The sequence below is a fragment of the Streptomyces viridochromogenes genome, from assembly GCF_001270495.1.
GTDB lineage: Bacteria > Actinomycetota > Actinomycetes > Streptomycetales > Streptomycetaceae > Streptomyces > Streptomyces viridochromogenes_A.
This window is the reverse complement of record NZ_LGUR01000253.1, coordinates 56,635-112,368: the sequence shown is the minus strand read 5'-3', so window position 1 is coordinate 112,368 and position 55,734 is coordinate 56,635. Positions and strand designations below refer to the sequence as shown.

The 55,734-nt window shown below is 70.5% G+C and carries 53 protein-coding genes and 4 pseudogenes (2 of these 57 cut by a window edge); 18 read left to right on the top strand and 39 right to left on the bottom strand.

The features are described from left to right. The 7 genes and pseudogenes from ADK36_RS47335 to ADK36_RS41090 all read right to left on the bottom strand — a co-directional run. Positions 1-148: pseudogene (locus ADK36_RS47335) on the bottom strand (acyltransferase family protein) (its annotated part extends 176 nt beyond the left edge of the window); the annotation flags it as partial. 50 nt (positions 149-198) lie between these two features. Next, a complete protein-coding gene (locus tag ADK36_RS41115; RefSeq protein ID WP_048583020.1) occupies positions 199-804 on the bottom strand; it encodes an imidazolonepropionase-like domain-containing protein in 606 nt (201 codons plus the stop codon). A gap of 7 nt (positions 805-811) precedes the next feature. Continuing rightward, the gene (gene mqnC / locus ADK36_RS41110; RefSeq protein ID WP_048583019.1) at positions 812-2,011 is read right to left on the bottom strand and encodes a cyclic dehypoxanthinyl futalosine synthase; all 1,200 of its coding nucleotides are present in this window, start codon (positions 2,009-2,011) and stop codon (positions 812-814) included. Between the two features lie 71 nt (positions 2,012-2,082). Beyond that, entirely contained in the window at positions 2,083-2,823 is a 741-nt protein-coding gene (locus ADK36_RS41105) for a prepilin peptidase (protein ID WP_053201249.1), read from the bottom strand. Then, the gene (locus ADK36_RS41100; protein ID WP_053201247.1) at positions 2,823-5,126 is read right to left on the bottom strand and encodes a protein kinase domain-containing protein; all 2,304 of its coding nucleotides are present in this window, start codon (positions 5,124-5,126) and stop codon (positions 2,823-2,825) included. Before ADK36_RS41100 ends, ADK36_RS41105 begins: the two co-directional genes overlap by 1 nt. Before the next feature lie 93 nt (positions 5,127-5,219). Further along, positions 5,220-6,971, bottom strand: a complete 1,752-nt coding sequence (locus ADK36_RS41095; RefSeq protein WP_053201245.1) for a serine/threonine-protein kinase — start codon at positions 6,969-6,971, stop codon at positions 5,220-5,222. A 90-nt stretch (positions 6,972-7,061) separates the two neighbouring features. Beyond that, positions 7,062-7,910, bottom strand: a complete 849-nt coding sequence (locus ADK36_RS41090; protein ID WP_048583015.1) for a menaquinone biosynthetic enzyme MqnA/MqnD family protein — start codon at positions 7,908-7,910, stop codon at positions 7,062-7,064. Between the two features lie 345 nt (positions 7,911-8,255). On the opposite strand from ADK36_RS41090, the gene ADK36_RS41085 reads away from it, so the two are divergent. Further along, the gene (locus ADK36_RS41085; RefSeq protein WP_003992177.1) at positions 8,256-8,459 is read left to right on the top strand and encodes a cold-shock protein; all 204 of its coding nucleotides are present in this window, start codon (positions 8,256-8,258) and stop codon (positions 8,457-8,459) included. Positions 8,460-8,562: 103 nt separating this feature from the next. Here the strand turns inward: ADK36_RS41085 and ADK36_RS41080 are convergent, their stop codons facing one another. After that, a complete protein-coding gene (locus tag ADK36_RS41080) occupies positions 8,563-9,111 on the bottom strand; it encodes a helix-turn-helix domain-containing protein (protein WP_048583014.1) in 549 nt (182 codons plus the stop codon). A gap of 81 nt (positions 9,112-9,192) precedes the next feature. On the opposite strand from ADK36_RS41080, the gene ADK36_RS41075 reads away from it, so the two are divergent. From ADK36_RS41075 to ADK36_RS41060, 4 genes are read left to right on the top strand one after another with little or no spacing between them, the layout of a single operon-like run. After that, a complete protein-coding gene (locus tag ADK36_RS41075; protein ID WP_053201244.1) occupies positions 9,193-9,879 on the top strand; it encodes an AzlC family ABC transporter permease in 687 nt (228 codons plus the stop codon). Further along, complete coding sequence (locus ADK36_RS41070; protein ID WP_048583012.1) at positions 9,876-10,190, top strand: AzlD domain-containing protein; 315 nt, start codon at positions 9,876-9,878, stop codon at positions 10,188-10,190. The genes ADK36_RS41075 and ADK36_RS41070 overlap by 4 nt, the downstream gene beginning before the upstream one ends. A 25-nt stretch (positions 10,191-10,215) precedes the next feature. Next, complete coding sequence (locus ADK36_RS41065) at positions 10,216-10,458, top strand: hypothetical protein (protein ID WP_048583011.1); 243 nt, start codon at positions 10,216-10,218, stop codon at positions 10,456-10,458. A 28-nt stretch (positions 10,459-10,486) separates the two neighbouring features. Then, a complete protein-coding gene (locus ADK36_RS41060; protein WP_048583010.1) occupies positions 10,487-11,137 on the top strand; it encodes a class I SAM-dependent DNA methyltransferase in 651 nt (216 codons plus the stop codon). Between the two features lie 6 nt (positions 11,138-11,143). On the opposite strand, the gene kstD is transcribed toward ADK36_RS41060, so the two are convergent. Next, complete coding sequence (gene kstD, locus ADK36_RS41055) at positions 11,144-12,913, bottom strand: 3-oxosteroid 1-dehydrogenase (protein WP_053201241.1); 1,770 nt, start codon at positions 12,911-12,913, stop codon at positions 11,144-11,146. 284 nt (positions 12,914-13,197) lie between these two features. Here kstD and ADK36_RS41050 point away from each other — a divergent pair, with 284 nt between their 5' ends. Next, positions 13,198-14,100 (top strand): LysR family transcriptional regulator, encoded by a 903-nt coding sequence (locus ADK36_RS41050; protein ID WP_053201239.1) that lies wholly within the window; start codon positions 13,198-13,200, stop codon positions 14,098-14,100. 57 nt (positions 14,101-14,157) lie between these two features. On the opposite strand, the gene ADK36_RS41045 is transcribed toward ADK36_RS41050, so the two are convergent. Next, on the bottom strand, positions 14,158-15,294 hold the full coding sequence (locus ADK36_RS41045; protein ID WP_048583007.1) for a sugar ABC transporter substrate-binding protein: 1,137 nt from the start codon (positions 15,292-15,294) through the stop codon (positions 14,158-14,160). Positions 15,295-15,443: 149 nt separating this feature from the next. Beyond that, positions 15,444-17,372, bottom strand: a complete 1,929-nt coding sequence (locus ADK36_RS41040; RefSeq protein WP_048583006.1) for an AMP-dependent synthetase/ligase — start codon at positions 17,370-17,372, stop codon at positions 15,444-15,446. Between the two features lie 427 nt (positions 17,373-17,799). Here ADK36_RS41040 and ADK36_RS41035 point away from each other — a divergent pair, with 427 nt between their 5' ends. After that, entirely contained in the window at positions 17,800-19,098 is a 1,299-nt protein-coding gene (locus ADK36_RS41035; RefSeq protein WP_053201237.1) for a 3-oxoacyl-ACP reductase, read from the top strand. After that, positions 19,098-19,967 carry a MaoC family dehydratase gene (locus ADK36_RS41030; RefSeq protein WP_053201235.1) on the top strand — a complete coding sequence of 290 codons (870 nt, stop codon included), beginning with the start codon at positions 19,098-19,100 and terminating at the stop codon, positions 19,965-19,967. Before ADK36_RS41035 ends, ADK36_RS41030 begins: the two co-directional genes overlap by 1 nt. Here ADK36_RS41030 and ADK36_RS41025 read toward each other — a convergent pair. The 11 genes from ADK36_RS41025 to ADK36_RS40975 all read right to left on the bottom strand — a co-directional run bounded on the left by ADK36_RS41025 (position 19,949) and on the right by ADK36_RS40975 (position 30,404). Next, positions 19,949-20,626, bottom strand: a complete 678-nt coding sequence (locus ADK36_RS41025) for a TetR/AcrR family transcriptional regulator (RefSeq protein ID WP_048583083.1) — start codon at positions 20,624-20,626, stop codon at positions 19,949-19,951. The genes ADK36_RS41030 and ADK36_RS41025 overlap by 19 nt on opposite strands. 69 nt (positions 20,627-20,695) lie before the next feature. After that, a complete protein-coding gene (locus tag ADK36_RS41020; RefSeq protein WP_048583003.1) occupies positions 20,696-22,039 on the bottom strand; it encodes an SPFH domain-containing protein in 1,344 nt (447 codons plus the stop codon). Then, positions 22,036-23,706, bottom strand: coding sequence for an SPFH domain-containing protein (locus ADK36_RS41015; protein WP_048583002.1), 1,671 nt, complete (start codon positions 23,704-23,706; stop codon positions 22,036-22,038). The genes ADK36_RS41020 and ADK36_RS41015 overlap by 4 nt, the downstream gene beginning before the upstream one ends. Before the next feature lie 191 nt (positions 23,707-23,897). Further along, positions 23,898-24,212 carry a DUF4229 domain-containing protein gene (locus ADK36_RS41010; RefSeq protein ID WP_048583001.1) on the bottom strand — a complete coding sequence of 105 codons (315 nt, stop codon included), beginning with the start codon at positions 24,210-24,212 and terminating at the stop codon, positions 23,898-23,900. A 96-nt stretch (positions 24,213-24,308) separates the two neighbouring features. Continuing rightward, positions 24,309-24,833, bottom strand: a complete 525-nt coding sequence (locus tag ADK36_RS41005) for a GNAT family N-acetyltransferase (RefSeq protein WP_048583000.1) — start codon at positions 24,831-24,833, stop codon at positions 24,309-24,311. 16 nt (positions 24,834-24,849) lie between these two features. Next, on the bottom strand, positions 24,850-25,509 hold the full coding sequence (locus tag ADK36_RS41000) for a UdgX family uracil-DNA binding protein (protein ID WP_107086960.1): 660 nt from the start codon (positions 25,507-25,509) through the stop codon (positions 24,850-24,852). A 33-nt stretch (positions 25,510-25,542) separates the two neighbouring features. Continuing rightward, positions 25,543-26,706, bottom strand: a complete 1,164-nt coding sequence (gene mqnE / locus ADK36_RS40995) for an aminofutalosine synthase MqnE (RefSeq protein ID WP_048582999.1) — start codon at positions 26,704-26,706, stop codon at positions 25,543-25,545. 82 nt (positions 26,707-26,788) lie between these two features. After that, on the bottom strand, positions 26,789-27,244 hold the full coding sequence (locus ADK36_RS40990; RefSeq protein ID WP_048582998.1) for an Lrp/AsnC family transcriptional regulator: 456 nt from the start codon (positions 27,242-27,244) through the stop codon (positions 26,789-26,791). Positions 27,245-27,312: 68 nt separating this feature from the next. Beyond that, positions 27,313-27,954: a UbiX family flavin prenyltransferase gene (locus ADK36_RS40985; protein WP_048582997.1), complete on the bottom strand. Its 642-nt coding sequence runs from the start codon at positions 27,952-27,954 to the stop codon at positions 27,313-27,315. Between the two features lie 93 nt (positions 27,955-28,047). Next, positions 28,048-28,950, bottom strand: a complete 903-nt coding sequence (gene mqnP / locus ADK36_RS40980) for a menaquinone biosynthesis prenyltransferase MqnP (RefSeq protein WP_048582996.1) — start codon at positions 28,948-28,950, stop codon at positions 28,048-28,050. Beyond that, on the bottom strand, positions 28,947-30,404 hold the full coding sequence (locus tag ADK36_RS40975; RefSeq protein ID WP_048582995.1) for a menaquinone biosynthesis decarboxylase: 1,458 nt from the start codon (positions 30,402-30,404) through the stop codon (positions 28,947-28,949). Before ADK36_RS40975 ends, mqnP begins: the two co-directional genes overlap by 4 nt. 88 nt (positions 30,405-30,492) lie before the next feature. On the opposite strand from ADK36_RS40975, the gene ADK36_RS40970 reads away from it, so the two are divergent. The 6 genes from ADK36_RS40970 to ADK36_RS40945 all read left to right on the top strand — a co-directional run bounded on the left by ADK36_RS40970 (position 30,493) and on the right by ADK36_RS40945 (position 35,064). Next, entirely contained in the window at positions 30,493-30,834 is a 342-nt protein-coding gene (locus ADK36_RS40970; protein ID WP_048582994.1) for a PLD nuclease N-terminal domain-containing protein, read from the top strand. Positions 30,835-30,970: 136 nt separating this feature from the next. Further along, on the top strand, positions 30,971-31,576 hold the full coding sequence (locus tag ADK36_RS40965; protein WP_048582993.1) for a DUF6232 family protein: 606 nt from the start codon (positions 30,971-30,973) through the stop codon (positions 31,574-31,576). Beyond that, positions 31,573-31,929 (top strand): hypothetical protein, encoded by a 357-nt coding sequence (locus ADK36_RS40960; protein WP_048582992.1) that lies wholly within the window; start codon positions 31,573-31,575, stop codon positions 31,927-31,929. The genes ADK36_RS40965 and ADK36_RS40960 overlap by 4 nt, the downstream gene beginning before the upstream one ends. A 94-nt stretch (positions 31,930-32,023) precedes the next feature. Beyond that, positions 32,024-32,482, top strand: a complete 459-nt coding sequence (locus tag ADK36_RS40955; protein WP_048582991.1) for a nucleoside deaminase — start codon at positions 32,024-32,026, stop codon at positions 32,480-32,482. A gap of 73 nt (positions 32,483-32,555) precedes the next feature. After that, on the top strand, positions 32,556-33,497 hold the full coding sequence (locus ADK36_RS40950) for an isopenicillin N synthase family dioxygenase (protein ID WP_199830359.1): 942 nt from the start codon (positions 32,556-32,558) through the stop codon (positions 33,495-33,497). Positions 33,498-33,684: 187 nt separating this feature from the next. Then, the gene (locus tag ADK36_RS40945; protein WP_048582989.1) at positions 33,685-35,064 is read left to right on the top strand and encodes a condensation domain-containing protein; all 1,380 of its coding nucleotides are present in this window, start codon (positions 33,685-33,687) and stop codon (positions 35,062-35,064) included. Positions 35,065-35,068: 4 nt separating this feature from the next. Here the strand turns inward: ADK36_RS40945 and ADK36_RS40940 are convergent, their stop codons facing one another. The 8 genes from ADK36_RS40940 to hemL form a co-directional block, all read right to left on the bottom strand. Next, complete coding sequence (locus ADK36_RS40940; RefSeq protein WP_048582988.1) at positions 35,069-35,482, bottom strand: SRPBCC domain-containing protein; 414 nt, start codon at positions 35,480-35,482, stop codon at positions 35,069-35,071. Between the two features lie 51 nt (positions 35,483-35,533). Then, a complete protein-coding gene (gene ccsB, locus ADK36_RS40935; RefSeq protein ID WP_048582987.1) occupies positions 35,534-36,634 on the bottom strand; it encodes a c-type cytochrome biogenesis protein CcsB in 1,101 nt (366 codons plus the stop codon). Further along, complete coding sequence (resB, locus tag ADK36_RS40930) at positions 36,631-38,370, bottom strand: cytochrome c biogenesis protein ResB (RefSeq protein ID WP_048582986.1); 1,740 nt, start codon at positions 38,368-38,370, stop codon at positions 36,631-36,633. Before resB ends, ccsB begins: the two co-directional genes overlap by 4 nt. 3 nt (positions 38,371-38,373) lie before the next feature. Further along, a complete protein-coding gene (locus tag ADK36_RS40925) occupies positions 38,374-39,126 on the bottom strand; it encodes a cytochrome c biogenesis CcdA family protein (protein WP_048583081.1) in 753 nt (250 codons plus the stop codon). A gap of 16 nt (positions 39,127-39,142) precedes the next feature. After that, positions 39,143-39,745, bottom strand: a complete 603-nt coding sequence (locus ADK36_RS40920) for a TlpA family protein disulfide reductase (protein ID WP_048582985.1) — start codon at positions 39,743-39,745, stop codon at positions 39,143-39,145. A 66-nt stretch (positions 39,746-39,811) separates the two neighbouring features. Beyond that, positions 39,812-41,116 (bottom strand): lipoprotein, encoded by a 1,305-nt coding sequence (locus ADK36_RS40915; RefSeq protein WP_048582984.1) that lies wholly within the window; start codon positions 41,114-41,116, stop codon positions 39,812-39,814. Positions 41,117-41,227: 111 nt separating this feature from the next. Then, positions 41,228-41,941 (bottom strand): histidine phosphatase family protein, encoded by a 714-nt coding sequence (locus ADK36_RS40910; protein ID WP_048583080.1) that lies wholly within the window; start codon positions 41,939-41,941, stop codon positions 41,228-41,230. Positions 41,942-41,955: 14 nt separating this feature from the next. After that, positions 41,956-43,275: a glutamate-1-semialdehyde 2,1-aminomutase gene (gene hemL, locus ADK36_RS40905; RefSeq protein WP_053201233.1), complete on the bottom strand. Its 1,320-nt coding sequence runs from the start codon at positions 43,273-43,275 to the stop codon at positions 41,956-41,958. Positions 43,276-44,105: 830 nt separating this feature from the next. On the opposite strand from hemL, the gene ADK36_RS40900 reads away from it, so the two are divergent. After that, positions 44,106-44,543, top strand: a complete 438-nt coding sequence (locus tag ADK36_RS40900; protein WP_003974483.1) for a hypothetical protein — start codon at positions 44,106-44,108, stop codon at positions 44,541-44,543. Between the two features lie 190 nt (positions 44,544-44,733). Here ADK36_RS40900 and ADK36_RS40895 read toward each other — a convergent pair. After that, positions 44,734-45,363: pseudogene (locus ADK36_RS40895) on the bottom strand (substrate-binding domain-containing protein); the annotation flags it as partial. Positions 45,364-45,397: 34 nt separating this feature from the next. Here ADK36_RS40895 and ADK36_RS48525 point away from each other — a divergent pair. Together ADK36_RS48525 and ADK36_RS40890 are read left to right on the top strand one after the other, a co-directional pair. Next, positions 45,398-45,493 (top strand): annotated as a pseudogene (locus ADK36_RS48525) (type 1 glutamine amidotransferase domain-containing protein); the annotation flags it as partial. 185 nt (positions 45,494-45,678) lie between these two features. Beyond that, positions 45,679-45,846, top strand: a pseudogene (locus ADK36_RS40890) (serine hydrolase domain-containing protein); the annotation flags it as partial. Positions 45,847-45,968: 122 nt separating this feature from the next. Here the strand turns inward: ADK36_RS40890 and ADK36_RS40885 are convergent. From ADK36_RS40885 to ADK36_RS40850, 8 genes are all read right to left on the bottom strand, one after another. Continuing rightward, positions 45,969-47,156: a lactonase family protein gene (locus tag ADK36_RS40885; protein ID WP_078950863.1), complete on the bottom strand. Its 1,188-nt coding sequence runs from the start codon at positions 47,154-47,156 to the stop codon at positions 45,969-45,971. A 68-nt stretch (positions 47,157-47,224) separates the two neighbouring features. Next, the gene (locus ADK36_RS40880) at positions 47,225-48,685 is read right to left on the bottom strand and encodes a CitMHS family transporter (RefSeq protein ID WP_053084772.1); all 1,461 of its coding nucleotides are present in this window, start codon (positions 48,683-48,685) and stop codon (positions 47,225-47,227) included. A gap of 192 nt (positions 48,686-48,877) precedes the next feature. Next, a complete protein-coding gene (locus tag ADK36_RS40875; RefSeq protein WP_048586567.1) occupies positions 48,878-50,263 on the bottom strand; it encodes an aldehyde dehydrogenase family protein in 1,386 nt (461 codons plus the stop codon). Beyond that, on the bottom strand, positions 50,260-50,697 hold the full coding sequence (locus tag ADK36_RS40870; protein WP_048586568.1) for a cupin domain-containing protein: 438 nt from the start codon (positions 50,695-50,697) through the stop codon (positions 50,260-50,262). The genes ADK36_RS40875 and ADK36_RS40870 overlap by 4 nt, the downstream gene beginning before the upstream one ends. Before the next feature lie 22 nt (positions 50,698-50,719). Then, positions 50,720-51,022: a putative quinol monooxygenase gene (locus ADK36_RS40865; RefSeq protein ID WP_048586569.1), complete on the bottom strand. Its 303-nt coding sequence runs from the start codon at positions 51,020-51,022 to the stop codon at positions 50,720-50,722. Further along, the gene (locus tag ADK36_RS40860) at positions 50,976-52,088 is read right to left on the bottom strand and encodes an Ldh family oxidoreductase (protein ID WP_048586570.1); all 1,113 of its coding nucleotides are present in this window, start codon (positions 52,086-52,088) and stop codon (positions 50,976-50,978) included. The genes ADK36_RS40865 and ADK36_RS40860 overlap by 47 nt, the downstream gene beginning before the upstream one ends. Before the next feature lie 121 nt (positions 52,089-52,209). After that, on the bottom strand, positions 52,210-52,935 hold the full coding sequence (locus ADK36_RS40855; protein ID WP_048586571.1) for a GntR family transcriptional regulator: 726 nt from the start codon (positions 52,933-52,935) through the stop codon (positions 52,210-52,212). Between the two features lie 342 nt (positions 52,936-53,277). Next, positions 53,278-55,407 (bottom strand): glycogen debranching N-terminal domain-containing protein, encoded by a 2,130-nt coding sequence (locus ADK36_RS40850; protein ID WP_053201231.1) that lies wholly within the window; start codon positions 55,405-55,407, stop codon positions 53,278-53,280. A 121-nt stretch (positions 55,408-55,528) separates the two neighbouring features. On the opposite strand from ADK36_RS40850, the gene ADK36_RS40845 reads away from it, so the two are divergent. Further along, positions 55,529-55,734, top strand: partial view of a LacI family DNA-binding transcriptional regulator gene (locus ADK36_RS40845; protein ID WP_048586573.1) — the 5' end (the start) only. It continues 868 nt past the right edge of the window; the window shows 206 of its 1,074 coding nt (coding positions 1-206); its start codon is at positions 55,529-55,531; its stop codon lies off the right edge, out of view.

Below are 55,734 nucleotides of genomic sequence, written 5' to 3'. Positions count from 1 at the left end.
GATCAGGGCGATCTCGTGCCAGAGGTAGATCGTCACCGCGCGCGTTGAAGACCGTGACCAGGCGGTCGGCGCGGCGGAAGCGGGCCAGCCAGGCGAAGTCGATGCGGAAGAACTCCTTCGCGTACATCAGCAGCGTCACATAGCCCGCACGAGCTCGGGCGCTTCTGTAATTCGCGGGCTGCGGGTCAAGGCGTGCACTCACCGGCGCCGGTACACCAGTCGCCCGTCCACCACCGTCGCCACGCACGTCCCCGCACCCCGCTCCGCGAGTTCCGCCTCGTCCCGCACGTCGAACACCGCGAACCGGGCTGCGGAGCCGCGCTCGCGCGGGGGCGGGAAGGCCACCGGCCGGCCGGAGGCGTACGGGTCGAGGGAAGGTACGCCGTCGGGGCGGCCGATACGGCCCATGACCGCCAGGCCGGTGCGCCGCACGGCGTCCCGTACCGCGCGGTTGCGCAGTTCCTCACAGGCCGCGCGGACCGTGCCGTACGACAGCATGCGCTGCACGCCGCGCCGGGCACTCGCACCCCACCGCGCGTCGTCCATGTCCAGCGCCGCCAGCGCGTCCCCGGTCAGCGGCTCGGTGCCCAGTTCGTCGGCCTCGCGGGGATCGGGGTGGTACGCCTCCTCCAGCAGCTCGTTGCCGTGGATGTTGATCAGCCCGGGCGTCATGATGCCCGGCCACTCCCGCACCCGCGCCCGCGGATGGGCGGCGACGAGCTCCGCCAGCGGCCCGGCGTCGGCGATCCAGTCGCCCTGGACGACGAGCGCGTGCCCCCTGGAGTCCGCGTGGATCGTCAGCACAGGCAGGTCAGTTGGAGGCCAGGAGCTTCAGCTCGGGGTGCGCGGTCCCGCCCTCGATCGCCGTCGACGAGATGTGGGACGCGACCCGCTCGTCGACGGGGTCGTTCGCCGGGTCGTCGTGCACCACGATGTGCTCGTACGTCGTGGTCCGCTGGGCCGGCACCCGCCCCGCCTTGCGGATCAGGTCGATGATCTCCAGCCGGTTGGAGCGGTGCTTGGCCCCGGCGCTGGAGACGACGTTCTCCTCCAGCATGATCGAGCCGAGGTCGTCGGCACCGTAGTGCAGCGACAGCTGGCCGATCTCCTTGCCGGTGGTCAGCCAGGAGCCCTGGATGTGCTGGATGTTGTCCATGAACAGCCGCGCGATCGCGATCATCCGCAGGTACTCGAAGATCGTGGCCTGCGTACGGCCCTTCAGGTGGTTGTTCTCGGGCTGGTAGGTGTACGGGATGAAGGCCCGGAAGCCACCCGTGCGGTCCTGGACATCACGGATCATCCGCAGGTGCTCGATGCGCTCGGCGTTGGTCTCGCCCGTGCCCATCAGCATGGTCGACGTGGACTCCACGCCCAGCCCGTGCGCGGTCTCCATGATCTCCAGCCAGCGCTCACCGCTCTCCTTCAGCGGGGCGATGGCCTTGCGCGGCCGCTCGGGCAGCAGCTCGGCGCCGGCGCCCGCGAAGGAGTCGAGGCCGGCCTCGTGGATCCGGGTGATGGCCTCCTCGACCGACACACCGGAGATCCGGGCCATGTGCTCGACCTCGCTCGCCCCCAGGCTGTGGATGACGAGCTGCGGGAACTCCTTCTTGATGGCGGCGAAGTGCGTCTCGTAGTACTCGACGCCGTAGTCCGGGTGGTGACCGCCCTGGAACATGATCTGGGTGCCGCCCAGCTCCACCGTCTCGGCGCAGCGCCGCAGGATGTCGTCCAGATCGCGGGTCCAGCCCTTGGCCTTGTCCTTGGGGGCCGCGTAGAAGGCGCAGAACTTGCACGCCGTGACGCACACGTTCGTGTAGTTGATGTTGCGCTCGATGATGTACGTCGCGATGTGCTCGGTGCCCGCGTACCTGCGGCGGCGTACGGCGTCGGCGGCGGCGCCCAGCGCGTGCAGCGGGGCGTCGCGGTAGAGGTCGAGCGCTTCCTCGGGGGTGATGCGTCCGCCCGCCGCGGCACGGTCGAGGACGGACTGAAGGTCGGCCTTCTCGGTCACCGGGGCGTCCCTTTCGTCAAGGGGTTGGACGGACCGAACCAGCGTACGCCAGCCCTGTTGCCGGACGGACGTCAGGCCGCGTACGCCCCGATCAGCAGCCCCACGAAGGCCCCACCGATCAGGAACGGCCCGAATGGGATCGCCGTGTTGCGCCCCGTCCTCCGAAGGATCACCAGGGCCCAGCCGTAGAGCGCCCCGAACAGGAACCCGGCGAAGGCGCCGAGCATGACCGTCGACCAGCCGTACCACCCCAGTACCGCCCCCGCCCCGAAGGCCAGCTTCACATCGCCGAAGCCCATGCCCCCGGGGTTGATGAGCCACAGCACGTAGTAGCCGGCGCCGAGCGCGAGCGTGGCCCACAGGGCGGTGGGCCAGTCACCGGCGTGCTCGGGGACGAGGGCGACCAGGCCGAGCAGTGCGGGCGCGGCGACCGCCAGCGTGAGGGTCAGCGGGTTGGGCAGCCGTCGTACCCGGAAGTCGACGACCGTGAGCAGTACGCCGACGGGCGCCAGCAGCAGCCAGACGCCCAGTTCGGGCCGGGTGTCGGTAGCGGCGGCGAGGGCGGCGCAGACGAGGGCCGTGGCGACGGCGAGCCTGGGGGCGCCGGGGCCGTACGGCGGCGTACCGGCCGCGCACCGCCCGCACCGGGCCCGCCCGAGCCAGCCTGCGATCGGGTGCCCGACAGGACACCGGTCCCGCCACCCCTCCTCGTCCGGCACGGAGAACCGATAGGCGGGCCGAGGCAGAAGCGCCCCCGCACCCGCACCCCACAGCGCTGCGACCAGGACCAGCAGCCCCGTGCTCGTGCTCATCAGACGGCCGGCAGCCCGTAGATCGCCGGGCCGTTCGTCACCATCAGACGGTTGCCGGCCAGGGCGATCTGCCAGGTGTCGCCGTGATACTCGCTGGTGGTGAAGGTCCAGCGCAGCTTGCCGGTCCTGGACTGGAGGGCGACCACACCGCCGTCCAGGGAGCCGGTGGCGCCGTAGAGGGTCGTGCCGGCCTTCCGGAACGTCTCCGGGCCCTCGACGTCGAGTTCGTCACAGAGCCAGATCCGCTTGCCGGTCTTCACGTTCACCGCCCAGACGCCGTCGTCGTAGTCGCTCGCGTAGAGGACGCCGTCGACGACGGTCGGGTTCTTGAAGCCGCGGCGGCCGTTCGGGCCCAGCGTCCAGACGGTGGTGCCGGTGTCCGCGTCCACGGCTCTGAGCTTGTCGCCCGGCAGGAAGACCAGCCCGTTCGCGACCGTGGGCCGCCAACTCCAGTCGTCACCGATCTTCTTGGTCCACAGCTGCCTGCCCGTGGCGGTGTCCCGGACGGTGAGGTTGAACTTGGAGTCCGTGTAGACGAGGTACTTGCCGGAGGCCGTGCCCTGCACGTCGTAGTCGTCGGTGCCCCAGTCGCGCCGCTGCACCCACACCGTCTTCCCGGTGGTGTGGCTGATCGCGGCGACCGCCGTGCGGTAGTCGGTGGCGCTCTTGGAGTCGCTGTAGTCGGTCGCCGTGACGTACACGTTCCGGTCGTCGACGGCGAGCGGGTCCTCGACGCTCAACTGCTTGCCGAGCCGGCTGCGCCACACTTCCTTGCCGGTCGTCACGCCGTATGCGACGAGTACACCGTCGTAGTCGCCGTCGGCCAGGAACACCTTGCCGCCGTGGAAGAGCAGCGGAGCACCGGGGCGGCAGATCTCCGGCCTGGACCAGCGGGGCTTGCCCGTCTTCACGTCGTACGCCACCAGCGGGTCGCCGCTGACCAGGAGCAGGCCGTCGTGGACGAGGAGCGGTACGTCGGGGTTGGTGCTGTCGTCCGCGACGGTCCTGCGCCACAGCGGCTGGGGGGCGACTCCGGCCGGCGGGGTCGTGAAGTTCTCCGCGGCGGGCCGGGCCGAACCGGCGCCCTCGCCGCTCTCCCCCGTCGCACCGCCGGACTCCTCGGTCTCCCGCCCGAGCCACACCGCCGCGCCCCCACCCACCACCGCGACCGCCGCCGCACCGCCGAGCGCGAGGCCGAGGGCACGACGACGGGAGGGGGCGGCGGGGGAACCGGCCTGGGGAGAGCCCAGGTGGACCGTGCCGGCCTGCGGGGTGTTCTCGCCGCCGGGGGCAGGCGGATAGCCGTATCCCGGAGCAGGGGTCCCATAGCCGGGCACGGGCGCCCCCACCGTCGGCGCGCCCATCGCCGGTGCCGGCCCGAAGGAAGCCGCGGTCTGCGGCTGTTCCGGCGCCTCCAGGTCCAGGATCCGGGCCGCGTGCGTGGCGATGGTCGACGCGACCGCCGACGGCAGCCAGTCGCTCAGCACGCCTTCGACGCCCTGCGGCGCCAGGGCCGCGACGATCTCGGCGGGCGCCGGCCGCCGCGCCGGGTCCTTCAGCAGACAGGCACGGACGAGGCCGAGGAGCGACGGCGGTACGTCCGCCAGGTCCGGCTCCCCGTGGACGACCTGGTAGAGCAGTGCCGCGTGCGAGGCGGCACCGTCACCGAAGGCGCTGCGCCCGGTCGCGGCGAAGGCCAGCACCGCGCCCAGCGAGAAGACGTCACCGGCCGGCCCCACGTCCTGCCCCAGGGCCTGCTCCGGCGGCATGTAACCGGGGGAACCGACCACAACTCCCGTCTGTGTCATACGACTTCCGTCCACCGCACGCGCGATGCCGAAGTCGATGACCCGCGGGGCGTCGGCGGCCAGCAGGACGTTCGAGGGCTTGAGATCGCGGTGGATCAGGCCCGCCGCGTGGACCTCCTGGAGGGCGGCCGCGAGCCCCGCGCCCAGCGCGCGGACCGTGCGCTCCGGCAGCGCCCCGTGCGCGGCGACCACGTCGGTGAGGTCGGGACCGAGAACGTACGACGTCGCCAGCCAGGGCAGCGCGGCGTCCGGGTCGGCGTCCACGACGGGGGCCGTATAGCGGCCGGAGACCGCCCTGGCTATGTCGACCTCGTGCCGGAAACGTTCCCGGAAGTCGGCGTCCGCCGCCAGATCCGGGCGGACCACCTTCACTGCGACGGTACGGCCGCCGGGAGAGCGGGCCAGGTAGACGCGCCCCATGCCACCGGCACCGAGCCTGCGCAGCAGTCGGTACCGGCCCAACTCCCGGGGATCGTCCGGTTGCAGTGACTCCATGGTGGGCCTCCCCCGTCGGCGTGCTGGCGTGAGCAGACACAGTAGTAAGCGCAGCCACGGGAGTTGTCACCGCTACTCCACCTCGGATGTCCCCTACTCGACCTTGGACAACCGCGCCTCGGGGTTGCCTTCCGCGTCGCTCTCCGAGGTGTACAGCAGGTCGTCGCCCGTCGGCGTGATCCGGACGGTGTGCGGTTTCGGGTTGCAGCCGGCGTGGTTGGTCTTCCGGCCCACGGACGTCACGACCAGTTCCTTCGCCGTCACCTTCTTCAGGGTCAGTACGTCGTTGCAGGCGAGGCCGAGCAGGTCCGTCGCCCGGAGCGTGCCCAGCTCCTCGCCCACGTCGGCCTTGTGCACGGTCAGCCGGAAGGTGCCGGCCGGCAGGGCACCGTCCAGGGCGTTGGCCTTGCCCTCCCAGGTGCCGAGGTAGCGGGCGGGGACGGAGCCCTCGACCGGCGCGGTGGAGGCGTCCTTGCCCGGCGCCTGGGACGACGAGGCGGAGTCGGAACCGGCGTTGGTGTCCTGGTCCCCGCCCGGCAACAGCTCGAACACGAACACGGACCCCACCGTCACCGCGGCCAGTGCCCCCGCCACCGCGAGCGCCACGGTGCAGCTCATCCTGCGCCCCCGCCCGTCCTCCCCCGGCGTCGAGGCAGCCGCGACCGACAGGGAGAGCTTCCCGGGCAGCCGGTCGCCGGAAGCGGGGGTCGCGTCCCGCGGCACGGCATCGCGCGGCTCGGGCACGGCGGAAGGCGGCGGCGCGGGTGGGACGGAGGGCGGCACGGGCGTAGACGCACCACTCGCCGCCGCACCACTCCCGGGCGCACCACTCGCCGCCACGCCACTCCCCGGCATCACCGGCATCACCGGCGGCGGCCCGAACTCCCCCACCGTCGCCGGCCGGCTGAAGTCCACCAGCCCCGACGCGACGTCCGCCGCCCCCGTGTCGACCGCATCCAGGTTCAGCAGCTGCACAGCACTACGGCTGACCTGCTCGACCAGCCCGCCCGGCAGCCACCCGCCCGCCACCAGCCGGGCCGCCCCGTCCGGAGCCAGCCGCCGCCCCACCTCACCCGGCGTGGGCCGGGCACCGGGGTCCTTGGCCAGGCATGCCTCCACCAGTTCCCGCATCTCGCCGTCCAGCGGGCCGAGTTCGGGCTCCTCGTGCACGACCTTGTACAGCAGCGCGGCCGACGAGTCCCCGGAGAAGGGCGGTTCCCCGGTCGCCGCGTACGCCAGCACCGCGCCGAGCGAGAAGACGTCCGCCGCGCCCGTGATGCCCTTGCCCAGGATCTGTTCGGGCGACATGTAACCGGGGGAGCCGATGGAGACGCCGGTCGAGGTCAGGGACGCGGTCCCGTCCGTGGCCCGCGCGATGCCGAAGTCGATCAGCAGGGGGCCGTCCAGCGTGAGCAGGACGTTCGACGGTTTCACGTCCCGGTGCACAAGTCCCAGTTCGTGCACGGCCGCCAGCGCCTCGGCCAGCCCCGCCCCCAGCGCCCGTACGGAAGAGGAAGGCAGCGCACCCGAGTCCGCGACCGCGGCCGACAGCGAGGGGCCGGCCGCATACCCCGTGGCCACCCACGGCACCGCCGCCTCGGGATCCGCGTCCAGCACGGGCGCCGTCCACGCGCCGCCCACCCGCCGCGCCGACTCCACCTCCCGGCGGAAGCGGGCGCGGAACTCCTCGTCCAGCGCGAAGTGCGGGTGCACGATCTTGACGGCGACCGTACGGCCGCCCGCGCTGCGCCCCACGTACACCCGCCCCATGCCGCCGGAGCCGAGCCGGCCGAGCAGCCGGTACGGCCCGATGGCGGTGGGTTCGTCAACTCCGAGCGGCTGCATCGGCGTCCACCCTTCCCCCGTACCGTCCCCCGTACGGCTCATCACGCCGGTAAAACTCTCCAGCAGGTTAGTGCTGAAGCACCCGGATCTTCATGGCTGGAGCAGGTCTACCTTCACATCCGCCGGGAAGCCCGTGGTGGGCCCCACCCGCCGCGCGAACTCCGCGACGGCCGCGAGCTGCGGGCTCCCGAAGCGGAAGTCGAGGGTCGTGAAATACCGCTCCAGGATCCGCTCGTCGAACGCCTCCCAGCGGGCCGCCTGCTCGGCGACCTTGCCGACCTCCTCCAGGGAGAGGTTGCGGGAGTCGAGGAAGGCCTCGTGGACCTTGCGGGTGATGACCGGCTCGCGCTCCAGGTAGTCCCGGCGCGCCGCCCAGACCGCGAAGACGAAGGGCAAGCCGGTCCACTCCTTCCAGAGCGAGCCGAGGTCGTGCACTTCGAGGCCGTACCGCGGGCCGTCCAGGAGGTTGGCCCGCAGCGCCGCGTCTCCGATGAGTACGGCCGCCTCCGCCTCCTGCATCATCAGGCTGAGGTCGGGCGGGCACGTGTAGTAGTCCGGCCGTACGCCGTAGCGCTCGGCGAGCAGCAGCTGGGCGAGGCGGACCGAGGTGCGCGAGGTGGAGCCGAGGGCGACCCTGGCGCCGTCCAGTTCGTCCAGCGGGACCTGGGAGACGATCACGCAGGACATCACGGGGCCGTCGCAGCCGACCGCGATGTCGGGGAAGGCGACCAGGTCGTCGGCGTTGCGCAGGAACTCGACGAGGGTGATCGGCCCGATGTCGAGGTCGCCCCGCACCAGCTGCTCGCTGAGCTTCTCCGGGGTGTCCTTGGTCAGCTCGAAGTCGAGGAGCGTGCCCGTTCTCGCGAGCCCCCAGTACAGGGGCAGGCAGTTCAGGAACTGGATGTGGCCTACGCGCGGCCGGGTGCGAGAATTGTCCACATCGCGACACTAGACCCCATGGGGTAGCGTGCAGCCTTCAGGGTCGTGACACCTCCGTCACAACCACCCTCATCCCCGCCTCGTCAAGCCGACACGGGATCCCTCGTCAAGCCGATACTCGATCTTCAAACATCCGAGTGACGTGATCTTGACCTCTATTGCTTTCGGCTGCCCGCGTGCTAGGCTCGCCGCAAGTTGCAGTTTGGTTTCCCTTGCAGTACAGAGCCTGCGGAGCATGTGACCGCGGGCTCTCGTCGTTTTCAGACGTATGCAGTTGTGCGGCATCTTGTTTTCACACTTGCAGGGTTCTGGAGCAGGGCAACCCTTTGGGCCCAAGGAGGGCTTATGGCTACCGGAACCGTGAAGTGGTTCAACGCCGAAAAGGGCTTTGGCTTCATCGCCCAGGAAGGCGGCGGCCCCGACGTCTTCGTTCACTACTCCGCGATCAACGCGAGCGGTTTCCGTTCGCTGGAGGAGAACCAGCAGGTCTCCTTCGACGTGACGCAGGGCCCGAAGGGTCCTCAGGCGGAGAACGTCACCCCGGTCTGAGTCTTCGGTCTCGGAGCCTGGTGCTTTGATCCGGAACAGATAGCAGTACCCAAGGAGCCCCGTGCCGCAAGGCAACGGGGCTCCTGCCTTTGTGTCCGGCGGGCTAGACGTGCTGCATGACCAGCACGAACGTCGTCCCGGGCGCCAGCGCTTCGTACGAGTGCGGCACATCTCCGCGATACGACATGTAGTCGCCCGGCCCCAGATCCACCTCCTCGCCCCGGGGCCCCGCCTTGACCCGCCCCGTGCTGACGATCAGATGCTCCACGCTCCCCGGAATGTGCGGCTCCGAGTCACGGGCCGAGCCCGGTTCCGCGCGCAGGTGATAGAGGTCCCGGCGGGCGCCGGGCGGACTGGCCGAGAGCAGGGTCGCCACGAAGTCCGCCCGCTCGGAGGCGACGGTGGGCCCCTCGCCCGCCCTGATCACCTGAACGGCCGGTGCCGGCGGCTCCACCAGCACGCTGAACGGCACACCGAGCGCGACCCCCAGCGCCCACAGCGTCTCCACGCTGGGATTTCCGCTGCCCGCCTCCAGCTGGGAGAGCGTGGACTTGGCGATCCCGGCCCGTTTGGCCAGCTCGGAGAGGGACAGTCCGGCCCGGGTGCGCTCGCGCCGCAGCGAGACGGCGATCCAGGTGAGGGGCTCGCTCATGGGTTCACTTCCTAGCGTTCGCTGTACGAGTACGTTCGTTCGTCTTGACGAACAGCACCCAGCTTGTTCATTCTGGAAAACATGCGTTCGCTACTCCGAACACCCATGATGGCACCTCTGGTGCGTGACAGTGCGCTCGTCTGGCTGGCCAGCGGCGTCGTCGGCGTCTCCTTCGGCGCCATCTCGGTGACCGGCGGGCTGCCCGTGTGGGTGCCGGTGGTGATGTCGCTCGTCGTATACGCGGGCTCCGCCCAGTTCAGCGCGGTCGGGGTGCTGCTCGCCGGGGGCGGGCCGGTGGCCGCCGCGGCGACGGGGCTGCTGCTCAACACCCGCACGCTGGCCTTCAGCCTCGCCGTCGCGGACATCCTCGGCCGCGGCCGCCTCGCCCGTCTCCTCGGCGCGCACCTGGTGACCGACGAGACGGTGGCCTTCGCCCTCGCCCAGTCGGATCCGGCGCGGCGGCGGGCGGCTTTCTGGATCTCCGGGTTCGGGCTGTTCGCCGTCTGGAACCTCGGCGTCCTGGCCGGCGCGCTGGCCGGCGACGCCCTGGGCGACACCGGCACCTACGGCCTGGACGCGGCCTTCCCGGCCGTCCTCGTCGCCCTGGTGCTGCCCGCCCTGCGCGAGAATCCGGCCGTACGGCGGGCCGCGCTGCTCGGGGCCGCGCTGGCCCTGGCGGTGACACCCGCCGTCCCGGCCGGGGTGCCGGTGCTGGTGGCGCTGGCGGGGCTCGCCGGACACGGGCGCGACGGGGGGCGTACGGCATGAGCGCGACGGTGGCCATGATCCTGGCGCTGGCGGTCGGGACGTATGCCTTCCGGCTGGTGGGGCCGGTGCTGCACGGCCGGGTGGCCATTCCGCCGCGTGTTCAGGAACTGTTGTCGGCGGGCGCGATCGTCCTGCTGGTGGCCCTGTTGGCCACGGGCGCGCTGACGGAGGGCGGCGGCTTCGCGGGGTGGGCGCGGCCGGCCGGGGTGCTGGTGGGCGGCGTGCTGGCGTGGCGGCGGGCGCCGTTCCCGGTGGTGGTGCTGGGCGCGGCCGGGGTCACGGCGGTGCTGCGCGCGGCCGGGGTGGCGTGAGGAGGGCCCATGGGAGGATTGCCGAGTGACCAGCGATGATGAGAACAACCACGGGGAGAGCGGCGGGAGTGCCGCGGGCAACAAGCTGGCGATGGGGATGTCCGTCGGACTCTGCCTCGGCGTGAGCATCGGCCTCGTCCTGGGGATGACCGTCCTCGACAACCTGGCCCTCGGGCTGTCGCTGGGGATGTGCATGGGCATCGCCGTCGGCACCGGGGTCGGTGTCGGCCGGATGCGGGCCGGGGAACAGGAAGACGGAGGCGAGTAGCCGCACGCCTTCGCTAAGGTCCCCGGCCATGACCGAAGCCGACTTCCTGACCACCACCCGCACCTTCTACGACGCCATCGCCGAGGACTACGCGACCCTCTTCAAGGACGCGCTCGCGAAGAGGCCCCTGGAGCGGGCGATGCTGGCGCTGTTCGCCGAACTCGTCGACGGGGACGGCCCGGTGGCCGACCTCGGCTGCGGCCCGGGCGAGGCGACCGGCCATCTCGCCTCGCTGGGGCTGCCGGTGTTCGGCATCGACCTGTCGGAGTCGATGCTGGCGATCGCCCGCCGCGAGAACCCGGGGCTGCGTTTCGAACGGGGCTCCATGCTGGAGCTGGACCTCCCGGACGGCACGCTGGCCGGCGCCATGTCGTTCTACTCGTCCATCCACACACCGATGGAGCAACTCCCGGCGCTTTTCGCCGAGTTCCACCGCGTACTGGCCCCGGGCGCGCCACTGCTCGTCGCGTTCCAGACGGGCGACGAGCACCGCCACCACGACCGGCCCTTCGGACACCCGGTCGCCCTCACCTTCCTGCGCCGCCGCCCCGAGGACATCGCCGAACTGCTGACGGCGGCCGGATTCGCCCTCGTCTCCCGGACGGTCCGCGAACCGGACCCGGCGTTCGACGAGACGGTCGCACAGGCGTTCCTGATCGTCCGCAAGCCCGCCGCCTGAGGCCGCTCAAGAAGCGCCGGCGATATCCCTCGCCGCGATGTACCCGAACGTCATCGCCGGGCCGATCGTCGAGCCCGCGCCCGCGTAGCTGCGCCCCATCACGGCCGCGCTCGCGTTGCCGGCGGCGTACAGGCCCCGGATCACCGAGCCGTCCTCCCGCAGCACCCGGGCGCGGGCGTCCGTGACGAGGCCGCCCTTGGTGCCGAGGTCGCCGGGGACGATACGGAAGGCGTGGTACGGGGGGAGCCAGAGCGGTGCCAGGCAGGAGCTCGGCAGGACGGACGGGTCCGTGTAGTAGTGGTCGTAGGCGCTGTCGCCCCGGTGGAAGTCGGGGTCCTTGCCGCGCCACGCCTGGGAGTTGAAGCGGTCCACGGTGGTGCGCAGGGCCGCCGCCGGGACGCCGATCGAGGTGGCGAGCGCGTCCAGGGTCCAGGCCTTGTGCGCGGCGCCGGAGTCGTACCAGCCGGCCGGGAAGGGCAGGGTCGGCAGGACGTCCTTGAAGAGATACCGGTTCCGGTAGTTCTGGTCGACGATCAGCCAGGACGGGATGGCCGGGCTGGTGTCGTGGGCGTCGTACATGGTGTGGACGACGTCGCTGTAGGGGGCGGCCTCGTTGACGAACCGGGAGCCGGCCGCGTTGACCAACAGCCCGCCGGGGAGGGTGCGTTCGGCCAGGCAGAAGTACGGCTGGCCGGGGAGCGGGATCGCCGGGCCCCACCAGGCGTCGTCCATGAGCCCGAGGGCGGCGCCGAGCCGGTGCCCGGCCCTGATGCCGTCGCCGGTGTTCTCCTTCGCGCCGACCGTCCAGTCCGTGCCGATGGGCTGGCGCTGGTAGCGCTCGCGCATCGCCGCGTTGTGCTCGAAGCCGCCCGAGCCGACGATCACGCCACGACGGGCGCGGACCAGGCCGGGGGCGCCGTTCCGGGTGACGACCGCCCCGCTCACGGCGCCGCTCTCGACGTACAGGTCGGTGAGCGGCGTGTCGAGCCACACCGGGACCCCGGCCGACCGCAGCCCCAGGCGCAGGCCGGCCGCCAGCGACTGCCCCATGGTCAGCGGCTTCTCCCCGCGCAGTGCCGCGGCCGCACCCCGCGCCAGACACTCCGCCGCCACCGCGGCCCCCTTGGCGTTCACCGCCGCCAGGGCCAGCCACTTGTAGTCCGCGCTGAAGACGACCATGCCGGCGGGCACGTCCATGTACGGCGGGTTCAGATGCACGAGTTCGGCGCCCAGGAGGTTGCCGTCGAGCTGGTCGGGCTCGACGGAGCGGCCGTTCGGGAGGCCGCCGGGCAGCTCGGGGTAGTAGTCGCTGTAGCCCTCCATCCAGCGGAAGCGGAGCGGGCTGTGGGCCATGACGAAGGAGAGCATCGCCGGGCCATGGGCGAGGAAGGCCCGCTGCCGCTCGACGGGGACGTCGGGCCCGACCACGGCGGCGAGGTATTCGGCGGCCTTCGCGGGCGTGTCCGGTACACCGGCCGCGAGCACCACCGAGTTGTTGGGGATCCAGATCCCCGCACCGGACCGCGCGGCGGACCCGCCGAAGGTGGGCGCCTTCTCCACCACCACACAGCTCAGGCCCTGCCGGGCGGCGGTGAGGGCGGCGGTCATGCCGGCGGCTCCGGAGCCGATGACGACGACGTCGTAGGTGCCGAGCAGGGGCAGGTCGGCGGCTCGCGCCGCCGGCTGGGCCGCTCCCACGACACCGAAGGCGGCCGCCGTGCCCGCGGCGCCCGCGGCGAGTACGTGTCTTCGCGAGGGGTGCGCGTCCGTGGTCATGATTGCCGCTCCCGCCTGGGCCGTCCGCCGAACTCTGACTATGTGCCAGAAATGCGAATGTGGCGCGCCTGTCCCGTGAAGTCAAGTACGGCGTACGGGAGTTGCCTCATCCGTCCATCCGACGCGTTTGGGTCGGCACCCGCCCCCTCCCCCGCCTTGGTCCGGACTCCGGCGAGGGCGTGGAGCGGGTTGCCGCCCGGGCCCGTCGAGAATCGTCGTCCATCGACCAAAGCCCAGTCAATCCTTGGGATTTGTCGCTGTCCCCAAGCGTTAACTTAGAGGTCATGACCCTCGATGACCTACGTGTGTTCGTGGCCGTGTGCCGGGCCGGGAGCCTGAGTTCGGTGGCCCGGGAGCTGGGGTGCACGCAGTCGGCGGTGAGCCAGCACGTGAAGCGGCTGGAGCGGGAGACCGGGGTCGCGTTGCTGGAGCGGCAGCCCCGAGGCGTCGTGCCGACGCAGGCCGGCCGGGTGCTGGAGGCGGCCGCCGCCGAGGGGATCTCCGGGCTGGATCTGGCGATACGGCAGCTGCGGGACCTCGTCGACGGCGCGAGCGGGCATGTGCGGGTGGCGACCGGGGCGACGACCGTACGGCACTTCATGTCGGAGGCGGTCGTCGCGTACCGGCGGCGGCATCCCCAGGTCAACCTGGAGTTCCGCACGGTCAGTTCGGGCCGGGGCAGCTTCGACGCGCTGACCGACGGCACGCTCGACCTGGCCTGGATCACGCTCGGCCCGCCGGTGCGCGGCATCGAGCAGCGGCCGGTCGTGGAGTTGCCGTGGGTGCTGGCGGTGCGGGCCGACGATCCGCTCGCGCGGCGGCCGTACGTCGATGTCGGCGCCGACCTGCGGGACGTACGGCTGATCCGGCTGCCGCCGAACTCCGCCTCGGCGGCCCATCTGGACGCCGCCTGCGCGGAGCTGGGCGTCCGTCTCGCCCACGACACGAGCGTCGCCGACTGGGACACGGCGCTGCTGCTGGCGGAGCTGGGGGTCGGTCGGGCGGTCCTGCCCGCGCTGCCGGGGCTCCCCGTCCCCGGCAGCGAAGGCGACCTGCGCCTGATCCCCCTGCCCGCCCTGCGCCCGTTGCCCGTGGGCTGGGCGGTCCGCCGCTGGGACGCGCTCAGCCCGCCGGCCCGGGCGTTCGCACACCTGGTGGAGAGCCACCGCCGGGCGGCGCGGGGCTGAGGGCGGCTCCTGGGCTCCAGGGCTCGGGAGCTCCAGGGGCTCCGGCGGCCCTGTTGGCTACTTCAGCCCGATCGCCGCGCAGTCCGCCGCGTACTCGGGGGTGCAGATCTGCTTGACGGTGTAGACGTCGTCCTGGATCACCGTCTCCTGGATGTTGCGTTTCGTGAGGGCGACCACCGGCACGAGCTGCGCCGGGATGTCCTCGTCGGTCGGGCTGTCGACCGAGTCCTGGGTCAGCGCGTCGAACTCGATGTCGCGCCCCTGGACCTTGTACACGGCCATCCTCGCGGCGTTGGTCGCCTCCAGCAGGAAGGACTTGTACACGGTCATGAACTGCTCGCCCGAGATGACCCGCTGCACCGCGTCCAGGTTCGCGTCCTGCCCGGTCACCGGCGGGATCTTGCTCGCACCCGCCTCCTTGAAGGCGTCGATGACGCCGTCCGCCAAGCCGTCGCTCGCCGAGTAGACGGCGGCGATGTTGTTCAGCCCGACGGAGGCGATCGCCTTCTTCGTGTTCGCCTTGGCCACCTCGGGCGACCACTTGTCGGTGTCGTACCGCTTGACGATGTTCACCTCGCCCTCGAGCTCGTCGAGCGCGCCCTTCTTGACCAGGCCCGTGTTCGGGTCGGCGGGGTCGCCGTTCATCATGACGACCTTGCTGGACGCGGCCTTCGAACCGAGTTCCTCGACCAGGGCGCGGCCCTGCACCTCACCGACGAGCTCGTTGTCGTGGGAGACGTACGCGTCGATCGGGCCCTGCGCGAGCCGGTCGTAGGCGATGACGGGGACGCCGGCGTCCTTCGCCTTCTGTACGTCCGACGCGATGGCCTTGGCGTCCAGGGCGTCCACCAGGATCACGTCCACCTGGTCGGCGATCATCTTCTCGAACTGCTGACTCTGTCTGTCCGGGCTCGCTTCGGCGTTGGCGTAGACGACCTTGCCCTTGTTGTCGGTGAGGCTGCCGACTTCCTTCTTGATGAGCGGGTAGTCGAACTTCTCGAAGCGCGCCGTGTCCTTGTCGGGCAGCAGGAGACCCACCGTGATGTCGTCGCCCTTCGCCGGCGCCGCGGAGCTGTCACCGCCCCCGAGACCGTCGATGACACCGCACGCGGTGAGCGACAGCGCGGAGGCGGAGGCGGCGAGGGCTATCGCGATACGGCGTACAGCGGGGGCGTGGGGGGTACGAGCGTTCACTACTGGTGCCTTCCGAGCGGGGGAGCGGCTGTGCTGACCTGGGTGGCGGCAAACCCGGGTGGCGGTAGCCAACGCGGCAACGGCATGTCACGTCAAGCAGTTGTCGTAACGAGACGGCAACCGTTTTCCGTACTCACCAGTACTGACTGCTACTTCCCATAAAGCCCCTCGACCTCCGTCGCGAAGTCCCGCATGACCGCTTCCCTCCGCAGCTTCATCGACGGTGTCAGATGGCCGCCCAGCTCCGTGAAGTCCGTCGGCAGGATCGCGAAGCGGCGGATGGACTCGGGGCGGGAGACCAGCTTGTTGGCCTCGTCGATCGCGCGCTGGAGGATGGCCCGCAGTTCGTCGTCGTTCACGAGGAGTTCGGCGGGGACGGGGTGCTTGCCGTTCATCCGGCGCCAGTGGCTCACGCCGGCCATGTCCAGGGTGATCAGGGCGGAGACATAGGGGCGGCGGTCGCCGAGGACCATGCACTGGGAGATCAGGGGGTGCGAGCGCAGCCAGTTCTCCAGGGGTGCGGGGGCCACGCTCTTGCCGCCCGCCGTGATCAGGAGCTCCTTCTTGCGGCCGGTGATCGTCAGGTAGCCCTCGTCGTCCAGGGCGCCGATGTCGCCCGTCGGCAGCCAGCCCTCCGCGGCCGCCGGGACCACGCCGCCCGCGGACGGGTCCCAGTAGCCGCGCAGCACCTGGTCGCCGGCGATGAGGATCTCGCCGTCCGCCGCGATACGGATGCGGGTGCCGGGCAGGGGCCAGCCCACCGTTCCCAGGCGGGGCTTCAGGGGCGGGGTGACCGTCGCGGCACCGGTCGTCTCCGTGAGGCCGTAGCCCTCGTAGATCTCGATGCCCGCGCCGGTGTAGAAGGCGGCCAGGCGGCGGCCGAGCGGGGAGCCGCCGCAGATCGCGTACCGCACGCGACCGCCCATCGCGTTGCGGATACGGCGGTAGACCAGGGGGTCGTAGAAGGCGCGGGCCGTCTTGAGCGCCGTGCTCGGGCCGCCGCCCGTGCCGGCGGCCCGGGCCTCCAGCGCCTCGCCGTAGCGCTCGGCCACGGAGGCCGCGCGGTCGAAGGACGACACCCGCCCGCCCGTCTCGGCCTTGGCGCGGGCGGAGTTGTAGACCTTCTCCAGCATGTAGGGGATGGTGAGGAGACAAGTGGGCCGGAAGGCCGCCAAGTCCGGCAGCAGGTCCTCCGCCTTGAGGCTGGGCGCGTGGCCCAGCCTGACCCTGGCCCGGATACAGGCCACCGCCACCATGCGGCCGAAGACGTGCGACATCGGGAGGAAGAGCAGCACCGACGCCTCTTCGCTCGTCCTCGCCTTGAAGATCGGGTAGAGCAGCTCGATCGCGTTGTCGACCTCGGCGAAGAAATTGCCGTGCGTCAGCGCGCAGCCCTTGGGACGGCCCGTCGTGCCCGAGGTGTAGATGAGCGTCGCCAGCGTGTCCGGCACCAGCATGCCGCGCCGTACGCTCGCCTCCCCGTCGGGCTGCTGCGCGCCGTACTCCGCCAGCCGCTCCACATGCCCCTTCTCCATCACCCACAGGTGGCGCAGGTCGGGCACGCGGTCCAGTTCGGGGCCGAGGGCGGCCGCCTGCGCGCTGGTCTCCGTGACCAGGGCCACCGCGCCCGAGTCCTGGAGGATCCAGCGGGTCTGGAAGAGGGACGAGGTGGGGTAAACAGGCACCGTGACGAGTCCGGCCGCCCACGCGCCGAAGTCGAGGAGTGTCCACTCGTACGTCGTACGCGCCATGATCGCGATCCGGTCGCCCGGCACCAGCCCCTCGGCGATCAGCCCCTTGGCCACCGCCTGCACCTGATTGGCGAACTCCGCCGCCGTCACGTGCCGCCACTGCCCGTCCGCTCCCCTGCGGCTGAGGACCACGGCGTCCGGAGCCGCGGCCGCGTTGTCGAAGGGCAGGTCCGCGAGCGACCCGTGGGTCACCGGCGGCGCGAACGACGGTACGAACGCCTCCCGTACGGCACCGTCCAGTCGCCGCGTCTCGGGCTGCACCAGGTTCGGTCCGGGAGCGTCGTGGAAGGCGGCCGAGGGGGCGAAGGAGGGAAGCGGGGTGGACACGGGCGGCTCCTGCGGCGGGCGTGCAGCGACGGGAAACTGCTTGCTGCATGACGTACGTGCCTCGCGCACCGTGGCGTTCACCTGCGGAGACATGCGGAGGCCTGCGGAAACGGGTTACCGCTGGTTAGGCAGGAGATCGTACGGCGCCCGCGTGTGGGGGTTGTGCGGGTTCGGCGGCGGTACGGAGCCGGGTATGTGCAACGTCGGGGGTTATGTGAGGGCCCCTCAGTTTCATCTCCCCCTCTCCCTGCCTTCACCCAACGACCGCCACCGTCATCCCTCCAGAAGCACCGTCACCTTCACTCCGGAACCGCCGCTCCACCGGCGGATCCACGGCGCCCGTCTCCACTTCATCCTCACGTCAGCGTGGACTTACCTCGGGTAACCTTACTGCGGAGTCAGCACCGGAGCGCACTGGGAGTGGTACATGGCCGACCGCTATCTGACCTTCACCGGCACGGCACCCGGCCGCTTCCTCACCCGCCGGCTGGGGCTGCCGCAACCCGCTCCGCTGAAGCGCTGGTCACCGCAGCGGCCCGCCCTGGAAGGCGACCGGCTGCTGCGCACGGCCGGCAAGTCGGACCTGGAACTGACGGATGTGGTCCCAGACCTGACGGGCGCCTCCGAGCAGCCCGCCGCCGTGCTCCTGGACGCCACGGGAGTCCGGGACGTCGAGACGCTCGCCGAGGTGCACGCCGCCCTCCACCCCGTCGTACGGTCGGTCGCCGCGAGCGGCCGGATCGTCGTCCTCGGCGCGCCCCTGGACCCCGCCGACCATCACCAGGGGGCCGTCCAGCAGGCCCTGGAGGGCTTCACCCGCTCGCTCGGCAAGGAGATCGGGCGCGGCCGGACCGTGAATCTCGTGCGCCTGACGGACGCCCGCGCCGCCGGGTCGACCCTGCGTTTCCTGCTCTCCCCCAAGTCCGCGTACGTCAGCGGTCAGGTGATCGAGGTCGGTGCCCGCGACGAGAGCGCGACACCCGCCGACCCCGACCGCCCCCTCGCCGGCCGCACCGCCCTCGTCACCGGCGCCGCGCGCGGCATCGGTGAGGCGGTCGCCGAGACGCTGGCCAGGGACGGCGCCCGGGTCGTCGTACTCGACGTGCCGCAGGCCGAACAGGACGCCCGGCGCGTGGCCGACCGCCTCGGCGGCACCGCCCTCGCGCTCGACATCACCGCCCCCGACGCGGGCGGGCGCCTCGCCGCCGCGCTGCCCGACGGGCTGGACGTCCTGGTCCACAACGCCGGGATCACCCGGGACCGGCGGCTGGTCAACATGCCCGCCGAGCGCTGGAGTTCGGTGCTCGACGTCAATCTCGCGAGCGTGCTGCGCACGACGGACGCCCTGTTGGAGAGCGGGACGCTGCGGCAGGGCGGCCGGATCGTGGCGACGGCGTCGATCGCGGGGCTGGCGGGGAACGCCGGGCAGACCAACTACGGCGCGAGCAAGGCGGGCGTCGTCGGTCTGGTCCGCGGCCTCGCCCCGCGTGCGCTGGCCGAGCACGGGGTGACGGTCAACGCGGTCGCACCCGGCTTCATCGAGACCAGGATGACCGCCGCGGTCCCTCTCCTCATCCGTGAGGCGGGCCGGCGGATGAACTCCCTCGCGCAGGGCGGGCTGCCGGTCGATGTCGCCGAGACGACGGCGTGGCTGGCGCATCCTGAGTCGGGCGCGGTCAACGGGCAGGTCGTCCGGGTGTGCGGCCAGAGCCTGCTGGGGGCGTGATGACGACGGTCCTGACCGGCTCCCCTTCCCTGCCGGGGCTGCTCGCCCGGGGCGCTGTGCTCTCCCCTTTCAAACGACCCCGCCCCGACGCGGAGTTCCCCTCGACCCGGCTCGTCCTGCCCGGCCTGCGCGTCGACCTCGCGCGGCTGGCGGCATACGAGCGGGTGTGCGGCTTCGCGACCGGCGACGACGCGCTGCCGATCACCTATCCGCATGTCCTCGGCTTCCCCCTGGCCATGCGGCTGATGAGCGCACGGGAGTTCCCGCTCCCCCTGCTCGGGCTCGTCCACACGTCCCTCGGCATCACCCGGCACCAGCGGCTGACGGCGACGGGCACGTACGAACTGTCCGTGCACGTCGACGGTCTGGTGCCGCACCGGAGAGGGACGGAGGCCGTCGTGGTCACCGAGATCCGGGACGGGGAGGCCGTCGTATGGGAGTCGCGGAGCAGGTATCTCGCCCGGCACCGTACGGAGGACGGACACCGGGCGGAGCCACCCGGGGTGTCAGAGGCGCACAAGCCGTCCGAGGCGCCCGAGCCGCTTCCCGCGGTCGCCGAGTGGCGCCTCGCCGGAGATGTCGGCCGCCGCTACGGCGCCGCCTCCGGTGACCGCAACCCCATCCATCTCCACCCCCTCACCGCCCGGCTGTTCGGCTTCCCGCGCGCCATCGCGCACGGCATGTGGACGGTGGCCCGCTGTCTCGCCGCGCACGGCACTCCGGAAAGGGCCCTGGTGGAAGCCGAGTTCAGGGCCCCCGTGCTGCTGCCCGGGACGGTGACGTACGCGGCGCGGGGCGGGCGGTTCGAGCTGCGGGGCGGCAAGGAGCGCGTCCACCTGGCCGGGCGGGTCTATCCGCTCACCTCGTGAGCGGCGGCAGGCGGTGACCCGGCCGGAGCGGACCATGGCCGGCCGGCCATGAGGTTGCCGAGGCCCGCCCAGGAGAAGTTCATCAAGGTCGCCGCGGCCTCCCTCGCCGTCACGCCCGGCGTGGCGTTGGCCCAGTCCGCGAGGGACTCGGCGGCGCCGACCAGGGCCTCGGCGAGCCCGGCGACCTCGCTCTCGGGGAGGTCGGGGTCGCGATGGGCCTCCCGTGCCGCCGCGAGGATCAGCTGCGTCACGAACGCGACGATCTCCGCGCGCATCGCGGCGGCCTCGGAGGCGAACGGCTCCCCATGGGTGCGGGCCTGGAGGTGCAGAACGGACCAGCCGTCCGGGTTCTGGGCGGTGTGCGTGAAGAACGCCCCGAGCCCTTCCCAGAGTTGGCGGTCGGCGGGCGCGTCACGCCGGACGCCGGCCCGGACGGCCTCGGTGAGCGCGGCCGCCTCACGCCTGATGCAGGCCGTGAAGAGGTCTTCCTTCGAGTTGAGGTACAGGTACACCAACGGCTTGGAGACGCCCGCGAGTTCGGCGATCTCGTCCATCGACGCGGCCATGTACCCCCGTCGGCCGAAGGTCCGCACGGCGGCGTCCAGCATCTGCTGCTCACGGACGGCGCGCGGCATCCGCTTGGTCTTCACGGCACCCATGCCGATCAGCGTACGGGCCGGGAGGGCGATCCCACCCGGCCCGCCGCACATCGGTGCCTTCGCGAACGGCTACTCCTCGCCGCGCGCGTCGTCCGCGAACCGTGCCACCCGGTCCATCCACTGCCGCTCGTCGCCCGCCGGCAGGGCCGTCAGCCGGGGCAGCAGCTGCGCGGTGAGCAGGGTGGACAGGGCGGAGGTGTCCGCGCCGCTGCCGTCGGTCCGCACGACCACCGGCTGCGGGGCCTTCCCCGCGAGCTTGGCACCCACTTCCAGGCGGCGACGGGCGAGTTCGTACTGAAGGACGGCCCGGTTGTCGCGGTATGCCTTGGCGAGGGCGCGCTGGGCGCGGGCCTCGTTCTCGGCGGCGATCAGACCGCTGCGGCCCCGCGTCTCGATCTCGAACCGCACCCGCTGGGCGTTGGTCTCCTGCTGCTCAAGCAGCTGGGCGACCTCCTCACGGGCCCGGTTCAGCGCTGCCTTGACCTCGACGATCCGGGCGTCCCGCACCTTCTTGGCCCGCTCGATGTCCATGCCCAGCTGGTCGATGCGGCGCTTGCGGATGAGCCCCCACTCCTGGTCGTACGCCGTGCGCTCCTTGGCGACCCGCTCCCGGGTGGCCAGGTGCTGCTGGTACTGCGCCGGCAGCTGCACGTCCGGGATGTTGGAGCCGGTGATGCGCACGCCGTAGCCGGAGAGCTGACGGTTGAGCAGCTCCTGCATGTCGGCCACGTCCGAGCCGCGCAGGTCGTAGGCCCGCTCGGTGCGCATCTTCCGCGCCCGCTGCCGGATCGCGTCCTGTACGGCGCTGGAGAGCACCAGGTCGAAGTTGCCCGCGCCGATGGTGCGGACGAACAGCACGGCGTCGGTGATGCGGAACTTCAGGAAGAACTCGATGGAGCGCAGCGGCACGTTCTCCTGCGTGGGGCAGGCCATCACCGGTGCGGAGTACGGGATCTCGGTGGCCGTGTCGACCACGAAGTCGACCCGGGACCACGGGTGCCACAGGTAGTGGCGGCCGGCGTCCAGGGTGCGGACGACCGCGCCGTAGCGGGTCAGCACGCCGTTGGTGCCCTGCTCGATCTCGACGATCGAGGAACGCCACCACCACAGCGCACCGATCAGCAGCAGCACGACGCCTGCGACGTAGGACAGGGTGGCGAGGGTGCCGTAGGCGAGATCCCCGGCGACCGACTCGGAGTCCGCCGCGCCCAGCGTCAGCATCACGCCCATGAACAGGGCGTAGACGCCGAGCCACAGCGGCAGCATCCACCACAGCCGGCGACGGTGGCGAGGGATGATCACCGGGATCAGGGTGTCGGCCTCGCCGCCGCGCAGCAGCCGCGCGATGTCGCTCCAGGGGGCGACCTTCTCGGAGATGACCGACCGGCGGTGGGAGGTACGGGCGGTGCTCACTGGTCGGCCCCCTCGGAGACGTCAGAGCTGATGGAGCTGTCGGAGCCGGGGGCGCTGTCGGAGCCGGGGCCGCCGTCGGTCGCACCGGGCTGTTCGGGCACCTGCGGCACCGTCGGCCGCTCGGCGGCCAGCAGCGCGCCGATCTCCGTCTCGCGCGCGGCGATCCGCTCGGAGACCTCGGCGAGACGGCCCCGGACGGCGGCCATGTCCTCGTCGGTGAACAGTTCCGTGCCGCGCTCGCCGATCAACTCGCGGGCCAGCTCCAGGAAGTCGATGCCCGCGTCCGCCGTACCGCCGATGCGCACCAGGCGCGGCAGATGGTCGGCGACCTGCTCCAGGGTGTCCAGCACCTGCTGCTGGTAGCGGTACTCCAGGATCTCCGGCGCCTCCGCGGCGGTCACCGCGCGGATGTCGAGGGCCTGCGCCTCCAGGAGGGCCGCATTGGCCTTCGCCTCGGACTCGGCCTGGACGTAGCGCTGGCGGGCGAGTGCCTCGGCACGGTTGGTCTCGCGCTCCACGGCGGTGTCCATCTGCGCCTGGTACTGGGCGATGTCGGCCTGGATCGCGGAGAGCGTCTCGTGGCTGGAGGCGAGTTCGCGGGTGAGGTCGCCCTCGTCCTGCTCCTTGCGGAGCTGGAGCGCGTACTCGTGCGTGTACGCCTCCTTCGCCACCCGCACCATCTCGGGCGCCGCCAGGTCCATGCGGTAGCGCTGGTCGGAGGGCTCGGCGTGGGTGATGTTGGCGTTGGTCAGCTCGACGGCCGGGCGGAACTGCTGGTTGAGCAGGTCCAGCAGGCGGCCGGTGTCCTCGCCGACCATGTCGTAGATGCCGGCGGCTTCCTGCTCGTAGACGAGGGTGCGGATCGTCTCGCTCACCGCGTTGCTCAGCTTCTCCTCGAAGCCGCGCACCGCGCCCAGCGTGTAGACGAACTCGGTCGGGTCGCTGATCCGGAACTGGATGAACAGGTCGATCGACGCCTTCACGCCGCCCTTGGTCGGCGCCTCGCGCACCGGCGCGTTGAACGGGTACTCGATCGTGGTGTTGACGATGTACGACACCCGCTTCCACGGGCTCAGCAGCACGATCCGGCCCGGGCCGACGACCTTCTCCAGCTTGCCGAAGCGGGTGATCATCGCCTGGCAGCCGTCCGGGACCATGACCATGCCCTGGCGCCACCACACGAAGGCGACGGCGAGCAGGGAGATGACCCAGGAGTGCACGCCGAACAGCGGGTTGGTCACCACGTCGGCCCCGGACGCCCCCACGATGGCAGCGCCCACCACGCTCAGCACGAGCAGCATCAGCACCGGCAGCATGGAGAAGATCGAGCGGCCCTTGGGGATGACCATCGGGCAGATGGCGTGCACCATCTCGGTGCCCTCGCGCACCTGCTCGCTACGGCCGAGCGCCTCCCCGGCCTCGTCCAGCGGCACCGTCTTCTGCCGCATGACGGTGGCGGTGGAGCCACCCTGTTCGCGGGCGGCCGGGAAGTCGGCCGGGTCGATGCCCTGGCCCTGCGCGTCGTACCCCTCGCCGCCGTCCGCTCGTGACCCGCGTCCGCCGACCTGCCGCTGCAGTTCCTCCTGCGCGGCCGTCCGCGGGTCGGTGCCGGATGCGACGGCCTCGGCCACGCGTCGTGCGCCCTGCTTGGCGCGCGCTCGTGCCACGGTTCCCCCTTGTGTTGCGTTGCCCGTTGGATGCGGGTCCTACTGGTGGTACACCGGTCAGCCCGATGTGGTTCCCGATGTGGTTCCCGTCATCCCACATCATGATCCGGACAAAGGTAAGGGGGCGGCCCGCACAGTTACCTATCGGTATCACTGCCGGGTCGAAGCGGCCGTACGGCGGTACCGCGGTCCTACGAGGCCTGGGAAGATGCCTGGCCCTGCGCCCCGGCCGACTCGTCGGCCGCGTCGTCCTCCTGGCTGCGGTTGGCCTCCAGGTTGGCCTTCACCCGGTCGACCTTCTGGACGATCTGCACGGAGGCGCGGTCGCGCTCCTTGCGCAGGACGACGAAGCTGATGGGGGCCGAGATCACCAGGGCGAGCAGGACGACCCACATGCCGTTGGAGTCGCCGAGCCCGCGCGGGGCGACTCCGGAGTAGACGAGGCCCCAGACGACCACGAGGCAGCCCGCGAAGATTCCGAGGCGCATCAGTGTGTAGCGGAGCATCTCAATCCACTCTTCCGATTCCAAAAGGGGCCGCTGTCCAGTGAAGCACGCGCGGCCCCCGATCTTGCAGGGGGGTCGGCGGCCGGGCGGGAGGGCTCAGCCGAGCGGGAGCAGCATGATCACGTCGTCCCGGTCGTCACCCGGCGCGACCCTGATGGCGGCCGGGATCCGGCCGACCTCCTTGTAGCCGCAGGAGCCGTAGAAGCGCTCCAGACCGAGGCCGCCCCGGCAGGTGAGCCGTACCGCCTCGATGCCGTCGAAGGTGCGGGCGGCCTGCTCGGCGGACGCCAGCAGGTCACGGCCGTAGCCCTTGCCCTGGTGCCGGGGGTGCACCATCACCGTGTACAGCCACGCCCAGTGCGTCATCAGCCGGTGCGTGTTGAAGGTGAAGAAGGCCGTCGCGGCCACCGCGCCCGCCGTGTCGTGCCCGACGAGCAGCCGGGTGCGCCCCTCGGTCATCGCCGCGAAGTGCTGCACCAGTGCCGGCCGGACCGCCTCCCGTGTCACGGGCGGCACGAAGCCGACGGCTCCGCCCGCGTTGGAGACGTCGGTCCACAGGTCGAGGATGCCGTCGCGCAGGGCTGGAGTGACGGCCGGGTCGAGTGTGAAGGTAAGGGACACCGGGCCATCGTAGCCATTACGACAGTGCCCGCGCCGCCACTTTGAGATCGGAGACCAGACCCTCGTACGCCGCCTTGCGGTCCGCGTCGTCCTGAGCCCGCAGCACCGACGACGGGTGCACCGTAGCCACCAGTTTCTCCGCCCGCCCGTGGATCTCCCGCTCCAGCACCGCCCCGCGCGCCTCCCCGACCCGGAACGACGACCCCAGCAGCGCCTTGCCCGCGCTCGCGCCCAGCAGCACGATCAGCTCGGGCTCGACGACGGCCAGTTCGGCGGCCAGCCAGGGCCCGCACGCCGTCATCTCGCGCAGCGTGGGCGCCTTGTGGATACGGCGCTTGCGGGGCTCGGCCCGCGTGAACTTGAAGTGCTTGACGGCGTTGGTGACATAGGCGTCCGCGGGGTCGATGCCGGCCTCCGCGAGGGCCCGGTCGAGCAGCCTTCCGGCGGGACCCACGAAGGGCTTGCCCTGCCGGTCCTCCTGGTCGCCGGGCTGTTCGCCCACGAGCATGACGCGGGCGTTCGCCGTCCCGGCGCCGAACACGGTCTGCGTGGCGTCCCGGTGCAGGGGGCAGCCCCTGCACTCGGCGGCGGCACGGCGCAGGGCGGGAAGGCCGCCGCGCTCCGGGAGGAAGGGTTCGGCGGTGTAGGCGTCCTCAGGCGCCTTGGTGCTCACCATGGCGGACGAGTACCACGCCCCCGCCCCGTGGAATCACACCCGCATCGGCTGGGGGGACTCGCGACGCAGCGGGTCCGCACCGTCGTACTCGCGGATGATCTCGTAGCGCGTGTTGCGCTCCACCGGCCGGAACCCTGCATCGCGGATCAGGTCCAGCAGATCCTCGCGGGTCAGCTTGTTCGGCGTGCCGTAGTTGTCGGCGTCATGCGTGATCTTGTACTCGACGACCGAGCCGTCCATGTCGTCGGCGCCGTGCTGGAGGGCCAGCTGGGCGGTCTGGACGCCGTGCATCACCCAGAAGACCTTGACGTGCGGGACGTTGTCGAAAAGCAGCCGCGAGACCGCGAAGGTCTTCAGGGCCTCCGCGCCGGTCGCCATCTGGGTCCTGGCCTGGAGGCGGTTGCGTACCTTGCCGTCCTGCATGTCGACGAAGTCGTGCTGGTAGCGCAGCGGGATGAAGACCTGGAAACCGCCGGTCTCGTCCTGGAGTTCACGCAGGCGCAGGACGTGGTCGACGCGGTGGCGCGGCTCCTCGATGTGGCCGTAGAGCATGGTGCACGGGGTCTTCAGGCCCTTCTCGTGCGCCAGGCGGTGGATCCGGGACCAGTCCTCCCAGTGGGTGCGGTGGTCCACGATGTGCTGGCGGACCTCCCAGTCGAAGATCTCGGCGCCGCCGCCGGTCAGCGACTCCAGGCCCGCGTCGATCAGCTCGTCGAGGATCTCGGACGCCGACAGTCCGCTGATCGTCTCGAAGTGGTGGATCTCGGTCGCCGTGAACGCCTTCAGCGAGACGTTCGGCAGAGCGGCCTTGAGCTCCCGCAGCGAGCGCGGGTAGTAGCGCCAGGGGAGGTTCGGGTGCAGGCCGTTGACGATGTGCAGCTCGGTGAGGTTGTCCGACTCCATCGCCTTGGCGAGCTTGACGGCCTCCTCGATGCGCATCGTGTAGGCATCCTTCTCCCCCGGCTTGCGCTGGAAGGAGCAGTACGCGCAGGAGGCCGTACAGACGTTGGTCATGTTGAGGTGCCGGTTGACGTTGAAGTGCACGACGTCGCCGTTCTTGCGTGTGCGCACCTCGTGCGCGAGGCCGCCGAGCCAGGCCAGGTCGTCCGACTCGTACAGCGCGATGCCGTCCTCGCGGGACAGTCGCTCACCGGAGCGGACCTTCTCCTCCAGCTCGCGCTTGAGCCCGACGTCCATGCGTGCACCTCTCTCAGACAGACTTCGTCAACCGTACTCCGCCACCCTTCGGGCGGAGGGACCCCCATACGGCGCTTCGCGCCTACTCCTCTTCCGGCAGCTCTCCGACCCGGTTCTCCCACTTGGTGGAGAGCACGATCGTCGTACGGGTCCGGGAGACACCCACCGTGCCGCTGAGCCGTCGGATGATCTTCTCCAGGCCGTCCACGTCGGCGGCGCGCACCTTGAGCATGTACGAGTCGTCGCCCGCGATGAACCAGCAGTCCTCGATCTCGCCCAGGTCCCGCAGGCGGTTCGCCACGTCCTCGTGGTCGGTGGCGTCGGAGAGCGAGATGCCGATCAGCGCGGTGACGCCGAGGCCGAGCGAGGCGGCGTCGACGGTGGCGCGGTAGCCGGTGATGACACCGGCCGCCTCCAGCCGGTTGATGCGGTCGGTGACGCTGGGTCCCGACAGTCCGACGAGGCGCCCCAGCTCCGCATAGGAGGCCCGGCCGTTCTCCCTCAGGGCCTGGATGAGCTGCCTGTCCACCGCGTCCATGCGATTCGAAGCCTTCCGCTGAAAAGTTCCAGAAGTGATGAGAGGTACTGCGACTTGCGCGACTTGCTCTATGTGCCGCTCCCCAGCTCGCCGTTCCACCGCCGGTACAGGACGTGCTCGACGCCCGCCGCGTCCAGCACCCGCCCGGCGACGAAGTCCACGAGGTCCTGGATGTGGGTCGCGCCCGCGTAGAAGCCGGGGGACGCCGGTACGACGCTCGCGCCGGCGTCGTCCAGCGCGACGAGATGCCGGAGGGTCTGGCCGTTCAGCGGGGTCTCCCGTACGGCCACGACCAGCGGGCGGCGCTCCTTGAGCGTGACGCTCGCCGCCCGCTGCAAAAGATCCTTGGACAGCCCGAGCGCGACTCCCGCGACACAGGCCGTCGACGCGGGCACGATCAGCATGCCCTTGACGGGATACGACCCGGACGACGGCCCCGCCGCGAGGTCCCCCGCGCTCCAGTGCCGTACGCCGGCGATGTCCACCTGGAAGGTCCCGGGCTTGCCGTCGGCCCCGCGGGACAGCCATTCCCGCAGGTCGGCCTCCCAGTGGGCGTCCCGGAACGAGATCCCCGTCTCGTCGAGCAGGGTGAGCCGTGACGCCCGGCTGACGACCAGGTCGACGCTCTCCCCGGCGGCGAGGAGCGCCCGCAGCACCGCGGCGGCGTAGGGCGTACCGGACGCCCCGGAAACCCCCACGATCCAAGGCACGCGCTGCGTTTCTCCTGCGTTCACACCCCGAGCCTACCGGCGGGCGGGTCGATGCTCAGGACCGGTCCGCGTCTTGGGTTCCGGAAGGTACTTCTACACGGTCAGGCCCCGGGCCAGCAGATCCAGCAGCGCACACACGAACAAGGCGATCCCGATGAACCCGTTGACGCTGAAGAACGCCCTGTTCAGGCGCGACAGATCATGCGGCCGCACGATCGAGTGCTCGTAGACGAACGCGCCGGCCACCATCAGCAGGCCCAGCCAGAAGAACGCGCCCGCGTCCGTGGCCAGGGCGTACCAGACGAACAGGGCCGTCGTGACCGTGTGGCAGACCCGCGCGCCCCAGATCGCCGCCGGGATGCCGAAGCGGGCCGGGACCGACATGACGCCGATCTCGCGGTCGGTGTCGACGTCCTGGCAGGCGTAGATCAGGTCGAAGCCACCGATCCAGATGCCGACCGCCAGGCCGAGGATCACCGCGTCCCAGGACCAGGTGCCGGTGATGGCCAGCCAGCCGCCGACCGGGCCCATCGCCTGGGCGAGGCCGAGGATCGCCTGGGGAAAGTTGGTGAACCGCTTGCCGTAGGGGTAGACCACCATCGGGACCACCGCGATGGGGGCGAGGGCCAGGCACAGCGGGTTCAGCAGGGCCGCCGAGCCCAGGAAGATCACCAGGGCGATCAGGGCGCCGGTCCAGGCGTGCCGGACCGACATCGCGCCGGTCACCAGCTCGCGGTGCGCGGTGCGCGGATTTCGGGCGTCGATCTCGCGGTCGATGATCCGGTTCACGGCCATCGCGAAGGTGCGCAGGCCCACCATGCAGACCGTCACCAGGAGCAGCCGGCCCCAGTGGATGTTCTTGTCCCACTGGAACATCGCGCTGAGCGCGGCGATGTACGCGAAGGGCAGCGCGAACACCGAGTGCTCGATCATGACGAGGCGGAGGAACGCCTTCGTGCGTCCTGGCTGCGGGATCGCGGCGGAGGCGCTGCTCACAGTCCGTACTCCTTCCAGCGGCGGTCGACCTTCGCCGCCGTCTCCGGGTCGGACTCCACCATGTCGGGCCAGCCACCGTCGCGCGTGTAGCCCTCCTCGGGCCACTTCTTCGTCGCGTCGATTCCCGCCTTGCCGCCCCAGAACTGCTGGTAGGAGGCGTGGTCGAGATGGTCTACGGGGCCTTCGACGACCGTGAGGTCACGGGCGTAGTCGGTGTTGCCGAGCGCCCGCCAGGAGACCTCGTGCAGATCGTGGACGTCGCAGTCTGAGTCGACGACCACGATCAGCTTGGTCAGGGACATCATGTGGGCGCCCCAGATCGCGTGCATCGTCTTCTGGGCGTGCTTGGGGTACTTCTTGTCGATCGAGACGATCGCGCAGTTGTGGAAGCCGCCGGACTCCGGCAGGTGGTAGTCCACGATGTCCGGGACGATGATCTTCAGCAGGGGGAGGAAGAAGCGTTCCGTCGCACGGCCCAAGGGACCGTCCTCCGTCGGAGGCCGGCCCACGACGATCGACTGGAGCAGTGGCCGCCGCCGCATCGTCACGCAGTCGATCTTCAGCGCGGGGAAGGGCTCCTGCGGCGTGTAGAAGCCGGTGTGGTCGCCGAACGGCCCCTCCGGCAGCATCTCGCCGGGCTCCAGCCACCCCTCCAGGACGACCTCCGCCTGCGCCGGCACCTGCAACGGCACCGTCTTGCAGTCCACCATCTCGATCCGCTTGCCCGCGACGAACCCGGCGAACAGGTACTCGTCGATGTCACCGGGGAGCGGCGCGGTGGACGCGTAGGTCACGGCGGGCGGGCAGCCGAAGGCGATCGCGACCGGCAGCCGCTCTCCCCTCCGCGCCGCCACCTGGTAGTGGTTCCGGCTGTCCTTGTGGATCTGCCAGTGCATGCCGATCGTGCGCTTGTCGTGGCGCTGCAGGCGGTACAGGCCCAGATTCCGTACGCCGGACTCCGGGTCCTTGGTGTGCGTGAGCCCCAGGTTGAAGAAGGAGCCGCCGTCCTTGGGCCAGGTGAAGAGGGCCGGCAGCCGGTCGAGGTCGACCTCGTCCCCGTGCAGCACGACCTCCTGCACCGGCGCGTTGTCCGACTTCACCTTCTTCGGCGGTACGTGCGTCATGGCGCCGAGCTTCCCGAATGCCTCGCGGACGCCGACGAAACCGTGCGGCAGCTCGGGCCTGAGCAGCCCGCCGATCTTGTCGGAGATGTCGCCGTACGACTTCAGGCCGAGGGCCTTGAGCAGCCGCCGGTCGGTCCCGAAGACGTTCATCGCGAGGGGCATCGACGACCCCTTCACGTTCTCGAAGAGCAGCGCGGGACCGCCGGACTTCTGCACGCGGTCGACGATCTCCCCGACCTCCAGATACGGATCGACCTCAGCCTTGACGCGCTTGAGGTCGCCTTCGCGCTCCAGCGCCCTGAGCAGGGAACGAAGATCGTCATAAGCCATGGGGTCAAGTATCCCCGAGCCGCTACCCTGGCCCTGAACCCGGGGGCCGCGCCCCCGGTCCCGACGACCGTTTCGCTGGAGAGGACCCATGCTCCGGGTGCTGATGTTCCTCGTGCCACTGGCGCTGAGCGTGTACGCGTTCATCGACTGCATCAGCACGAAGGAGGACGACATCCGCCACATGCCCAAGCCGCTGTGGGCGATCCTCGTCCTGGTGTTCCCGCTCGTCGGCTCGATCTCCTGGCTGATCGCGGGCAAGAAGCGCAGCCCGGCCGCCGAGGGCTGGTCCGGCGTACGGGACCAGCGGCGACGGCAGCAGTGGGTCGCCCCCGACGACAACCCCGAGTTCCTGAAGTCCCTGGACGAGGACGACGACAAGAACGACGGCAAGAACAAGGGCGACGGGGGGCCGAAGCGCGACGAGCCCTGACGGGCCCTCACCGTCCGCCGCCCCTTCTCTGCCTCAACTCTCCACGACAGCCTCACAGTTGACCCCGGATACTCGCTTGCCCCAGGCGCCACCTTGAGTAGTTAATGGCCATCAGGCAGTGACTTCAGGGGGACCGATGGAGAGAACCGAACCGCCCGGACACCACGACATACCGCCACCGCCGGCGGTACCGCCGCGGACGGCGACCGCGGTCGACCTGCGGGTCGGCAAGCGACTGCTCTGGGTTGACGGGGCGGCGTATCCGCTGGAGAACGTCACGCGGGTGTACACGTACACACTCACCCCCAGGCGCAAGGAAGCCACCGTGCTCTTCCTGAAGCGCGTGGGGATCATCCTGTCGGTGGCGTTCGCCCTGACGATCCTCGGCGGCATCACCAGCATCGCGAACGAGAGCGCGGCCGGCACGATCCTCACGTTCGTCTGGCTGGGCTCGCTGGCCGCGCTGGCCTTCAGCATCGTGGAGCTGGTGGCCGTCCTCTCCGCGCCCTCGCGGTACGTCCTGGCCGTCGAGACGGCCGGCCCGTCCATCGCCATGGTCACGAGCGCCGACCCGCGCCAACTGGACCAACTCGTCGTCTCGATCGTGCACGCGATCGAGAACCCCGAGGTGGAGTTCCAGGTCAGGGTGGACCGCCTCATGGTCAATCCGCGTAACTACTACTTCGGAGACAACGTCAACATGTACGGCGGCACGGGCAACGTGGGGGTGGCGCACGCATGAGCGGCGACAACTACTTCTTCGGCGACAACGTGACCATGCACGGCGGCATGGGAAACACCGGCATCGTCAAGAACCAGGCGGCCGCCGACCCCGCGGCGGCGTCCCCCGCCCTCCAGGAGGCGGTCGAGGAACTGCGGCGGCTGATCGAGCTGCTGCGCGGCGAGGTCCCGGCCGCCAGCGCCCGGACCATCGACGACTCCCTGCCGGTCCTCAGCGCCGACGCCGACGCGGCACCGCAGGACCGGCACCGTGCCCTGATGGCCATCGCCGGTATCGCCGCGACCGTGGGCGCGGTGGGGCAGCCCGTCCTGGAGGCGGTCAACAGGGTTCTCGGACTGCTCGGCGGCCAGTGAGGACGACGCTCCGGCGCTGAGGCACGTCGGGCGTGCGGCGTGGGTACATTCCGCTCGTTGCCCCTCGTGTTCCGAGCGCAGGAGAGTCGTAGGCATGGAGTTCCTGGATCAGGCGACGGCCCGCGCCTGGCTGGCCACCGCCGTCACGGAGGCCCGCGCCGGGCTCCGCGACGGCGGCATCCCGATCGGCGCGGCCCTCTACGGCCCCGACGGCACCCTCCTCGGGCGCGGCCACAACCGGCGGGTCCAGGACGGCGACCCGTCCATGCACGCGGAGACGGCCGCCTTCCGGGCGGCGGGGCGGCAGCGGTCGTATCGCGGCACGACCATGGTGACCACCCTCTCGCCCTGCTGGTACTGCTCCGGTCTGGTCCGGCAGTTCGGCATCTCCCGGGTGGTGATCGGCGAGGCGGTCACCTTCCACGGCGGGCACGACTGGCTGGCGGAGCACGGCGTGGAGATCGTGCTGCTGGACGATCCCGAGTGCGTCGGGATGATGCGCGACTTCATCAAGAACCATCCGGCACTGTGGAACGAGGACATCGGTGAGTGACCACCCCGGCGCGCCCCGCGCCCTCCGCACCCCTGGCACCGCCCACACCCCGCGCACCCCCCGCGTTCCCACGATCGACCTGCGGCCCTGGCTCGACGGCGACACCGAGGCCCGCCGGGCCATCGCCCGCACCGTCGACGAGGCCCTCCAGACCGCCGGCTTCCTCCTGGTCACCGGGCACGGCGTGGCCCCTTCCCTGCGCGCCCGCATCCGCGCCGCCGCCCGCGCCTTCTTCACGCTCCCCGTCGAGGTCAAGCAGGCGTACGAGGCGAAGGTCGGCGGCCGCGGCTGGCTCGGCCCCGGCGCCGAGGCCAACGGGTACGCGGAGGGCACCGAGACCCCGCCGGACCTGAAGGAGTCGCTCACCTTCGCGACGCACGAGCCGTTCGAGGACCCGGTGATCAACGCCGAGTGGTACGCGCCGAACGTCTGGCCGACCCAGACGCCCGAACTCCGGCCGCTGTGCGAGGAGTACCTCGCGCGCATGGGAGAGCTGGAGAACCAGCTCCTCTCCCTGCTCGGCGAGGCGCTCGGCCTCGAACCCGACTTCTTCGCACGGCACATGGACCACCCGACGTACGGCTTCAACATCAACTGGTATCCGGGGGCGGAGGTGATCGGCGATCCGGAGCCCGGGCAGTTCCGCATCGGGCCGCACACCGACTTCGGCACCGTGACGATCCTCGACCGGCAGGCGGGCAAGGGCGGGTTGCAGGTCTACACGGACGAGGGCGGATGGGAGGACGCGCCCTTCGACCCGGAGGCGTTCACCATCAACATCGGGGATCTGATGGCCCGTTGGACGGGTGACCGGTGGCGTTCGGGGCGGCACCGGGTGCTGCCGCCGCCCGCGGACGCGCCGGCCGAGGAGCTGATGTCCCTCGTCTACTTCGGGGAGTGCACGCCCGGCACGCTCGTGGAGTCCGTGCCGGCTCCGGTGGGGCGGGTGGCGTACGAGCCGGTCGACTCGCATGTGTATCTGCGGGCGAAGCTGGACTCGATCACCGTCGACTGATCGCCGCCGACCGGTCGCCGTCAACTGACCACCGTCAACTGACCACCGTCAACCGATGACCGCGGCCTGAACACGGTCGCCTGAGCACGGTCGGCCGGCCACTGCGAACCGTTTCTGAGTAAGGGTTGCCTCGTTGGGCGGGATACCACCCGTTTGGGTGTGTCCCCCGCCGCGAATGGAGCCGCCCGTGCGAATGACTGACATCCAGCGCTGCGAAGTCCGGCCCGGACGACTCGTCGAATGGACGCTCAGCCCGGCGACGGTGGCGGCGGCGACAGGTCTGCCCGAGGACTCCAGGCCGCCCGCGTATGTTCAGGAGTCGCATCTCAGGACGGTCCGCTCCGTACGCGAGGACGGTCTGTTCCTGCCGACCTGGCTCGGCACCGCGTTCGACATCCCGGGCCCGGTCGATCTCGACGCGCTGCACGAGGCGCTGCACGGCTGGACGCTCCGGCACGAGACGTTGCGCAGCGGCTTCCGCTGGAGCGACGGCGCGATGCGACGGTTCACTGTCGACGCCGAGACCGTGTCACTCCAGCGTGCGGTGGTCGGCGACTTCCCCGCCGCGCCGGAACTGGTCCAGCACCTCCAGGACCGCTTCGATGCCGCGGCGTACGCGCTGCGCTGGCCGAACTTCATCTACGCGGCGGTCGTCCGGGACGACTGCACCAGCGTCTACATGGCTTTCGACCACAGCAACGTCGACGGCTACTCGATCATGCGCATCCCCGCCGAGATCCACGACCTCTACGCGGCGGCCGTCGAGGGCCTCCCCATGGAGGAGCCGCCGGTCGGCAGTTACGTCGACTTCTGCGAGATCGAGCGGGAGCGGGCGGATCGGATCGACGACGACCACGTGATCGTCGCCCGCTGGCGGGAGTTCATCAACCGCTGCGACGGACAGCTGCCGAACTTCCCCGTCGAGCTCGGCATCGACACCGACGGGTTGCAGCCCCAGAAGCTCATGCGCGAGATGATCGTGGACGCCGACACCGCCGCGGCGTTCGAGGCGTACTGCCGCCCCTACGGCGGAAGCCTGGTCGGGGTGCTGGCCGCCACGAGCCTGGTCGTGCACGAGCTGGGCGGAGAGCCCGTCTACCGCACGGTCGTACCGTTCCACACCCGGGACACGACACAGTGGTCGGACTCCGTGGGCTGGTTCGTCGGTGCCGTGCCGATCGAGGTTCCCGTGACGGCCGCACCCGATTTCGTCAGCGCCCTGAAGACCGTGCGCGCCGAGCTGCGGACCAACAGGCCGCTGGCCCGCATCCCGCTCGCCCGGGCCCTGGACCTGCTCGGCTCGGACTTCCGCCCGACCTCACCCGACCTGTACTCGGTCGTCTCGTTCCTCGACGCCCGGGGCGTCCCCGGCTCCGCGCGGTGGACCGAGCGGAAGGTGTACGGACTGGGCAGGGTGACGTACGGCGACAAGGTGTACGTGTGGTTCAACCGGCTCCACGAGGGCCTGTGGTTCACCTGCCGCTACCCGGACACCGACATCGCGTACAAGAACATGCGGCTCTACATGGAGCGGCTGCGGGACGTCATCGCCTCGACCGTGTCCTGAGCGCTCAGGAGCCCGCTTCGAGTACGCCGACCAGCCGCTCGAAGCGCACCCGCCAACGGGACTCCGACTCCTTCTCGCCCTGGACGCCCTGGGACTCGTGGGTGAAGCGCAGGATGCTGCCCTCGTCCCCGTCCCGCTCCAGATGGAACCTGATCCGGCCGCCGGCCTCCACCGTGTACTCGGCGACCCGCTCCACGTCCCACGCGGTGATCCGCCCCGCCCCGATGTCACGCAGCGTGACCGCACCCCCCAGGCGGGGTTCCAGGACGTCGGCGGGCGTGAACCAGGACGCGAGCCCCTCAGGGGTGGCCAGCGCGGGCCAGACCGTCTCCATGGCCTGCGGAAAACGCACCAGGAAGTGCAGGATGTGCGTACTTCCATGGGTCTGGCTGGTGCCCTGTTCCACCGAACCGGTCATGACACCAGCCTGACCCCGCCGGGCGCGAAACGCACCCCGCCGCTACCGGACCTACACCCCGGCGTAGGAGTGCTTGCCGGAGACGAAGATGTTGACGCCGTAGTAGTTGAACAGCCAGCAGCCGAAGGCGATCAGGGCCAGGTAGGCGGCCTTGCGGCCCTTCCAGCCGGCCGTGGCGCGGGCGTGCAGGTAGCAGGCGTAGGCGACCCAGGTGATGAAGGACCAGGTCTCCTTGGGGTCCCAGCCCCAGTAGCGGCCCCAGGCGTCGCCCGCCCAGATCGCGCCCGCGATGATCGTGAACGTCCACAGCGGGAACACCGCGGCGTTGACCCGGTAGGAGAACTTGTCGAGGGACGCCGAGGCGGGCAGCCGGTCCAGGACGGAGTTCGCGAAGCGGCCCGGGGTGCCGCCGCCGGCCAGCTTGTTCTCGTACGAGTCCTTGAAGAGGTAGAGCAGTGTGGAGACGGCGCCGACGTAGAAGACCGCGCCGCAGAAGATCGCGGTGGAGACGTGGATGTACAGCCAGTACGAGTGAAGGGCGGGAACCAACTGGTCACTCGCGGTGTACAAGACAGTGACGGCGAGGCCGAGATCGAGGAGGACCGTGGTGATCAGGAACAGCCCCAGCCAGCGCACGTTCTTCTTCAGCGCGAGCAGCGCGAGGTACACCCCGACGGCGACCGTGGAGAAGGTGATGTTGAACTCGTACATGTTGCCCCACGGCGCCCGCTGCACCGACAGAGCCCGCGCGAGCACACCACCGAACTCGATCAGGAAGGCGAGGATCGTGAGGGAGATGGCGATACGCCCGTAGAGGTCGCCCTGTGCGTCCCCGCCGTGCGCCCCGGGCCCGTCCGGCACGTCCCGCTGACCGGCCGCTGCCCGCACGACGACCTTGGGCCGCTCCAGTACGGCGGTGGAGCCGCCCTTCTTCACGGTGACGGCGGGCGCGGCGGCTTTGTCGGCCTTCGCCGGGGTGAGCGCGGCGGCCGTACGGCCGACCTTGCTGCGGCTGCCGAGGAGCCATTCGGCGATGTACGCGAAGAAGGCCAGGGTGTAGACGGCCATCGACGAGTAGATCAGCGTGTTGCTGATGTTCGCCAGGTTTTCGTTGGTGGCGGCGGCCAGATCGGTTGCGGCGGCGAGAGTCACTTCTCAGCCCCTTCGGCAGGTACGGCTTGGGGGTGGGGGGAAGCTTCGGAATCTGCGGGGTCGTCGTCGGGGTCGGGCGCGCCCGGCGCCTGCTCGTACAGGATCCCGGCGAGGTCGCCGAGCTCCTCGGGCAGCTTGGCGGACTCGCTGCGGCCGAGGCCGGCCATCTCGACGACGGTGACGCCGTCAGCGCCGGTGGCGGCCCGCACCCATACGCGTCGGCGCTGGATGAAGAGGGAGGCGGCGAGGCCGAAGATCGCGGCGAGGCTGCCGGCGAGCGCCCAGCCGCTGGCGGGCTGGCGGGCGACCTGGAAGCCGGCCCACTCCTTGATCTCCTTCTCGAAGGTGACCGAGCCGGCGCCGTTCGGGAGCTTCATGGTCTCGCCGGGCTTCAGGTTCTCCCTGACCTGGGCGCCCTTGGAGTCCTTGAACCCCTTCAGGTTCTTCTTGTCCAGCTGGTACACGCTCTGCGGGATGCCCGCGTCGACCCCGAGGTCGCCGTGGTACGCCTCCAGGTTCAGCACCGGGTTCAGCAGCGCCGGGAACTGCGAGGCGAGCTCGTTGCCCTTGACGTAGGAGGGCAGGAAGAAGGCCTGGAAGCCGAGCTGTTCCCGCTCGCCCTTGGCGTTGCGGTAGCCGTCCATGACCTTGATCGCGCCGGTGGAGGTGACGTTGCCGTCGAGCGGGAGGAGAGGAGCCGCGTCCTGGTAGACGACCTTGCCCTTGCCGTCGCGGACCGTGATGACGGGGGCGTAGCCGTGGCTGACGAGGTAGACCTTCGAGTCGCCGATCTCCAGCGGCTCGTTGACCTCGATGGTGGTCTTCTTCTCCTTGTCGGAGGAGCCCACGCTGTAGGTGATGTCCGCCTTGTAGACCCGCGGGGTGCCCCGGTTGGGGCCGGACGGCTCGTAGCTGCCGACGAAGTTCTTCAGGTTGAAGCTGAACGGATCCAGGTCGTCCTGGGTGAAGAGGCTGCCGGACTTGAAGTCGTCGTACTGGGTGAGGGTGTTGGAGAACCCGTCGCCCTCGACGATCAGCTTGTTGCCCTCGGACTTGAACAGCTGGCCCCAGGCGAAGGCGATCAGCATCACGATCAGCGCGATGTGGAAGGCGAGGTTGCCGACCTCGCGCAGATAGCCCTTCTCGGCGGCGACGGCATCGCCGGCCAGGTGGGCGCGGAAGCGGCGCTTCTTCAGCAGGGCGAGCGCGACCTCGCGGACCTGCTCGGGCTCGGCCTCGGTGCGCCAGGTGGTGTAGGCGGGCAGCCGGGTCAGGCGCTTGGGGGCGCCCGGCGGGCGGCCGCGCAGCTGGCCGACGAACTGCCAGGTGCGCGGGACGATGCAGCCGATGAGGGAGACGAACAGCAGGATGTAGATCGCGGAGAACCACACCGAGCTGTAGACGTGGAAGAGGCCGAGCTTGTCGTAGATGGGCGCGAGCGTCTCGTGCGTCTTGCGGAACTCGGCGACCTTCGTCTCGTCGATGCCGGTCTGCGGGATGAGCGAGCCGGGAATCGCGCCGAGCGACAGCAGCAGGAGCAGCAGCAGCGCGACCCGCATCGAGGTCAGCTGCCGCCAGAACCAGCGGGCCCAGCCGATGACGCCGAGGGAGGGCAGGTTGGGCGCGTCCTCCGTGGGGGCGGTGGAGAGCTGGGAGCCGGCGGCGTCCAGGTCCTGGTCCCGGTCCTGGCCTTGGCCCTGGCTCTCGGGGGCGGCCTTGTCGGTCGTGTTGCTCATGGATCAGATCCCCACAGTGAAGCCGGTGGACCAGACCTGCATCTCCTGCACGATGCGGTCCCAAGCGCCGGTCAGCAGCAGCACACCGGTCGCGATCATCATGGTGCCGCCGATGCGCATCACCCAGACGTAGTGGCGCTTGACCCAGGCGAAGGCGCCGAGGGCCTTGCGGAAGGCTACGGCAGCGAGCACGAAGGGGAGGCCGAGGCCCAGGCAGTAGGCGACGGTGAGTATGGCGCCGCGGCCCGCGCTGCCCTCGTTGGCCGCGAGGATCGTCACGGAGGAGAGGGTGGGGCCGAGGCAGGGCGTCCAGCCGATGCCGAAGAGGGCACCGAGCAGCGGGGCGCCGGCGAGTCCGGTGGCCGGCTTGGTGTGGAAGCGGAACTCCCGCTGGGTGAGCCAGGGCATCAGGCCCATGAAGAACAGGCCCATGAGGACCATGAGGACGCCGAGGACCTTCGTCAGGACGTCCTTGTTCTCCTGGAGGTTCTGGCCCCAGTAGCCGAACAGCGCCCCGCCGGAGACGAACACGGCGGTGAAGCCGAGCACGAACAGGGTGGCGCCTGCGGCCATCCGCCCGCGCCGGGCCTCGTGCAGATCGGTGCCGCTGACTCCGGTGACGTAGGACAGGTATCCGGGCACGAGCGGCAGGACGCACGGGGAGAAGAAGGAGACGAGACCGGCGAGCAGGGCGATCGGCAGTGCGATCAGCAGGGCGCCGCTCATCACCGTCTGGTTCGGCCCCTCGGCGAGCATGGTGACTGCGCTCACGTCACTTCTCCGCGAGGACGGGCTTGAGCATGCTGCGCAGGGTCTCCTCGCTCAGCGGCGTCAGCGCGCGGGCGGCGAGCCTGCCCTTGCGGTCGATGACGAGCGTGGAGGGGATGGCCTGCGGGTTGAGCGTGCCCTTCTTGAAGCGGAGCATCTGCTTGCCCGTGGGGTCGTACAGGCTCGGGTAGGTGATCCCGAACTCCTTCTCGAAGGCCTTGGCGACGGTGGTGTTGGTGTCCCGGGTGTTGATGCCGACGAACTCGACGCCCTGTCCCTTGACGTCGTCGTAGACGGTCTGGAAGTTCTTCGCCTCGGCGCGGCACGGCGGGCACCACGATCCCCATACGTTGATGACGAGGACCTTGCCCTTGGTGCCGGCGGTGGAGAGCTGCTTGCCGTCGATCGTCTCGCCGGAGAGGACCGGCGCCGCCGCCCGCTTGTCCTGGGCGACCGTGTCGATGCCGTTGTCGCCGGGGACGAAGCCCGTGTCACCGCCACCGCCCGACGTACCGCCGGAGCTGCACGCGGACAGGGTCAGCGCGGCCACGGCGGCGGCTGTGGCGAGCAGGGCGGTACGGCTACGGGCGCGACTGGCGGCACTCATGTGAAAAGTTTCGCATGCCCGTTCCGGGGATCTTTGGCACCCCCCTCCCGGACGTAGACCCGCATTTCAGGCGGCGTTTTGAGTGCCCGCGGAAGCGCCCTGGCCGCCCTGGCCGCCCTGGCTGCTCTTCAGGAAGGTCTTCCAGCCGCCGGTGGGCTGCTGACCGACGTCCAGAGTGCGCAACTTGTCGAGAATGTCCGGCTTCTGTACGTCCATCCAGTCCACGAACTGCCGGAAGGAGACGAGCCGGACGTCGGCGCCCTTCTCCTTCTCCCGCGCGATGTGCTTGAAGGCCGCCTCGACGGCGTCCATGTAGATGCCGCCGTTCCACTGCTCGAAGTGGTTGCCTATGAAGAAGGGTGCCCGGTTTGACTCGTACGCCCGCTTGAACCCCTGTATGTACGCCTGCGCCGACTGCTCACGCCAGCCGGGGTAGTTGTGGCTGGGCGCGTTCGTCGAGTTGATCGACTGGTTGGCGAGCATGTTGTAGTCCATGGAGAGGACCTCGAACGAACGTCCGGGGAAAGGTATCTGCTGCAACGGCAGATCCCACAGCCCCTGCTTCTTCTGCGGCCACACCTGGCGACCGCCGGGCGAGGAGGCGTCGTAGCGCCAGCCGAGCTCACGGGCCGTGGGCAGCAGATTGTCCTGGCCGAGGAGACAGGGCGTGCGGCCGCCGACGAGCTCCTTGTCGTAGTCGAAGGGCAGCGAGGGAAGATCGGTCCACCCGGAGTTCGTACGCCACTCCTTGACGAAGCCCTTGGCCTGGTCGATCTCGCTGCGCCACTGCTGCGCGGTCCAGTTCCCGACGGTGCCGGTGCCCGCACAGAAATGGCCGTTGAAGTGGGTGCCGATCTCGTGGCCGTCGAGCCACGCCTGACGGACGTTCTTCAGCGTCGCCTTGATGTGCTCGTCGGTGAGGTAGCCGATGTCGGAGGCGCCGCGCGGGTTGTTCGGCGGCTCGTACAGCCGCTTCTTCGACTCAGGGAGCAGATACAGCCCCGAGAGGAAGAAGGTCATGTGCGCCTCGTGCTCCTTGGCGAGTTCGAGGAAGCGCGGGAAGAGACCGTTGCCGACCTCGCCGGCGCCGTCCCAGGAGAAGACGACGAACTGCGGCGGCTCCTGGCCCGGCTCCAGCGGCTCGGGCTTGCCGGGCTGGTGCGGCTGCTTGCCGGTGTAGGAGGTGGAGCCGTCGCCTATGGGACGGGCACGGTTGGCATGGGTGCCGGGCTTGTTGTCCCCGCCGTTCGTGGAACCTCCGGCGTGATTCGACCCGTCTGACGACGTGAGAGTGCCGCACCCCGCCAGTCCGAGGCCGGCGGCCGCTCCGGCACCGAGTCCGATGACTCCCCTTCGGCTGAAGTTGCGCATTGCTGCCCCGTCCGTCGTGCTCCTGTGGGTGGTCACCCAGTCAGAGGGCACGACGAACGGGAAGGTTCCTCCGAATCACGGAGGAACAGCAACAAACGTCACAAACGTGTCTTAGGCGCCGAAGGCCTTGTCCTTCCCCTTCACCGGCTTGGCGCCGGCGCGGAGATGGGCGGGGACGAGGTCGATGGCCGGCTCGCTGTAGCCGACGGACACGATCCTGTCTCCCTGGTACGTGAAGCTCGTGAGGGACGCGAGCGTGCACTGCCGCTTGCGCGGGTCGTGCCACAGCCGCCGCTTCTCGACATAGCTGCGCACGATCCAGATCGGCAGCTGATGGCTGACCAGCACCGCCTCGTGCCCCCGCGCGGCGTCCTTGGCGGAGTCGAGCGCGCCCATCATGCGGATGACCTGCTCGACGTACGGCTCGCCCCAGGACGGCTTGAAGGGGTTGACGAGGTGCTTCCAGTTCTCCGGCCTCTTGAGCGCCCCGTCCCCGACCCCGAAGGTCTTGCCCTGGAAGACGTTGTCGGCCTCGATGAGCCGCGCGTCGGTCGCGAGGTCCAGCCCGTGCGCCTTGGCGATCGGCGTCGCGGTCTCCTGCGCCCGCTCCAGCGGGGAGGCACAGACGTACGTCACGTCGCGGGAGGCGAGGTGCTCGGCGACCCGGTCGGCCATCTGCCGCCCGAGCTCGGACAGGTGGTACCCCGCGAGACGGCCGTAGAGGATCCCGTCCGGGTTGGCGACCTCGCCGTGCCGCATGACGTGGACGACGGTGACGTCGCTGTCGCTGCTCTTCACACCGGTCTCGTTGCCGCTGTCGCTCATGCTGCTGCCGTCGCTCATGCCGCCGTGGCCTCCGCCGCCGCTCGGGCCGCCGCCGGGAGGGCGTCGGCGATCCGCTGGACGGCCCGCTCGTCGTGGGTCGTGGACACGAACCAGGACTCGAAGGACGAGGGCGGCAGATAGACGCCCTGCGCCAGCATCGAGTGGAAGAAGGCGGTGAAGCGGAAGGACTCCTGGCGCTTGGCGTCCTCGTAGTTGCGCACTTCCCGGTCCGTGAAGAAGACGGAGAACATGTTGGAGGCGTTCTGCAGCCGGTGCGCGACGCCCTCCTTGGTGAGGGCCTCGGTGACGAGGGACTGGATCTGCGCGGAGACGGCGTTGACGGTGTCGTACGCGGCCTCGTCGAGCAGCCGCAGCTGGGCGAGGCCCGCGGCGGTGGCGACCGGGTTCCCGGACAGGGTGCCGGCCTGGTAGACGGGCCCGGCGGGAGCGAGGTGGGCCATCACGTCCGCACGCCCACCGAAGGCGGCGGCCGGGAAGCCGCCCCCCATCACCTTGCCGAAGGTCATGAGGTCGGGCTTGACCCCGTCGACGCCGTACCACCCGGCGCGGCTGGTCCGGAACCCTGTCATGACCTCGTCGGAGATGTAGAGGGCGCCGTTCTTCCGGCAGGCGTCCTTCAGCCCCTCGTTGAAGCCGGGGCGCGGCGGGACGACACCCATGTTGCCGGGCGAGGCCTCGGTGATGACGCAGGCGATCTCACCGGGGAAGCGGTGGAACGCCTCGTGGACGGATTCGAGGTCGTTGTACGGCAGGACGATGGTGTCGCCGGCCTGGGCGCCGGTGACGCCGGGGGTGTCGGGCAGCGCGAAGGTGGCCACCCCGGACCCGGCCGCGGCGAGCAGCGAGTCGACGTGCCCGTGATAGCACCCGGCGAACTTGATCACCTTGGTCCGCCGGGTGAACCCGCGGGAGAGCCGGATGGCCGACATGGTGGCCTCGGTCCCGCTGGAGACGAGCCGCACCTGCTCCAGCGGCTCGATCCGCTCGACCATCTCCTCCGCGAGCGCCACCTCGCCCTCACCGGGCGTACCGAAGGAGGTACCGCGGGAGACGGCGTCCTGGACGGCGGCGATCACGTCCGGGTGGGAGTGCCCGAGGATCATGGGCCCCCAGGAGCAGACGAGGTCGACGTACTCACGTCCGTCGGCGTCGGTCAGGTACGGACCGGTGCCGGACACCATGAACCGGGGCGTACCGCCCACGGCACGGAAGGCGCGTACCGGGGAGTTCACGCCGCCGGGTGTGACGACGGCCGCACGGTCGAACAGGGCCTGCGAGGCTGGTGCTTCGTACGGATAGGGCGATTCGCTCATGGCCTGCGACTTCTCCGACCTTCTCGGGCTCCGATTGCCAGTGACCTCCTCAGGGTAGGCCAGCGGGGGTGGACGGCAGCGGGACGGCAGCGGGACGGCAGGGGCTGGGGTGGGGGGTGGGTGGCTGGAGGCGGGCGGCTGGAGGCCGGTGGCTGGTCGCTGGTCGCTGGTCGCTGGTCGCTGGTCGCTGGAGGATCGCCGGCCGGTAGCAGGGCGGTACGGGGCCGGTAGCGGGACGGTACGAGGCCGGTAGGCGGCCAGTAGCGGGAGAGCGGCCGGTCGGCAGCGGGGCGGCAGGCGACCGGTGGCAGGGGGAGCCGCCGGACGGCAGCGGGACGGCTGCTGACACGGGCGGCCGGTCTCCACCGGTACCTCGCGGACCACACCGGTCTCCCCTTCCCGGCAGCCCTCCCCCCGCGATCTGCGAGACTGGGCGTGATACACACAGCTCATGCGGGGCGTGATGGTCGGGGACTGAAAAGATCCTGCGGACAGGTGTTTCAGCGCACGTTTCGGCGGGCGGCCGCGGGGGAGGTCACTGACACGATGATCGGGTTGCGCGGCGGGCGCCACGCGTCCTAGAAAAGCAGTCGGGTGGAGATATGCATCGCGGTGGCGGACTGGGCGAGGGGACTGATGACCTGGGTCCTCGACGTGCCCGGCGGGGAAGGCACCGGCGCGACGCGGAGGATTCGAACGAAGCACGTCAGGGACACGTAGTACCGGGTATGCCGGGTGTACCGAACGAGTCAGAGCGGGCCGACCGACGCGGCGAGCGCATCGAACGCAGCGATCGCGATCGGCTGAGGGCGAGCGGGAATGGTGGTCGGGTGGGGGTGACGTACAAGTACTTCGGCGCGCCGGACGGTGCGACCGCGGCCCGCGTCCCGATCTCGATGCGCCCCGAAGAACTCGGCGGCGACGAGCTCGGCATGAACGGCATGTTCACCAAGATCAAGCCGGAGACGATGGCCGCGATGGTCCTCACGGGCATCGAGGGCGTCCCCCTGCACAAGGTCCCGCCGCTGGAGCTGGTCGTCCTGCACCCCGACTACGCGGTGGTCAAGCTGCCGATGACGGTGGTTGATCCGCTGCGGGGCATAGGAGAGGAAGCGGTGGGCGCGGCCGCCTTCATCTGGTCGACGGTGCCGGACCGGGGCGGGCCCCGGGACGCGTTCAACGTCTATCAACTGCTGCACGAGTGGCAGGACTTCAGCCATCGGTTGCATGAGGCGGGGCATCAGCCTTATTGCTTGGTTTGGCCCTGAGCTGGGGTCTCACTGGTTTCGGGCGGGGTTTTCGGACCCCGCCTTTGTCACGTGCTGGGAGGGGTTGTCAGGCGGCCAGGGCACATTGAGGGCACATGGGTTTCGCTGGGGGCACTGATGCACCCTGGACGTTGCTGCTGCCCTCGCCTCGGATTCTGTGAAGTCGTCGTCGATCGCCTGTTGGGTACGGCTACCAGGTGCGGGCCGCCTGCCGGAGACGGTCGCGGACGCGGAGGACATCGGGGTTGGTGTCGGCGCCAGGGCGTTGCACCAGGAACAGGGTGTTCAGCGGCGGCTCCTCCGGATCGTGCAGGAGAGTCAGGCGGCCGGAGTCGAGATACTCGTGACACAGGGAGCGGGGCAGCACGCTGTAGCCGGCGCCCGCGTTGACCGCTGACAGGACGGCGTACAGGTTCGGCACGGTGACGGCGGCGCGGGCGGTGAGCTGCTTGCCGAAGATGTTGCGCCAGTAGCGGCGGAGGATGGGCAGGTCCTCGGCGTACGTCACCATCGGGACCTGACGCAGGGCCGCGCACAGGTCGTCGGCCTCGGAGTGCCCGGCGACGCGCTCGGCCCAGTCGGGGCTCGCGACCAGCAGATACTCCTCGTCGGCGAGCGGCACCGAGTCCAGGGCGCGGCCACGGGGGCGCCGGGTGGCGATCACCAGGTCGTGGCGACCGGCGCGCATCTCCTCCAGCAGCGGTTCCGGCAGTCCCTGGGTGACCTGCAGCTGGACGCCGTCGGCGATCAGCGGGGTGAGGGCGGGCAGCACCCGGACGCACAGCAGCTCCGAAGGCCCGGCCAGATGGACGGGGGACGCAACCGCGCCGGTGTCCTCCATGGCGGCCAGTGCGGCACCGCACGTCGAGGTCGACCGCAATGTCGTCACCGGCCAGAACCCCGCTTCCTCCGGCCCGCTCGCGGCCGAGCTCGTCAAGAAGCTTTCCTGACGACACACTTCACCGTAAGGACACACCCATGACCACGCAGAACGCGATCAGCTGGCCCGAGAAGTACCTGTGACCGGTGTCCATCCTGGGCAACGGGTCGCTTTCCACGGTGACCTGCGCCGCCCCCGCGGTTTCGCCGAGTACACGTGGCCGACGCCACGACCCTGGCCGTCGCACCGAACAGCCGTGGGCTGTTCTGGCATCCCGCCCCTGGCGCTACCGCCGAACAGGACGTGTGGGTCCGCTACGGCTTCACCGGCACAGGCATGTGGATCTCGCCCACCAAGAACCGATGGGCGGTGCTCGCCGTGAACTCGCCTTCATGTGAGGCAGCGGGCCAGGTGGTGTCGTAGCTGCAATCTCACGCTGCACCACACCAACGAAGAAGGCGACTTGCTGCATCTGATCGCCCAGTCTCCCGAGCCAGTGGCGAAGACTGCGCCTGTCAGCTCCACCATGGCGTAATTGGCGACGGCTACGGGAGTCGACTCCGGGTACTGAAAACGACGCAGACCGGTGATCCGGTGGACACGGTTCGTCCGACGGGCTCCAAGCGGCCTTCTGGCGTGATGTGGAAGGCCACGATCGTGTCGGATGCCTGGTTGGCGGCGTACAGGGTGTCACCGGCGGGGTCGAGGGTGAAGAACCGGGGCTGCCGGCCCCCGGTCGGGGTCCAGCGCGGGGTGTGCAGGGTGCCGTCGTCGCGGACACGGTAGGCGGCGACGCTGTCGTGGCCGCGGTTGGAGACGAACAGGAAGCGTGCGTCGGGGGTGAGTTGGATCCCGGCCGCGGTGTTGTCGCCGGTGTAGGTGGACGGCAGGGTCGGCAGCCAGGCGCGTGGGGTGAGGGCGCCCGTCGTGCGGTCGTAGGTGTACGTGGTGACCTGGGAGTTCAGTTCGTCGGCGACGTAGGCCCGCGGCAGGTGGGGGTGGTAGGCGATGTGGCGGGGACCTGCGCCGGAGCGGACCGTGGTGGTCGCGGGGGTGGCTGGGGTCAGGCGTCCGGCGGCCGTGTCGTAGGTGAAGTGGTGGATGCGGTCGGTGCCTTTGTCGGGGACGAGGACGTGGCGTTGGTCGGGGGCGAGGGGGATGTGGTGGGGATGGGGACCGATCTGCTGGGTGCGGTGGGGGCCGGGGGTGCCGGTCAGTTCGATGACCTGGTCGGCCGGCCGGAGGCGGCCGTCGGTGGCGCGGGGCAGGACGGCGAGCGTGCCGGTGGCGTAGTTGGCGACCAGGATGCGTCGGTTGTCGGGGGTGGGGGTGAGGTGGACGGGGTTGGTGCCCTGGCTCAGCTGGGTGCCCACAGGGGTGAGGCGTCCGGTTCGGTGGTCGATGGCGAAGGCGCTGACTTGGTCGAGGTCGCCGTGGACGGCGTAGAGGTACGACTGGGTGTGGTCCAGGGCGAGGAAGGAGGGGTTGGGGAGAGTGTCGGTGACGTCGATCTGGTGCCATCGGCCGGGGGCGTCGACGCGGAAGACGGCGATGCCCTTGCCGTGGCCGTTTCGCTCCGGGGTGGTGTAGCAGCCGGCGTAGGCGAAGCGGGGCAGCGTGGTGGGGCCGGTGTGCCGCGCCGCGGGGAAGGCGGCCGGTGCCGGGGTGAGGGCGAAGGCGGCGCCTGCGGCCAGGGTGAGGGCGGTTCTGCGGGAGGTGGTGGGGACGGTCATGCGTGCGGCTCCTACGGGGGTCGGGTGCGATGCGGGCCCGAGGGGAGGCGGGGTGGGCAGGCCGGGAGTCAGAGGGGGAAGGCGAGGGTCAGGCCGCCGACAGCGAGCATGATCAGGCCGACGACGACCGCGCGCCAGATCGTCTTGCGGTGGTGGTCGCCGAGGTCGACCTTGGCCAGGCCGACAAGCAGCAGGAAGGACGCGACGATCGGGCTGGACTGGTGCAGGGGCTGGCCGACGAGGGAGGCGCGGGCCATCTCCAGCGGGGTGACGCCGTAGTGGGAAGCGGTCTCGTTGAGGACCGGCAGCATGCCGAAGTAGAAGGCGTCGTTGCTGGTGAAGAAGGTCATCGGGATGGACAGCAGGCCGGTGATGACGGGGAAGTGGGCGCCGAGTGAGTCCGGGATGACACCGACCAGCCAGTCGGCCATCGCCTCCACCATGCCGCTGCCGCTGAGGACGCCAGTCAGGACGGTGGCGGCGAAGACCATGCCGACGACGCCCACGACGCTGGAGGCGTGCGCCTGGAGCTGCTCACGCTGTTCGGCGACACGGGGAAAGTTGAGGACCAGCGCGATCGCCACGGCGACGAAGAAGAGGACAGCGGGTTCGAGGGTGCCCTCCACCAGGAGCGCCATCACGGCGAGGGTGAGGGCGAGGTTGAACCACAGCAGCCTGGGGCGCGCGTTGGGGCGGTTGATGGTGCCGTCGGAGGAGATGAGCGCGGTGTCGGCCTTGGGCTCGGGTGCGGCGGTGGTGGCGTTGCCGTCCGAGGGGTCGCTCGGACCGCTCGCCACGGCGACGGAGACCGTACCCGAAGCCTCGGCGGGAGTCATCTGTGCCGCCCTGGTGGTCTGCGGGACCTTGCCGGAGGCGCTGTCCTTTCGTCGCAGGACGCCGTCGCGGAGCTCGACTTCGCCCAGGCGTCGGCGCTCGCTGCGGCCGAGGAGGTAGGCGAAGACCATGGTGGCGATCAGGCCGGCGGCGATCGCGGGGATCATCGGCACGAAGATGTCGATCGGCGAGACCTTGAGGGCTGCCGCCGCGCGGGCGGTGGAGCCGCCCCACGGCACGGTGTTGAGCACGCCGTTGGCGGTGGCGGTCACGCAGGTCAGGACGACGGGGCTCATGCCGAGGCGGAGGTAGATCGGCAGGAAGGCGGAGGTGACGATGATGAAGGTCGTGGAGCCGTCGCCGTCGAGGGAGACGATCGAGGCGAGCAGCGCGGTGCCCACGACGATCTTCGCCGGATCGTGGCCCACCACCCGCAGGATGGCTCTGATCAGCGGGTCGAAGAGCCCGACATCGATCATGATGCCGAAGAACGTGATGGCGAAGAACAGCAGTGCCGCCGTGGGCGCGACATCCTCGATCGACTTCGTGATGTCGTCGGCGAGCCCCAAGCCCCCTCCCGCCACCAGGCCGAAGACGACGGGCACCAGGATGAGGGCGGCGACAGGCACCACGCGCTTGCTCATGACCAGGTAGAGGAACGTCGCGATCATCGCGAATCCCAGGAGGACCAGCATGGTCATCTCCTCTCTATGCAGCCGTAACAGGGATCTGTATACAGCTATGAATTCAGGTCTGTATAGAGGTCTGCCGACAGTAAATGTGCTGGTCAGTGCGGGCATGGGGGCTGTGTGCGGGCAGCACGAAAACCTGTCTGCCGGTAGGTGGCAGACAGGTTCTGTGAGGTGTTCCGGCAGGGCGTGCCCCGGTCAGGCGGTGACCCAGTAGGTGCGGGTGTTGGTGAACTCGCGGATGCCGGCGGCGGCCAGTTCACGGCCATGGCCGCTGCGCTTGGTGCCGCCGAAGGGCAGGCGGGGGTCGGAGGCGACGATCGCGTTGACGAAGGCCGCTCCGCTGGTGATACGGCGGGCGAGGGCGACGCCACGGCTCGGGTCGGCCGTCCAGATGCTCAGACCGAGCCCGTACGGCGTGGCGTTCGCGAGACGTACGGCGTCCTCGTCGTCCCGGGCGACGGTTATGGCGGCGAGCGGTCCGAAGGTCTCCTCGTCGAAGGCGGGCATCCCCGGGCCGGTGTCGCCCAGGACGGTGGGCTGGTAGAAGAAGCCGTCGCCGGGCACGGGCTTGCCGCCGGTCAGGAGGCGGGCGCCGGCGGCGACGGATTCCTCGACCTGCCGCTGGATCGCGGCCCGCAGATCGTCGCGGGCGAGCGGGCCGACCTGCGTCTGCCGTTCGCGCGGGTCGCCGACACGCAGGGCTTCGACACCGGCCACGAACGCGGCGGTGAACGCGTCCGCCACGCAGGCGGCGACGATGAACCGCTTCGCGCATACGCAGCTCTGCCCGGAGTTGGTGAAACGCGCCTTGACCGCGGCCGCCGCGGCCACAGCGGCATCGGCGTCGTCCAGGACCACGAAGGCGTCCGACCCGCCCAGTTCCAGCACGGACTTCTTCGCCGCCCGCCCGGCCGCCGAACCCACCGCCGCGCCGGCCCGGTTGCTTCCGGTGAGGGTGACGGCCGCGACGCGGTCGTCCTCGATGAGCCGCGCGGTCACGTCGGGCACGTCGGTGTCGGCGATCACCAGTGTGGTCACCAGGTGCTCGGGGAAACCGGCTTCCACGAACAGGTCCTGGAGGGCGAGCGCGCTGCCGGTGACGTTGGAGGCGTGCTTGAGCAGGATCCCGTTGCCGGCCACCAGGGAGGGGATGGCGAAGCGCATGACCTGCCAGACGGGGAAGTTCCACGGCATCACGGCCAGGACGAGTCCGGCGGGCTCGTAGGCCACCCAGGCTTGTGCCCCGTCGATCTCGACGCGCTCGTCGGCGAGGATGCCGGGGCCCTGCCGGGCGTAGTAGCCGGCCGTGACCGCCGACTTCTCGACCTCACCCTCGGCCTCGCCGACCGGCTTTCCCATCTCGGCAACGGCCAGGGAAGCGAGGTGGTCCTTGTGCTCGCGCAGGGTCTGAGCAAGGCGGTGGGCGCGCGCGGCCCGCGCGGTGACCGGCACCAGAGCCCAGGCACGGCTCGCGGCGTGGGCCCGTGCCACAGCGGTCTCGATACGGTCCGCGTCCCAGCCTTCGTACGTGGCGGTCGGCTCACCGGTTGACGGGTCGACGGTCTGCAGGATGCCGCTCATGCGGTGGGTGCCCCTCCCCTGTCGTGCTCGGAGAGGTGCTCGAAGGTCTCGCCGGTGGCGGTGATGGTGCGGGTGACGTCCCGGCCGCCGTAGACCCAGTAGATCCGCATGACACCCTCACCGCGGTTGAAGAAGCGGTGCGGGATGCCCGCCGGTACCCAGGTGGCCTGGCCGGGCTCCAGGTCGAAGAACTCGCCGTCGATCTCCGCGGTCGCCTCGCCTTCGAGGACCAGCACGGACTCCTCGACGTTGTGGCTGTGCAGGGGCAGGCCGGTGCCGGGCTGGAAGACGGTCTGGCCGGTCGTGATGACGGCCTTCTGCGAGTTCCACCTGCCGACGTAGGGGACGGTCGCCACACCGCCGCCGCGGTCGAAGCGTTCGACCTTGTCGGGGTGGATGAGCAGGTTCGGCTCGGTGGGGTGGTCGGTGAACATGGAGGCTGCCCCTTTCAGGAGTTCAGGAGTGGTGGAACAGGCGGCGGGAGAGCGTGTTGACCTGGCTGCCGGGCACGACGTACTTCGCCGCGGCCTCGCGCCAGACCTTGAAGTGGGGTGCGGCGCGGTGCGCCTCCACGGCGGCCTCGTCGTCGTAGATCTCGTGGAAGACGAAGTGGTGGTCGTCCGCCAGGTCGCAGACGACGTCGAAGGAGCGGCAGCCGGGCTCGTCGGTGAAGGAACGCTCGGCGTTCTCCTCGATGGCCTTGAGGAAGGCGTCACGGCAGCCGGGGTTGACCTGGAGGGACACGGTCAGGGCGATCATGCGGGCAGCTCCTGGGGAGTGACGGGGGTGGCAGGGGTACGGCGGTGGCGTCGGCGATCCGTGCGAGGGCGGCCCAGGTGTCGTCGGCGAGCGTGACGCCCTCGGTGCGCAGCCGCTCGGCGGTGCGGATCTCCGGCTCACCGGGGACGAAGATCTCGTCGGCGCCGGGCGCGGTCGGGGTGGACTTGGTCTCCTCGATCAGGGCTTCCATCCGCTGCTCGAACTCGGCCGGGTCGGCCATCGCCGCGATGTCGACGCACATCAGCAGGTGGCCGACGCCGCTGCGGCCGGTGGACCGGTAGGGGCCGACGACCGCCGAGCCGAAGGCGCTGCCGGTCAGCACACCCGCCAGCACGTCGAACATGAAGGAGATGGCGTAGCCCTTGTGGCCGGCCATCGGCAGGATCAGACCCTCGATCGCCCGCCGCGGATCGGTCGTCGGCACGCCCGCGGCGTCGGCCGCCCAGCCCTCGGGAATCGGCTCGCCGCGCTCCTTGGCGTGGTAGATCTTGCCGCGCGCCACGGCGGTGTTCGCGATGTCCATCACGACGGTGCCGTAACGGCCGCCGGGGGCGGCGATCGACCACGGATTGGTACCGACTCGCTTCTCCTTGCCGCCCCAGGGGGGCATGGCCGGGCTGGCGTTGGTGGCCAGCAGTGCCACGCAGCCCTGCTCGGCGGCCCTGCGCGTGAAGTACGCCGCGGTCCCGAAGTGACCGGAGTTGCGGACGGCAACCGCGCTGATGCCGTGGAAACGGGCACGCTCCACGCCCAGGGCCACCGCGCGGTCGGTGAGCACCTGGCCGAGGCCATCGCGGCCGTCGACCACGACGACGGCGCCGTTGTCGGTGACGACGTGCGGGTCCGTGACGGCCGTGGTGGCCCCGCTCGCGAGGCGGTCGAGGTACCAGGGCAGGCGCAGCATGCCGTGGGACGCGTGCCCCCACAGCTCCGCGGTCACCAACGTGTCCGCGAGCAGACGGGCGTCCGCAGGCGGAACGCCGTGTGCCTCGGCAATGGCGGCGGCGAAACCCAGCAGGTCGGCGGCGCCGACGGTATGCGGCATGAGGCGGCCTCTCGCATCTCGTAGCGTTGTATCCACTCCTGTATACATCACAATTCGTGGAGAAACCACAGGCCGGAAGGGCTCGGTGCCCCGGCCCCTCCGCCGGCCGTGAAGGGGCGTCTCAGCCCGCGACGTCCAGCGACACGTCCGTAGCGAGTGTCAGATCCTGGCTGGTCAGACTGTCGATGAGCGCCTGCAGGGTCTGCGCGAGGTGATGCCGGCAGGCCGCCTCCGCCGCCTGGGCGTCCCCGTGCGTGACGGCCTTCAGCATCGCGCGGTGCTCCTCCAGCGAGGTCAGCATGCGACGCGGGCCGCTGTGCGAGAGGTGTCGCAGGCGCACGGTCTGACTGCGCAGGTCACGGATCGTGCGGGCGAGGTAGGGATTGCGGCAGGCCGCGATCACCGCCTGGTCGAACGCCTCGGTGATGTCGTAGAACTCCTGGTACGAGCCCGCCTGCGCGGCGGAGTCCAGCGCGCGGAAGGACTCGTCGAACACCTCCAGCCGCTCCAGCAGTTCACGGAACGGCGCCAGCACCCGCTCGTCGGCCGAGCCCGCCGTGGCGACCGAGGCGGCCGCCCGGGGCTCCAGCAGCATCCGGAACTCGAACAGGGCGCGCACACCGCCCAGGGAGATGCCGGCCACCCGGGCCACCTCCCCCGGCACGAAGTCGACCAACCCTTCCCGGGCCAGCCGCCGGATCGCCTCCCGCACCGGCGTCCGTGAAGCCCCCAGCTCCTCGCCCAGCTGGACCTCACTCAGCTTGGCCCCCGGCCGCATCCGCAGCGACTCGATGTCACCCTTCAGCCGCTCGTAGACCGCCTCGCTCTTGCCAATCGCCCGGGCCATGAGACTCCCTGTCCATCCTTACGCACACTCTGCTGTATACAGACTACGGCTGGCGACGCGTCCACCCGCAAGCTCCACCGGGAGACCCAGGGCAGCGCCCCGCCCTCGCTGCGCAACCGGCAAGATCACGGCTCTCCGCCACCCGGGCAGGCTACGTAAGCCGAGCCGACGCTGGTCGTCCCGTCGTCACTGACGAGCGTCTTGAGCTGTGCGACCCTGAGCTGGGGCTTCGGGGGTTTCGGGCGGGGTTTCTGACCCGCCCTCGTCATGTGATGGCCATGTAGCGGGTTCTGACCGCGTGTCCGGACGGGCGGCCAGAACCACGTAGCGCGATCCGTCACATCAGTCCATGGTCACGACCAACTCCCCCGGTGCCGTCACCTGCGCTGCTCCGTCCGCTGTCACCGTGACGTCCAGTCGGTTCCCATCGACCTGGAACCCGTTCAGGGACAGCGGTCCGTAGTTCCGGGCGAACGTGGAGGCCACGGTGACCGTGCCGCCCGGGACGTCCGCGTTCAGGCCCAAGGCCGCTTGAAGCACGAGGACCGAGGACGCGGCCGCCCACGCCTGGGGACGGCAGGACGCTGGATAGGGGGCCGGGCCGGGGCCCGCCTCGGTGCCGTGGCCGGCGAAGAGTTCGGGCAGGCGGGCGTCGAATGCCGCCGACGCCGTCAGCAGGCCGTCGGCCAGGGATGCCGCGGCGTCCGGGAAGCCGGCCCTGATCAGGCCGTGTACGGCGATCGCGGTGTCGTGCGGCCAGATCGAACCGACGTGATAGCCGTACGGGTTGTAGCCCACCGCGTCGCTGCTGTAAGTGCGCAGACCGTGCCCCGCGTCGAGGTCGGGCCCGGCGATCCGGGCGGCCAGCAGCGCACTCTCCTCCGCGTTGAGCAGGCCCGTGCCCAGGAGGTGGCCGAAGCCGGAGGTGACCGAGTCGACCGGCCTGCCATCGCCGTCTAGCGCGACCGCCGGGTACGGACCCTTCTCGTCCTCCACCCAGAAACGCTCCCGGAAGCGGGCGGCCAGCTGGTCCGCCCACTCCTCCCAGGCGTCCGCGCCCGGGCGGCCGAACGCGCGCAGCAGTGCAGCTCCGGCGTGCGCGGCCTCGTAGGCGTACGCCTGGACCTCGCACAACGCGATCGGAGCGTGGGCGCGGCGGCCGTCGCGGTAGCGGATGGAGTCGTCGGAGTCCTTCCAGCCCTGGTTGGACAGGCCGTGGCCGGTCTGGTCGACGTACTTGAGGAAGCCGTCGCCGGAAGCGTCCGCAGCCTCGCGCATCCAGGCGAGCGCGGCCTCGGCGTGCGGAAGCAATTCCTCGACCTCGGCCGGGTTCAGGCCCCAGCGCCAGGCGTCGTGGAGCAGGGTGATCCACAGCGGTGTGGCGTCGACGGTGCCGTAGTACACCGGCGGGAGGGAGAGGCGGTCCGCGATCTGGAGGGTGTCGCGGCGCACTTCGTGCAGGATCTTGCCCGGCTGCTCCTCCGTGGCCGGGTCGGTGACCAGGCCCTGGCGGCGCGCGAGCGTACGCAGGGTTCCGGCGGCGAGCTCGGTGCCGAGCGGGAGGAGCATGCGGGCGGCCCAGAGCGGGTCGCGGCCGAAGAGGGTCAGGAACCAGGGGGCGCCGGCGGCCAGGAACTGGTCCGGGCGGTCCGGGTCGGGCGACCGCGGGTCCGTCAGGCGCAGCCGGTCCAGGTCGGCGAGGGACTGCTCCAGCCACCGGTCGAAGCGACGGTCCGCGCTGCGCAGCACGGGGATGCGCCAGGGCAGTCGGCCCGCGGGCGGCGCCGGGAACTGGTCGCCGTCCGCGTAGGTGGCGGTGCAGGTCAGTGTCGCTGTCCACGATGTGCCGGGCTTGAGGTCGATGTCGTAGGACAGTTCGCCCGTCGGCACCCGAAGCGCGTCCGGTGCGGGCTCGGCGGCCAGTCGTACGGTGAAGTCGTCCGTGGACCAGGCGAGGCCGGTGGTGTCGCCGCCCGCGACCTGCGGCGGTGCCTCCGCGATGACGTGTCCGGACTTGACCTGCTCCATGGTGGCGAGGTCCGTGCCGACGCTCACCGTCAGCCGGAGGCGGACGTGCTCGCCGCCCGCGTTGGTGACCTCGAAGACCTCTTCGAAGCGGCCGTCGGAGGTGCTGCGGCGGCGGTGCAGGGCGACGGCCGGGTCCGGTGTCACCTCGCCGAGCCCGCGCAGGATCGCCCGGAAGCCGGCGCGGTCCGCGCCCCGCAGCCCGCCCTGAACGGGCGCCAGAGCGATGCCCTCGGCGGTGACGGTCAGCCGGGAAAGCGCCCGCCGGTCGCCGTGGTAAAAGCCGTCCGCACCCCCGCTGAGCTGCCCTTCTTCTCTCGAGATCACGAGGCTCGGCGCGTGCAGTGTGACGACCGCGTCATGCAGGAACGGCTGCAGACCGCCGGTCACGGGGGAGGGAGCCGTGACCGAGCCGTTGGTGTCCTGGGTCTTGACAGTGGTGTCCAAGGAAGTAGAACCTCCCAGCGTTGAATCGTTCAAAGGAAATTAAGTCAAACGTCAGAGCGATGAAAACGCTTTTGGAACGCTAAAACCAAGCACACATCTCCTCAGCAAGCCGGAGAGCCTCATGCCCCGCTCCAAGAACAGTTCCTCGGCCAAGAACGGCCCGGTGACCCTCGCGATGGTCGCCGCCCGGGCCGGGGTCTCCCCGCAGACCGTGTCGAACGCGATCAACTCGCCCGGCATGCTGCGTCCCGAGACCCTGGAGCGGGTGAGCCGCGTGATCGAGGAGATGGGCTACCGCCCCAGCCGCGCCGCGCAGACGCTCCGCAC

Excerpts from the sequence above, each read along its gene's own strand:
- ADK36_RS41100 (WP_053201247.1), bottom strand. The coding sequence starts at position 5,126 with ATGGAGTCACTGCAACCGGACGATCCCCGGGAGTTGGGCCGGTACCGA.
- ADK36_RS40970 (WP_048582994.1), top strand. The coding sequence starts at position 30,493 with ATGCTCCGGGTGCTGATGTTCCTCGTGCCACTGGCGCTGAGCGTGTAC.
- ADK36_RS40915 (WP_048582984.1), bottom strand. The coding sequence starts at position 41,116 with ATGCGCAACTTCAGCCGAAGGGGAGTCATCGGACTCGGTGCCGGAGCG.
- ADK36_RS40865 (WP_048586569.1), bottom strand. The coding sequence starts at position 51,022 with ATGATCGCCCTGACCGTGTCCCTCCAGGTCAACCCCGGCTGCCGTGAC.
- ADK36_RS41025 (WP_048583083.1), bottom strand. The coding sequence starts at position 20,626 with ATGGGTGCCGTGAAGACCAAGCGGATGCCGCGCGCCGTCCGTGAGCAG.
- ADK36_RS41050 (WP_053201239.1), top strand. The coding sequence starts at position 13,198 with ATGACCCTCGATGACCTACGTGTGTTCGTGGCCGTGTGCCGGGCCGGG.
- ADK36_RS41035 (WP_053201237.1), top strand. The coding sequence starts at position 17,800 with ATGGCCGACCGCTATCTGACCTTCACCGGCACGGCACCCGGCCGCTTC.
- ADK36_RS40875 (WP_048586567.1), bottom strand. The coding sequence starts at position 50,263 with ATGAGCGGCATCCTGCAGACCGTCGACCCGTCAACCGGTGAGCCGACC.
- kstD (WP_053201241.1), bottom strand. The coding sequence starts at position 12,913 with ATGACCACGGACGCGCACCCCTCGCGAAGACACGTACTCGCCGCGGGC.
- ADK36_RS40910 (WP_048583080.1), bottom strand. The coding sequence starts at position 41,941 with ATGAGCGACAGCGGCAACGAGACCGGTGTGAAGAGCAGCGACAGCGAC.
- ADK36_RS41095 (WP_053201245.1), bottom strand. The coding sequence starts at position 6,971 with ATGCAGCCGCTCGGAGTTGACGAACCCACCGCCATCGGGCCGTACCGG.
- ADK36_RS41105 (WP_053201249.1), bottom strand. The coding sequence starts at position 2,823 with ATGAGCACGAGCACGGGGCTGCTGGTCCTGGTCGCAGCGCTGTGGGGT.
- ADK36_RS40955 (WP_048582991.1), top strand. The coding sequence starts at position 32,024 with ATGGAGTTCCTGGATCAGGCGACGGCCCGCGCCTGGCTGGCCACCGCC.
- ADK36_RS41060 (WP_048583010.1), top strand. The coding sequence starts at position 10,487 with ATGACCGAAGCCGACTTCCTGACCACCACCCGCACCTTCTACGACGCC.
- resB (WP_048582986.1), bottom strand. The coding sequence starts at position 38,370 with ATGAGCAACACGACCGACAAGGCCGCCCCCGAGAGCCAGGGCCAAGGC.
- ADK36_RS40965 (WP_048582993.1), top strand. The coding sequence starts at position 30,971 with ATGGAGAGAACCGAACCGCCCGGACACCACGACATACCGCCACCGCCG.
- ADK36_RS40925 (WP_048583081.1), bottom strand. The coding sequence starts at position 39,126 with ATGCTCGCCGAGGGGCCGAACCAGACGGTGATGAGCGGCGCCCTGCTG.
- ADK36_RS40920 (WP_048582985.1), bottom strand. The coding sequence starts at position 39,745 with ATGAGTGCCGCCAGTCGCGCCCGTAGCCGTACCGCCCTGCTCGCCACA.
- ADK36_RS40855 (WP_048586571.1), bottom strand. The coding sequence starts at position 52,935 with ATGGCCCGGGCGATTGGCAAGAGCGAGGCGGTCTACGAGCGGCTGAAG.
- ADK36_RS41000 (WP_107086960.1), bottom strand. The coding sequence starts at position 25,509 with ATGGTGAGCACCAAGGCGCCTGAGGACGCCTACACCGCCGAACCCTTC.
- ADK36_RS41010 (WP_048583001.1), bottom strand. The coding sequence starts at position 24,212 with ATGCTCCGCTACACACTGATGCGCCTCGGAATCTTCGCGGGCTGCCTC.
- ADK36_RS40885 (WP_078950863.1), bottom strand. The coding sequence starts at position 47,156 with ATGACCGTCCCCACCACCTCCCGCAGAACCGCCCTCACCCTGGCCGCA.
- ADK36_RS40860 (WP_048586570.1), bottom strand. The coding sequence starts at position 52,088 with ATGCCGCATACCGTCGGCGCCGCCGACCTGCTGGGTTTCGCCGCCGCC.
- mqnE (WP_048582999.1), bottom strand. The coding sequence starts at position 26,706 with ATGGACGTCGGGCTCAAGCGCGAGCTGGAGGAGAAGGTCCGCTCCGGT.
- ADK36_RS40870 (WP_048586568.1), bottom strand. The coding sequence starts at position 50,697 with ATGTTCACCGACCACCCCACCGAGCCGAACCTGCTCATCCACCCCGAC.
- ADK36_RS41070 (WP_048583012.1), top strand. The coding sequence starts at position 9,876 with ATGAGCGCGACGGTGGCCATGATCCTGGCGCTGGCGGTCGGGACGTAT.
- ADK36_RS41085 (WP_003992177.1), top strand. The coding sequence starts at position 8,256 with ATGGCTACCGGAACCGTGAAGTGGTTCAACGCCGAAAAGGGCTTTGGC.
- ADK36_RS40880 (WP_053084772.1), bottom strand. The coding sequence starts at position 48,685 with ATGCTGGTCCTCCTGGGATTCGCGATGATCGCGACGTTCCTCTACCTG.
- ADK36_RS41080 (WP_048583014.1), bottom strand. The coding sequence starts at position 9,111 with ATGAGCGAGCCCCTCACCTGGATCGCCGTCTCGCTGCGGCGCGAGCGC.
- ADK36_RS41075 (WP_053201244.1), top strand. The coding sequence starts at position 9,193 with ATGCGTTCGCTACTCCGAACACCCATGATGGCACCTCTGGTGCGTGAC.
- ADK36_RS40975 (WP_048582995.1), bottom strand. The coding sequence starts at position 30,404 with ATGGCTTATGACGATCTTCGTTCCCTGCTCAGGGCGCTGGAGCGCGAA.
- hemL (WP_053201233.1), bottom strand. The coding sequence starts at position 43,275 with ATGAGCGAATCGCCCTATCCGTACGAAGCACCAGCCTCGCAGGCCCTG.
- ADK36_RS40940 (WP_048582988.1), bottom strand. The coding sequence starts at position 35,482 with ATGACCGGTTCGGTGGAACAGGGCACCAGCCAGACCCATGGAAGTACG.
- ADK36_RS40960 (WP_048582992.1), top strand. The coding sequence starts at position 31,573 with ATGAGCGGCGACAACTACTTCTTCGGCGACAACGTGACCATGCACGGC.
- ADK36_RS41030 (WP_053201235.1), top strand. The coding sequence starts at position 19,098 with ATGACGACGGTCCTGACCGGCTCCCCTTCCCTGCCGGGGCTGCTCGCC.
- ADK36_RS40990 (WP_048582998.1), bottom strand. The coding sequence starts at position 27,244 with ATGGACGCGGTGGACAGGCAGCTCATCCAGGCCCTGAGGGAGAACGGC.